A 57671-nucleotide genomic window follows, 5' to 3' on the forward strand; every position below is an offset into this window, starting at 1 on the left:
GCGGCCCTGCGGGCCGGCGGACGGGGTCGTGAACCGCACCTCGAACTGATCGGCGTCGATCACCCGCTGGTCCCTGAAACCATTGGCGAGCTGTGTGTCGGCGAACTGCTGCTCGGCGGGCGTGACATGGGCCTGAACGCAAGGTGAGGCAGGGTCCAGGACATGTCCGTCGTTCAGGACGTAGGTGTCCCATGCCCCGTTGCCAAGATTAGGGATCACCTCTGCACACTGGTCGCCAGGGGCACCGCCCTCCTTCGCCTCACCGAAGGGGAAGTCGCCGCAGGAGTCGGCGTCGACGAGCTCCGTCTGGTCCGTGAAGTCGCTGCACGTGCGGGCGGTGCGATCGGCCACGCCGCTGGTCGACCGGATCAGTGGGCTGCCCGGCTTGCCCCAGGCGCCGTTGAGGTTCTTCTGGGCCCAGGCGTAGGCGGCGACGGCGCCGCCCGGGTCCGCTGCCCTTGCGCTGAGCGGCACGACGGCCCTGACCGAGGGAATGGCACAGCCTGCCGACGACGTGCCCCCTACCGCGTCGTCGCAACGGATCTTGCGGGGGTTGTCCCACGAGGCGTTCGGATCGACAGGCGTGGCACCCGAGCTGGTCACGTACATCTTGTACGAGGTGGTGAACTGCACGTGGGTGTTCGGGGCGGGGTTCGAGGAGTAGGTGACGGTGCCGTTGAGGGACTGGCCCGGGGTCACGTCGCCGCCGTACCAGGGTGCGGTCTTCGTCGCCGTGCAGCCGGTCGTACAGGAGGCGCGGAACTTGGCGTTGAGAGCGGTGACAGCGCCGCTCGCGCTGCTCATCGTCGCGGTGATCTGCTCGCTCCAGGCCGTCCCCGCCGCAGGAAGGGGCGCCGTGGTGGAGACGGTCAGGGTGCCGCGTCCGAGCTCTTTACCGGTGCTGTCACGCAGGGTGTAGAGAACGTTCACCCCGCTGAGGCAGTACGCGAAGCGTTCGTAGCTGTAGGTGCCGGGGTCGGCGACTGCGCAGCTTCCGGCGTTCGCGGCCGAGGCGGGGTTCCGCTCTGGTGTCCCTGTGCGCCTGGCCGGGGCAGGGCTCATCCGCACACATGCCGCGGCGGCGCCCGCCCGGCGTTCCTTGGAGCCTGGCCGCGTGGGCTCGCAGCGCTCCGCGAAGTCCGCCGGGAGGCTACTGGCTTCGGTGCGGGGTGCGGCGGCCGGCGGCTCCGTCGCGCGGAGCCGGCCCTCACGTCCCTGCTCTCCCGTCGGCTTCTGCTGTGCCCAGCTGGTGCCGGACGCGGTGAGTCCTAACGTCACCGCGGTCAGCAGGGTCACGATGGCTGAGCAGGTGCGTATTCGTGCGGATCGCGCGGGTCTTGTGGCACGCATGGTTGTCCTACCTCTCGTTGGCACGGTGCTGAGTTGGCTCGCTGCGGCGGAGAGGACCCATGAGGACCCATGAGGGGGCGCAGGGGTCTGCGCGTGTTTGCCAGGGCGAGCCCCTCGGAACGCGGTCGATCGAGCGCTACGGCGGGGCCGGCGTCACACCACGAGGGGTGAGGCACGGCGCTGCCGCGCGGGCGCCGACCGTCAGGGGGTCAGCGCCCGCGCACGGCCCGGATCGGACCGGACCGGACTGGACCGGACTGGACCGGGCCGGTCAAGTCGGCTCTGGGGCAGTCCGGTTCGCCCTCCGCGGATCGTGCTGCCCCTCAGCGGATCGTGCTGCCGAAGGCTTTGCCGCCTGCCGGGATTCCGTTGCTGCCGGGCTGATGGGTGGCCACCGGCAGATCGGGTCCGTTCGAGGAGTGCGAGGTGGAGTTCTGCCATGGCACTGCGTGGACGGCGCCCGGGCCGGTGGGCATGCCGACGTAGACGTGAGTGGGGCTGACGCCGATGGCCTGGCCCACTCGCTGGCCGGCTCCGGGAGTACCAGGGATGAGGTTCGTACCCGGGAGCAGGACGTCGTTGTGGAGCCCGGGGTCGCCGTACAGCGTGACGACGTGTACGGCACCCGCGCCCGCCGCACTCCCCTGGGACTCGCCGGGCGCTCCGGCCACGAGTTGGAGGGATTCCCAGGTCGGCGCGGTGAGCGGGGAGAGGTTGATGGCCTGGAGGGTCTCGCCGAAGCGATCGCCCGCCTCGATGCGGTCGGCGATGCCCGCCGAGTCCTGGGTGAACACCCGTCGTTCGCTCCAGGCGCCGGTGGCCGGGATGTTGAAAGTCGCCACCCCTCCGGCGTTGTTGGCCACGGCGCCGTTGTCGGCGGTGAGGGATTCGCCGGGAACACCGGCGGCGAGTACGGACTGGCCGCCGGGGCCGTTCTCCACCAGGGCCACGGCGGCTCCGAACGCGTCACCGGCCTCGGATCCGCCGGAGACGGCGTCGAGGTTCTGGTTGATGTTGGCACGCTCAACCGGTCGGGCACCGGCCTGGGCGGGGTGCGCGAAGACCCAGGCCGCGCCGCCGTCCGCGACGGCGTCGATGTCCTCACCGGGGGCGCCGATCGCGATGTGGTCGGCGTCCCCGGCCACCGAAGCGCCCACCTTGTCGCCCGTCTCGGGGCCGCCCGACATGCCGGCCCCCTGCGCGATCGACACGCAGGTGGCGCCCCGAAGGTAGAACACGGTCCCGGCGTTCGCCTGGCCGCCCACCGTGTCTCCGGCCGATCCGATGACGAGGTAGGGGGAGCCGTCGCGGGTGTGCCCCGCGGCCAGGGAGGAGCCCAGCAGGTCACCCTTCTGCTTGACCGCGGCCCTCATCACGCCGTCGCCCTGGACGTAGGTGTCGCTGACGCGGCCCTTGCCCAGACCCGCGGCGGGGCCGTAGACGACGGCGACCGTGCCGACATCGGTGACGGTGGCGGTGGCGTCCTCATACGGGGCCCCCACCGCCAAGTCGGTGAAGCCGTCCTTGTTGTAGTCCACGGTGGCCAGCGCGTGGCCGAACCGGTCGCCGGGCTCGGCGCCCGCGGGGATGTAGGAGGCGCTCTGGTCGACCTGGGCGGTGCCCCGCCCGCCGCCGTAGACGACGTGCACGGCGCCCGCCTCGGCGTACCCGGCGACCGTGGCCTTGGGGTCACCGATGGCGGTGTCCTCGAAGCCGTCGCCGTTGAAGTCCGCCACCGGCACCGGGCGCTGGGCGGCGTCGACGGCGCCGTTGACCCAGTCGGTGAGGCCGTCGGTATGGGCGCCGACGGCCGCGGTGGAGGTCTGGGCGGCGTCGCTGCCGAAGCAGCCGCCCTGGTCGGAGCCGGTGGCCAGGGCCACGATCTGGGCCGCGCCCTGCACCGGGCGGAACAGCGGGGCTCCCGCGTCGCCGGCGCACACCGCGCTGCCGTCGCCGTTCAGCTCCACGTCCGGGCCGTCGGTGCCGGTGACGGTGAAGGTGCCGTGGTGGGCCTTGTCCGGGGCCCATTCGTCCGTGGTGCGGCCGTAGCCGGTCAGGGTCAGCTTCTCGTCGGCGGCCGCGGGTTCGGTGGCCAGGGTGGCGGGCTGTATGTCGCTCACCGGTGCGGAGAGCCGGGCCAGGACCACGTCCCGGTCTTCGCGCGGGAGCAGTTGTACGACGGTGCGCTCGGCTCCGAGGGTGGTGGTCAGGTCGGTGCGGCCGATGACGGCCTTGGTGGGCCGGCGCGGCGCCCCGGCCGGGACGCCGGTCGGCGCGGCGGGGTCGTCGGCGAAGCAGGACGCCGCGGTGAGCAGCCACTGCGGGTGGACGAGGGCGGCGGTGCAGGCCCTGGCGCCGTTGCCGATGTCGAGACGGGCGGTGAAGCCGCGGGTGGCGTCGGTCTCGGCGGGGCCGGTGACGGCCTGCGCCGTCACCATGGGCGACAGCAGGACGGCGGCGGCCAGCAGTGCCGCGCCGGTGCGCGAGGTCGTACGTGCCGTGTTCATCTGTTGGTCCGGATCTCGAGGAGGGCGAACTCGCGCGACTGCGGGTCGGCGGACTCGCCCACCGGGGTCCAGCTGTCCTTCGGGACGTCGATCTCCTGCCGGGTGTCGTCCGCGGCGGTGAGAACCACGTCGGCCTCGTGGGTGAGGGCGCCCTTGACGGCGTACACCTGGGGGACCTCCACGGCGAGGTAGCCGGTGGTGCCGGTGGTGCGGAAGCAGATCTGTCCCTTGCCGCGTGCCCAGACGGACAGTAGGCCGGTGCCGGAGGCGCAGTCGGCCAGGACGACGTGTCCGTCGCCGCGCTTGAGGAGGATGCCCTTCTCCTGCTGGATCTTGTCGGCTCCCGGGTAGGTGAAGGTCTCGACGACATGACCGGGCCGGGTGTCCGCCACCGCGGCGGCGGACGATTCGTCGGTGTGGGATGTGACGGCGAGCAGGGCCGCTGCGCAGGCGGCAGCGGCCGCGCCGGTGGCGACGATCCGCCGGAGCAACTTCATGGGAATCGGTGTCCTTCGCAGGTGTGGGCGCGCGACGACGTGGCGAGGTGGCACGCGGATTGATGGGGTGCACGGCCGGTGGGGCACGGTCGCCGCGGGGCCGACGCCGGGGCGGCCGGTGGGGCGCGGTGGCCGCGAGGCCGACGCCTGGCCGTGCGGGGCGGCCGGTGGAGCGCGGTGGCCGGGGCCGGCGCGCGGGAGGACTCGACAGCCCGGCTCACGCCGGGCGGGTGATCAGGCCGCCAGCACCCAATCCTTCTTGAAGAGCTTGCCGACCTTGCTGATGCCGCGGGTGGCGGTGGAGGCGGCGAACCAGCCCGCGGCCCGGGCGAACCTGCCGCTGGTGAAACCGTTCTCCATGCCGATGAGGCCCACGCGGGCGCCGCCGGAGATCATGCCCACCCCGCTGCCGACACCGGCCACGACCCCGGCGACGGGAGCGGAGGGAGGGAAGGCGACCGCGGTCCCCATGGCCCCCACGGTGACCACGGCGGCGCCGGTCTCGACCCAGCCGAGCCCCTTGATCCAGGCGTCGCGGTCCTCCCACCAGTGCTCCTTGTCCGGCACCCGGTCGTTGTCGGGGGAATCCGCGGGGTTGACCCCTTTCTGCCGGTCCTGCCTGGCCTTCTCCTGCGCTGCCAGCGCCTGCCTGCGCTGCTCGTCCGCACGGGCCTGGAGGCCGATGCGGTGCGCGTCCCGTGCCGCCTGGTCGGCTTCCTTGGCGCTCTTGCCCGCGTCGATCTCCGCCTGCCGGGCCCGCGCGGCGGAGGCGCGGGCCTGGCTGGCGGAGTTCTCGGCGTTCTCGGCGGCCGCCAGGGCGCGGTTGGCGGCGTAGTTGGCATTGCGCGCGGCGGCCCGGGCCGCCGTGGCGGCCGACTTGGCCTTCTCCGCCGACGCCTTGGCGTCGGCCGCGGCCCGGTCCGCGATATCCGCGTTGTTACGGGCCTCCACCGCGGAGTTGGCGGCGCTCTTGGCGGCGGCCTGTGCGGCGGCGGCCCACCGGGCCGCTTCCTCGGCGGCCCTGCGTGCCTCGGCCGCGACCTTGGACGCCAGCGCCGCGTCCTGCTGGGCTTCGTGCGCGATCCGTGCGGCGGCGGCGATCAGGCCCTTTATGGCGGAGACATGGGCGTGGGTGTCCAGGTCGAGCTGGACCGCGAGGTGGCGTACCTTCTCCAGGAACTGCCGCCGCATCCAGGCGGGCCCTTCCAGCGCGATCTCTGCCAGCGCCCGCATGTACCGGTCGGCTTCGTGCAGCAGAGCGGTGATCGCGGCCCGGTCGTCCTCCTCCATCGCCGCGGGCAGCTTCTCGGTGAGGAATTCGTGCAGCGCTTCCGGGGTGCCCTTCTCCAGCGCCTCCTCGGCCGCCTTCTTCACCGCCGGGCCCGGGTGCTCGCCGATGATTTTGAAGATGGCCCGGCGGTTGTCCTCCTCCGACGCCTTGATCCGCCCGGAGGTGTTGAAGTCGCCTACGGCCGTACTGGTGTTGCTGGCCAGCGCCTGTACGGCAGCCTCAGCGACGGCAGGGCCGCTGACCTGCGCGATGTACAGGGCGGTCTCGCGGTCATCCTGTTGCTGCGCGAGCACGCGGTCGAGATCCACCCAGGCGAGCACGTCGTCGTCGTTGCCGGCGAGGGCGTACTGGGCGGCCTCCCGAGTCCACGTCCCGCTCGCCCGCAGCAGTCCGACGGCGGCCTTGCGGCCCAGCCCCGCGGCCAGCGGCAGGTCGTCGGCGCTCAGCGCCTGTTCAGCCTGCGCGAGAAGGTCCAGGATGTCCTGGTTGATCTGCTGGACCTGGTTGAGTCTGCCCGCGTGGGCGGTCAGTGCCTCCTTCTCTGCGCGGGCGAGCTCCTGGGCCCGCTCAATCCCCTGCTGGCGCTCCATGTCCAGCTGTGCGTCCTCGGCTTCGCGGGCCTTCGCCTCGACCGCGACGGCGTCCTGCACCGCCTGGGTGGCGGTGTTCGCCGCCTTGACCGCCTCGGCCGCGCGGGCGGTGGACTTGTTCGCGAAATCCCGCGCCTGACCGGCGTACTTCACCGCCTCCTCGGCGGCCGCCGCGGCCTTCTCCGCGTGTCCCGCCGCCGAGTTGGCCGCGGCCCGCGCGCTCTGCGCCGCGCGGGCCGCGGCATCGGAGTGGGCGTCGGCGGCTGCTGCTGCCGCGGTTGCCTGCCGGGCCGCCTCCGCGGCGACGGCGGCCTGCCGGCGGGCCTCCTCGGCCTGGGCCCGCGCCTCTCCGGCCGCGGCGCCGGCCTCGTTGGCGGCGGCGTCCGAGGCAGCGGCGGCGGTTGAGGCGCCCCTGGCGGCCGCCGCGGCCCGGCCACCGGCGGCCTTGGCCCGAGCGACCTCGGCCAGGATGCGGTCGAGACCCGCCACCATCTCACGGGCCTTGGCCGCGGCGTTCCGTGCGGCCACGGCCGCGTTCTTGGCCACCCCCGCCATGTCGGCGTTCTTCGAGGCGTCGATCGCGGCCTTGTAGGCGCGGGAGGCCGCGGCCGCCGCCTTGGCGGCCGCGTTCTGCGCGGCGGTGGCGGCCTGCGAGGCGAGCCGCGAGGCGCGGGTCGCCACCTGGGAGGCCTGGATCGCGGTACGCGCGCAGTCCGCCGCGCTCCGGGCGGAAGCGATGGCCCGCCGGGCGGCCGCCGCCGACTTGCGCACGTCCTGCTGCGCCGCCCGGGCCTCGGCCAGGGCCTTCTGCGCGGCCTCCTTGGCCTTGTCCGAGGCCGCGACGGCCTGCTCGGAGGCCTCGACGGCCAGATCGGTCTGCGTCTGAGCCCGGTGGCCCGCTCGCACCACGACCGCGACCAGCTCTTCGATTCTGGTCGCTTCCTGGTCACGGGCCTGCGCGATGTGCTGCCCGACTTCGAGGAACCATTCCACGTCCTCGTCGCTGCCGCTGAGGGCGCGCGAGGCGTACTTCTGCGCCTCGGGCCCCGCGGTGGTGAGGCTGCGCGAGACCGTCACCCGCGAGTCCTCGGCCCGGGCCGTGTACTGCCCCTCGACCAGGAACGTGTGCAGGACCTCAGGGGTGCCGTCGTCGAGCGCCGCGGTCGCGGCCCGGGTCAGCGCCTGGCCCCCCTCGCTCATGACCGTGGTGGCGGCCACCCGGTAGTCCTCCAGGACGGCCGGTTTGAAGCCGCTCGTCACGAAGGCCGCGATCGCGCTGTCGCCCTGGTTGAGCGCCGCCACGGCTTCCCGCTGCAGCCCCCTGCCCGCCCCGGCCAGGAAGGTCATGACCGCGACCCGGTTGTCTTCCGCCTCCACCCTGGGAAGGGTCTCCGACAAGAACAGAGCGATGTCGGAGTCGGTGCCGGCTAACGCGTAGCCGGCGGCCGCCTTGGTGGCCTTCCCGCCGGACATCCAAGCCTGTACCACGCGTGCCCGCTGGGTGGCGGGCAGGCCGGAGCGCGTCGCGACCGTGCGGGAGGCGGCGGCCCGGGCAGGAACCGTCGGCAGGGCCGCAGCGGCGACTCCCCCGACCAACGCGGCCACAACCCGGCGCCGGCTCCAGAATGTCGCTTCCATACATCCCCCGTTGCTTCAGGCAGTACGGCATGCCGTACGACGGCTGTGCGGGCATTCCGCACATGAGCCAGAAACTAGGTGCCGGGCTGGGGAACCGACATACCGCCGAAGTTGTAACTTCCTCTCAACCCAACGCGGTACAACCAAGTTCTCAGCAACCACAGACGTATACGACCGAAGCCAGGTAGGCGTGCCGGGCGGCGGTGTCGTCCGGCGGTGTCGTCCGGCGGGAGGTCAGCCCCGGCGGTGCAGGGCAGACGCAGATACGCGCACAGCACGTCGAGCAGCTGGGCCGGCCACGGGTCAGCCGGGCCACCGTGCGCCGCATGCGCGCCCGTTACCACGCGGGCGGCGTCATGGGCTTGGTCCGGCAGCGCAAGCCGTCGAGCGCGACCGGGCGCGCGGATGAACGGGTGGTGGCCGCGGTACTGGAGGCGCTGCACCGCCGGCGCGGCCGCTCGACGGGCACTCTGAAGGGGCTGCGGGAGGTGACAGGGGATCCTGGCCGACGCCCACGGGCCGGGCCCGGTGGCGCTGCCGGCGCCATCGACGGTCAACCGGCTGACCCAGCAGCGCTCGGTGTCGTGACTCCCCCAGCGCCGGCCTGCTCGCGTACACCTCGACCGCAGCGGAGCTGAGCACTCGATGTTCCACGGAAGCGTCGGCAGGAACAGTCACGGTGGCGAGGGCTACCGGCCTCGCCCGCCGGCCTCCCCGGCCACGCAGCCGAGCGTCGCTTCTGCCCCACCACGGGCCAAGCCCGCGTTTCCCACCCGCGCCGGACGACGCGTCACTCGCGGCCCGGGAGTATGGGATGCTCCGCTCGGAGTTCCTCAACACCACTTGTTGCAGGCCATGTTGGACGAATCCGGGGAGAGCGATGAGCTGCGGCACCGCGATTGCGTGGTTCAAGTCGAGCTATGGCGGCAGTGCGGGCGGCCTCTGCGGGGCACACCTCGCCCGCACCACTCGGGGCATCTGCCTTCCCCCTGCCGCTGCCTCCCACCGCCCCGGCGCCTGACCACGCCCATGCGCTACTACTTCTACGTCTCTACCGCCAAGGTCGACATGTTGTACGGCCAGATCCCTCAGAAGCTCCTGCGGCGGCTCGCCGTGGAGGCCAAGCTCGACCTGAAGGTCGTCAGCCTGGCCCTGCAGTCGACACGCTCCGAGACGACCGCGTACGACCAGCTCGACCTCGTGGAGGCATATCTGGACCGGGAGTACGACGTCAGCTGGGTGACGGAGCCGGCGGCCTGGTTCCGAGGGGAAGCGGCGCTGCGCGTTGCGGGGTACGGGGACCCGGACGGACCCACACTGATGACGGGGTACGACGGCGACACAGTCGTCGCCCTCATCGGCTCAGCCCGTCACCTGATCGGCCATCAGGCGTCCCCCGAGATGAAGCAGGTCGGCTTCTCCGGCCTGCCGGGGCTCTTCCGGCTGCTCCAGGACGCCCCTCCCGAGTGGGACAGGCAGTTCGACGTACGGTTCCGGGGCCGCATGCCGAGCCGGACAAGCATCACGGAGAACGTGCTGCACTGCGCCGAGTCATTGACCGTTCCGCCCATGTGCTGCGAGTTCCTGGCGCGGCAGTTGCTGCGGGACACCGTGACGCGTGCGGATGGACGGGAGGTGACGGTCGTCGTCGGGACTCCGCTGTTCGTGGCGATGTCGGACCGGGCGGCCGAGGGTGAGGGGGCCTGAGTGGAGGGGGCCGCATCGATCGCGGAGCTGATGGGCCTTCGGATGGCCGGCGACGTGGCGGGGCTGTGTGCGGCCACCCGGTCCCCGAACCCGGATGTCGCCGTGTATGCCACCGCGATGCTGGGCAGCGGCACATCCACGCCGGAAGTCGTGGCGGCGCTCGGCTTCTGCATCAGCGGTCAGGACCGGCCGCACATCGGATTGCGCTGGCATGCCGTCAGGTCGCTGGGGAGGCTGCGCGCACCCCATGCCGTTCCCGTCCTGCTGCGTGTTCTCACCGAGCCGGATGATCCTCGCGAGCAGTTGGAGAAGCCTGCGGTGGAGGCCCTGGTCGCCATCGGTGGACCGGACGTGGTGCGCGGGCTCGTCGCTCTGTGCGGGCAGGTGGCGACCAGCCGCGGACACTGGACGGTGCGGGTGCTGGACGCGCTGGCTGAACTGCGGGCGCCGCAGGCCGTGACTCCACTCCTCGCCGCGCTGTGGGAGTACCTGCCGGACCGTGCGGAACGCGTGGTCCGCACGCTCGGCGCGATCGGGGATTTGCGGGCGGCCTCCGCACTCCTGGTCCTGGCGCACTCCTCCGGCTCGCACACACACCTGCGCCGGGCGGCGCTCACGGCACTGCACGCGCTGCCTGCCGCCGCATGGCCGCCCACGCACACGGTGCCGCCCGTCGAACAGCTCCTGCAGGCACCGCAGCGCGACCCGGACCCCGAGACGGCACACCTGGCAACCGCCCTGCTCGCCAGGACCGGGAAAGGGCGGGACCACCTGTGGTCCGTGCTCCACCAAGCGGCGCAGTCCGCTGACCCCGAGTGCCCGCCCCACGCCGTGGCCGCCGTCTGCACCCACCTCGCGGCGGAGCCCGAACTCTTCGCGGGAGCCGACCGGGACGGGCACATCGCCACGCTCCGGCACCATCTGCGCGAGTCGGCGGCACCGCCGGTACGCCGGGCCGCGGCCGGCGCACTGGCCGCCTATGCGGGCATGGAGGCGACCGGGCCACTCCTCGCCGCGCTGGGCGACGGGCACATCAGCGACGCGGTCGCCGACCTCCTCGCCTCTGTGCCCGTCGCGCCGCCCGATCTGGTGGGGCTGCTGACGCAGCCGGACGGTTCCGCGGCCCAACGAGGTGGCGCCGCACGTGCATTGGGGATCATCGGGTGCCCTGAGGCCGCCCCGGCCCTCCTGTCTGTCCTGGCGCCGGACTCGACACCGGTCACCGTGCGCGCAGCCGCCGCCGACGCGCTCGGCGCCCTGCGGCACGCACAGGCCGCCGGAGTACTCGCGTCCCTGGCATCCGACGAGGAGGCGCCCGGCACCTTGCGCGCTCATGCGGTGCGGGCCCTCGGCGCGATCGGCGTCCCCGACACCCTCGCGGTGGTACTGGCTTGCGCGCGCTCGCCCCACGAGGCGGTGCGGGCACGCGCGGTGGTGGCCTTGGGCGAGTTCCCGGCAACGGAGTCGGCCCGGGCGCTCGCGGAGTTCGTCACTCCTCGTGCCGAGCCCTTTCTCGCGCGTGCCGCCGTGCAGGCCCTGTGCCGGATCGGCGCCCCGGCACTGCCCGCCCTCGTCGCGCTCGCCGGCGGCCCTGTGGACGACTTGGGCGACGATCTGGGCGCTCAGCTCGTCGCGGCACTCGCCGCTCGCCCCGAGGCCGAGGCGACCGCCGCCCTGAGTCGACTCGCCGCGGCACCACGGGGCAGGTTTGCCGCACCCCTGGAAGGGCCACTGGCCACCGACCGTCCCGCGCAGGAGGCCGCGTCCCTCGCGCTCGTCGAGCGGGGCACGGCCCAGTGCCTCACACCGCTGACGGCGCTCCTCGCCCCCGGTTCATGGTCCGGCGCCCACGAGCCCGCCGCTGACGCACTCCTGAAGATCGGCACCGACGAGGCGTACGAACACGTGCTGGCCTTCTGCCGCAGGGCAACGCACTTCTACGACTGGCACGTCCACGCCCTCGACGTCATCGCCCAAGCACGCGGGGTCCGGCTCGGGCCGTAGGCCATTTCTCCCGGATCACCTGTCCGACCAGATGAGGATGCCTACGACGCGTACCGCTGCGACGTGCGGAGCGCAGCGCCCCAGAGGTCTGCGCGTGTCTGGACGCAGTGCGGCGGAGCCCCGTTATGAGGTCGAGGGCTCCGCCGCGCTGGGTGATGGATGGAGTGGCGCAGCGAGTTCTTGCCGGGCCGGTTCCGCTGATCAACGCCTCGACGGCGGCGACGTACCAGGGCAGGTCGAGGATCAGGCAGGGCAGGGCACGGGAGGTCTGCTGTTGCTGAGGCCTGCCAGCACTTCTTCTTGCTCACCTCGGTCAGTTTCCCGTTGCTGGGAAGGATTTTGGACGGGTAGCAGCCCTTCGCGTCCAAGGCGGGCGGCATCGTGCGCCAGGGCGAGGACCCCGGGCGGTGGGTGCGGTCCGTGCGGCTCGGCTGGGACCAGCTCACGACCGTGCAGCAGTGGATGTGCGAGCAGGCCCTCGGCATCGAGCCCGCGCCCGCGCCCGACAACGAAAAGCCGCCGTCACCCGTACACAGGCCGCCGAGTGGCCGATGAACTACGCGGCTGCCAAGCAGTCCTACGAGCGCGAGCGGCACCTTCAGGTTCCGAAAAAGCCCGTCGAGCGGATCGTCGGCGAGGACCAGGAGGAGCGGGAGCACAAGCTGGGGGCCTGGATCGGGAACCAGCGCAGCCGGGCGGCGACGCTGACGCCGGAGCGGACGGAGCTGCTGTCGGCGATCGGGTTGCGGTGGTCCTGATGGTGAGCATCGTCGTCACCGCGGCCGCCGCGCTCGCGGCCGGCCCACCCTCCTTGCCCGACGGGCCTTGGAGGTCACGCAGGAGGCCGAGAAGGCGCGCGACCGGCACGATCGCGATGCCTGGCGGCCGCAGCACCAGCGCGCCCTGGAGGCCGAGACGCTCGTCGGCGGGTTGAACGGGGAACTCGCCCAGCTCAAATGGCGGCTCAAGGAGGTCGAGAACATCCTGCACCTCACGGCCGAGAAGGAAGTGCTGGGCATACAGCGCGCCGAGGCCCGGGATGCGCTCGCTGCGGCCCAGCAGGAGCGCGAAACCCGCCGCAAGGAACGCATCCAGCTGTGGTCACAGCACTTCCTGGCACGGGTGCAGACCGTCTTGCCCGGTGTGGAGCGAGCCCGCATCGACTCGGACACCTACACCACGGTGATCGGGCACACAGTACTCGAGGACTCCAGCGTGGCCGGTGGCGAACGCATCCTGCGCAACGTCTGCGCGCTCCTGACTCTCCGCGACGTCGCCCGCGAGGTGCCCGCCGCCCCGATCCCGTCGCTGCTCGTCGTCGACTTCCCCGTCTACGGAAGCGACACCAACGAAACCGACCGGCACACCGGCACCGGGATCCTGGAACAGCTCGTCGACGCAGCCCACGACGGACACGGCCAGGTCCTCATCGCCACACGGGCCCTGCCCGCATCCACACATGACGAGGTGCGGCGCCTCGCCCTGTCCCCCACGCATCACTTCTTCGACCACGCCCCCCGCAGCAGCAACCAGGACGGATAGAGCAAGTCATGCAGGTGGGCCATGCGGACCCGCGAGGAGGCCCTGCGAGACGCCGACGAGCGCCCGCATCGTTCCCTCGCTTGTGCAGGTCCGGCAGTGACCGTCTGTGCCCCGGCGTCGGCGGCGGGTGGGCACGCGTGTCGCTCTGCGGTTGCGGGATATACGGGCCGGGCTATCGGAGCTACGCCCTGGTATGGGGAACAAACCGTGACCCGTGACTGTCAGTCCTGTCCGGCACACTGCCCCGCATGCCGAGTCGAGAAGAAGCCGCTGCCGCCCGGCAGCGAGTGATACAGGCGTACGCACAACTGCCGCACGCGGTATGGACGTTACTACCGCCGACTTACGACAGGCCAACCAACTGGCCTGGGCGGAACTGGAGACGGCAGGCGCACCCCTGGATGGGCCCGGCGAGCGGATCTACACTCTCGATCTCGTAGGACCTGGGCCAGATCTAAAGGTCGTGCTTACCAGCTCGCGACCGGGGCAGACCGGTAGATCTGGCAGAACTGCCATTGCGCGCGTCAAGTCCCTGGAGCGGGTCAGCATGGCTCACTACACGGTCATGGTGCAGGCCTGGATTATCGAGGCCCGTGGCCAACGCCCGCAACTGGGAAGCTAAATCCCTCAACGCGCTGGACGAGCTTGAGGGATCCAGGGCGATAGGCGAGTACTTCTGCGGCGTCGACTTCGACATCACCTTGAAGATCATCGAAAGCGTCCGCAAGGACTCCACGGCCTCTCCCACGTGTTGACTTCAGCCGTCCTCGGCCGGTCCGTGCAGGCGGGGGATGGCCGTCAGCTGCCGGCGCCCAGCTTCGCCGAGCTCAAGCGGGAGCGCCGCGTCGTGGTCCGGTAGCGGCGCCACCGCGGTTCATACCCGAACGCACGGGCGGCAGGCGGCGCAGGAGCGACGCGTACCGGATGAGCTCGGGTCGCTATACACCACGGCGTAGTTGCGACAGCCAGCGCAGGCCAAGTCGGCGTCGCGGAGCTTGCTCGAGGCGGACCGCGCCGGCAAGGAGTTATCAAGTTGCCGCCCACTCCTGCACAACCGTGAGTAACGCCACATCCACAGTGGGTAATTTGCCCGTTTCGAGGCGACTGGGACTGCTGGTCAGTTACGTGGTCGTTGCATACAGTCACCGCTTGGTTCTTTGTAAAGAAAATTCTCATTTTTCGTGACGGGCTGGGGTGGGTTATGTGGAGACATGCGCGTTCGCGTGGGGGGACCGGAGCATTGGCAGGCCTGCTAGGCGGGGCGGTGATCGCAGCGTTGATGCCGTTCTCGCCCGTGGCTGAGGCCTCAGCGCCTGCACCGGCAGCAGCGAAGACTGCGGGCGATGCTGTCCCTGCCGAGCAGGGCAGTGCCGACGCGGCGATGGCCAAGGCCAAGCGCACGGGGGAGCCGGTCGAGGTGCTTTCCCAACGCGGTGAATCGAGCGACGTGTACGCCACGCCTGACGGGAACCTCGAGGCACGCGAATACCTCAGGCCGGTCCGTGCCCGCCAGGGCGGACGATGGGAGCCGATCGACACCGATCTGGTGAAGTCCGCTGACGGTGCTCTCACTCCGAAGGTGACGACCATAGGCCTCACATTCTCCGGCGGCGGTGATGCGCCGCTGGTGCGCATGACCAAGGCGGGTCGTGAACTGGCTCTGTCCTGGCCGGGCAAACTGCCCGAACCGCAGGTTGAGGGGGCGACGGCCACTTATGGCGATGTACTGCCAGGTGTGGATCTGCGGATGGGAGCGCAGGAGGACGGCTTCACTCAGCTACTGGTCGTTAAGTCGGCCAAGGCTGCCGAGAGTCCGGAGCTGGCTCAGTTCCGGCTGAAGCTGGCCACCAGCGGTGTTGCGGTCGAAGAGACCGCCCGGGGCGGCCTCCAGGCCCTCGATGAGGGCGCCAAGGGCGTGGTCTTCGAGGCCGCCAAGCCCATGATGTGGGACTCCAGCCCGGGTTCGAGCGCTGCACCGGCCGCTAAGGCCAAGCCCTCGATGCGTGCGGCCCCGGGCAAGGAAGGTCTGACGATGGCCGGTGAAGAGCCAGTGGCGGGCGAATCCGGAAAGCTCGGCCCAGTTGAAGTGGATGTTCCAGCCGACGGCCAGGAACTGGTGCTGACACCGGATTCTGATGTTCTGAAGGGAAAAGACACCACCTATCCGGTCTTCATCGATCCGCAGATGTACTCGCCGCCCGCTGCGGCGTGGACGATGGCATCGAAGTACTGGGCGGGTTCGCCACAGTGGAAGTTCAATGGCGACCATGACGCAGGTATGGGCTATTGCAACTGGTACTACTGCAAGCCGTGGGACACCAAGCGGCTCTTCTACCGCATCCCCGTTTCCAAGTTCGCCGGCAAGTCGGTGCTGTCCGCCGAGTTCGTGGTACGCAACACGTGGTCGGCCTCCTGCTCGGACCGTGGCGTAGAGCTCTGGGAGACCAAGGACATCTCCTCATCCACGACGTGGAACTCGCAGAACACGTCCGGGTTCTGGAAGAAGAAGCTGTCATCGAAGTCGTTCGCCTACGGTTACAGCGGCTGCTCAGCGAAGGACGCCGAGTTTCCGGTGCAGTCGGCCGTGCAGGACGCTGCCGATGATCGAGACAAGACGTTGACGTTCGGCCTACAGGCGGCCAGTGAGTCCGACGCCTACGGCTGGAAGCGATTCTCCGACAAGGCGTTCCTGCGCGTGAAGTACAACCGTGCGCCCGCCCAGCTCAAAGCCTCCCAGCTCACCATGGCCTATGGCGGCACGTGCAAGAGCACCGACAAGGCCGCGCACGTTCGCACGCTCGGGAACATTTACGCCGTCGATGTGAAGGATCCCGATGGCGACAACGTAGCGGTGCAGTTCCAGGCCAAGTGGAGCGGCGGCAGCTGGAAGCCGGAGCTTACAAAGGCAAAGAATTCAGGATCCGACTTTGCCATCAAGCTGCCCTCGACGATCCCGGTGAACAAGGTGATCAACTGGTACGCGCGCGTGCACGACGGCGCGCAGTACTCGCCGTGGTCGTACGCGGGCAGCCCAACAGCTTGCTACTTCATCTACGACACCAAGGTCCCCAAGGCTCCCGCCGTGTCCTCCGGCGACTATCCCGAATCCGACCCGGAAAACCCGAAAGACCCCTGGCTGGACGGGGTGGGCAAGTACGGCTCCTTCAAACTGGACGCGGCTGACAGCGATGTGACGTCGTATTGGTATGGCATCAACGACGATCCCACACCCTTGCATAAGGTCACTACGACGGGCGGCGCCGCCAAGATTGCCGAGGTGCTGCCGGCCAAGCCCGGGCTGAACTTCATCACCGCCCGCGCTTTCGACTCCGCGGGCAACGGCAGTGAAATCCGCACCTATCAGTACCGAGTCAAGGCGGGCCAGCCGGATCGGGCGACCTGGCAGCTGGATGAGGCAGCGGACGCCTCCGAGGCCAAAGGCTCGACACCGCCGCGCACCGCACAACTCCACGGCGGTACCACTGCGGGTGAGGCCGGCGTCAAGGGCAAGGCCAGGTCCTTCAACGGGACCGACGGATACGCGTCCACCGATCTACCGGTGGTCGATACCAGCCGCGGATTCGCCGTGTCGGCCTGGGTGAAGCTCGCCAAGGTGCCCGAAGGTGCTGCGGTCATCGCCACCCAGCCTGGAAACCACAGCCCGGGGTTCGAGCTCTACTACTCCAATACATACGACCGGTGGGCCTTCAACCAGTACAAGTCCGATACGGAAGACGCCGGGATCGCCCGCGCGATGGCGGACAAGCCCGGCGACGCGGCAGCCAACAAGTGGACGCACCTGGTCGGTTCCTACGACTCGGCACGCGACAAGCTGGAGCTGTTCATCGACGGCAAGCTCGTGGGCCAGATGGCCTACGACAAGCCGTGGGAAGCACGCAGAGGCCTGCAACTCGGTGCCGGCTCCTACGGCGGCGCGCCCGCCGCCTTCTTCCCCGGCACGATCGACTCCGTGCACCTCTTTGACAAGCCGCTCGCGCAGGACGAGGTCGACAGGCTGCACGACAAGAAGACGATCGGGGACCCTGGCCGGCCCGCCGTCGCCGTCTTTGGCCTGGACGAGACACCGGAGGCCACCGAGATCACCGGGCACGGAGGAGTACTGCCCGCCCAGTACAAGGGAGGCGTCACCACGGGCGTGCCGGGGGTGGCCGGTCAGGCCGCCGAGTTCAACGGCACCGACGGCTACGCCAAGATCGGCCAGATCAGCGGCCCGCATGTGAACACTTCACGCAGTTTCACGATCTCCGCCTGGGCCAAGCTCGACAAGAAGCCCGACGGCGCGGCGATCATCGCTGCGCAGGCCGGCAAGGAACGCCCCGGCTTCGAGCTGTATTACTCCTCGACTTACAACCGGTGGGCGGTCAACCAGTACTCTGCCGACGCGGCTGATGCGACGCCCATCCGCGCCATGCAGCCGGACGACGAGAAGGCGTATGTGGGTGAGTGGGCCCACCTGGTGGGTGTGCACGACACGGTCGCCAACACCTTGACCCTCTACGTCAACGGCCGCCGCGCCGGATCCGTCCCGCTGGCCGGAGCGTTCTATGCCGATCAGTCCATGTACCTCGGCGCCGGCAACTACAGCGGCCAGGTCGACAACCACTTCCCCGGAACCATCGACGACGTGCGTCTGCTGGACCGGCCGGTCTCGGCCGAAGAAGTCCAGCAGATGTTCCGGCAGCGGCCGCTGATCAAGGGCCGCTGGAACTTCGAGGAAGCGTCCAATTCGTCTCCCGTCACCACGCCGGACCTCTCCGCGGAGAAGCGTCCGATGAAGCTGTACGGCGGCGCCAAGCTCGGCGACCCAATGATCAACGATCACGGGTTGGAGCTGAACGGCGCCAACGCCTACGCAGCCACGTCCACGATGCCCGTGGACACCAAGTCCAGTTTCACTGTCACCGCCTGGGCCCAGGCGGCCGCGGCACCGGAGCACGACATGGCCGTGCTCAGCGCGGAGGGAAGCTCCCGCAGCGCCTTCGAGGTCCGCTTCGTGCCCGACGCCAAGGACCCCGTCGAGGGGCTCGGCCGCTGGGAACTCACCCTCCCGGCCAGCGACAGCGCGGATGCACCGGTCACCAGGGTGGCAAGCACGGAGTTCGAGTCCGCCACCCTCTGGAATCACCTGGCCGTGGTCTACGACGGCTTCGCCAAGGAGCTCCGCCTCTACGTCAACGGCCAACTGCAGGAAGTCGCCTGTGGTGACGCGGACGGAGACGGGGATGCCGACAACCCCGCGTGCGAAGACCTGATCGCGTGGGCCGACAACGCCCTGGCGTTCTCCGCCACCAAGTCCCTGCAGGTGGGCAAGGCCAAGGGCGACGCGGCAGGAACGTACTTCGCCGGCTTGATCGATGACGTGTGGACCGTCCAGGGCGCTCTGTCGGACGCACAGATCTTGAAGATGGCCAGTTCCTTCTACGGCCTTCCCACTGACGTACCGGGCGACAGCTGACCCGCGCGCCGGGGAGCGGGACTTCTCCCGCTCCCCGGCCCCGACCTGTTCTCTTACTGAGCTGGCTGTACATGCCGCGCAGCGGTGCGCACAGCCCTTTAAGGATTGATTGTTGAGGATGAACGGCAAAAGAAGAGTGCCCCGGCATGCCGCCGCCTGGCGGCAACGGGCAGCCCTGGCCGTGGCAGCTGTCCTGGTGGGCACACTGCTGCAAGCCAGTGGCATACCGTCAGCCACAGCCGATGACGGTGACCGTTTGCCCACGGCGGCTGCCGAGAAGCCGGTGAAGGGCCAGGATGCCGGGGCACCCCTTCCACGGCTGAAGTCCAAGGGCCTCAAGACGCCCCAGGGTGCGCCCAAGGCCGCCTGGCCCAAGCCCGGTACCGCGGTGGTCGATCTCGCTGCCGGCCAAGCCGCGAACGGGGTACAACCCGTCAAGGCCAAGGGACTGCCCCTGACCGTGGGCACCGCGAAGGCTTCCGTCGGCAAGGGCAGCAGCCGAGGTGCCAGGCCAGCCGCCAGCGCTGCAGCGCTGGGCGACGTCACGGCTCGGGTCGTTGACCGCAAGACGACACAGCAGGCCGGTGTCCGGGGCGTGCTCTTCTCACTCGAGGCCGGCGGCGCCAAGGGTGCGGCGAAGGGCGGAGTCCAGACCGCCGTCGACTACTCCAGTTTCGCCGAGGCATTCGGCGGCGGGTACGCATCACGGCTCACCCTGGTCGAGCTGCCGGCCTGCGTGCTGAAGACACCGCACAAGCAGCAGTGCCGTGCGTCCGAGCCGGTTCATACCGTCAATGACACCGAGAATAAGACGCTGACCGCGGATTCGGTGGCCCTGCGGGCGGGCGGTGCCACGGTTTTGGCCGCCGTCGCCGAAGAGAAGAGCGCGAGCGGCGACTACAAGGCGACCTCGCTGTCTCCCTCCGCCACCTGGGACACCAATCTCAACACCGGTGACTTCTCGTGGTCGTACGACATGCCCGTGCCCAAGGTGCCCGGCGACTTGATCCCGGATGTGGGCCTGTCCTACTCCTCCGGGGCGATCGACGGGCGCACCGGCAACACCAACAATCAGTCCTCCTGGGCCGGCGACGGCTTCGACCTGTGGCCCGGCTACATCGAACGCCGATACAAGCCCTGCTCGGACGACGGGGAAAAGAACGCGGACGGCAACAAGCCCGGTGACCAATGCTGGGATTACGACAACGCGTTCATCACCTTCAACGGCAAGGGCGGCGAGCTGGTCTCCCTGCCCGGTGACGCAGACGACGACAAGAACACGATCGAGGAGTACCGGTTCAAGCAGGACGATGGCAGTCGCATTGTCCGTATGGCGTCCGCGAGCCGCGGCAACGGGGACAACGATGGCGAGTACTGGCGCCTGACCGACCCCGAAGGTGTCCGCTACTACTTCGGCTACAACCGGCTGCCGGGCTGGAAAGACGGCCGGGCCACCACCAACTCCACCTGGACAGCACCCGTCTTCGGCAACAACGCCGACGAAGAGTGCCACAAAGACACCTTTGCTGACTCCTGGTGTCAGCAGGGCTGGCGCTGGAACCTCGACTACGTCGTCGACCCGCACAGCAACGCCATCGCCTACTACTACGACCAGGAAAAGAACTCCTACGGCCGCAACCTCAAGGCCAAGGACAACACCCGCTACGTGCGCGGCGGCGTCCTGGACCACATCGAGTACGGCCTGAAGTCCACCTCGCTCTACAGCAAGAAGCCCCTGGCCAAGGTCGACTTCGCCACCTCTGAGCGCTGCCTGCCCAACAGCAAGACCGACTGCGACGACATCGGCAAGGACGCCTTCTACTGGTACGACACGCCCTGGGACATGAACTGCGGAGAAAGCGAGGACTGCGACAAAGGCCGCCTGTCCCCATCGTTCTTCACTCGCAAGCGCCTGACCGGCGTCACCACCCAGGTCCTGAACGGTGACGCATACAGCAAGGTCGACTCCTGGAAGCTGGCCCACAAGTGGGGCCAGGCCGACGTCGACTACCAGCTGTTGCTCGACTCCGTCCAGCGCACCGGACACACCGCCGACCCCGCGGTCACCGTGCCGAAGACCACCTTCTCCTACACCCAGCTCGCCAACCGGCTCGATAAGACCGGCGACGGCTACGCGCCGTACATCAAGGCCCGCCTGTCCGGTGTCGCGGACGAGTCCGGCGGCCAGGTCAACGTGATCTACTCGGCACCGGCGTGCGACTTCGACGCGCTGCCGAGCCCGCAGTCGAACACCACCCGCTGCTTCCCGCAGTACATCGGCGGCGATGCCAGCGACGATCCGGAGCGGCATTGGTTCAACAAGTACGTCGTCACTTCCACCATCACTACTGACCGCACCGGCGGCGCGCCTGATGCAGTGACGCAGTACGAGTACCTGGGCGACGCAGCCTGGCACTACGACGATGACGACGGCCTGACCAAGAAGAAGTTCAAGACCTGGTCGCAGTGGCGCGGCTACGGCCACGTCCGCACCAAGGCCGGCGGTGGTGGCAGTGTCGACGCCCTCAAGTCGCAGGAGGACAGTTACTTCCTGCGCGGCATGGACGGCGACCGCAAGGAACCCTCCGGCGGCACCAAGAATGTAGCGGTCAGTCTCGGTGACGGCGAAGGCGATCCGATCGTCGATCACGAGTCGGCGCAGGGCTTCACCTATAAGACCGCCACCTACTCGGGCCCCGGCGGCAAGGTCCTGGCTAAGACGGTGGAGCGGCCCTGGCACCACGAGACCGGGAAGAAGAGCCGCGACTGGGGCACGGTGACCTCCAACCTCACCGGCACCGCCCACTCCAAGACGTGGACCTCCCTGGACGACGGGGCGGGCACGGACTGGCGCATCACCTCCACCGCGACCGAGCACGACACCGTGGCCGGACGCGTCACCCAGGTCGACGACTTCGGGGACAACAGCACAGCTGGCGACAACCAGTGCACCCGCACCACCTACGCCACCAACGCCGAGGACAACATCCTCACCCTGCCTTCCCGGGAAGAGACCGTCGCCGTCAAATGCGCCGACACTCCCGACCGCGCCAAGGACGTCATCTCCGATGTCCGCACCGCCTACGACGGCGGCGCGTACGGAGCCGCGCCCACCAGGGGCGATGCCACCGCGACCGCAACGCTGAAGAAGCACGACGGCACCAAGGCAACCTACCTGGAGGCCGGCGCCGACTTCGACGCCTACGGCCGCACGCTGACCACCACCGACCTCACCGCGAGTGTCACCGTCACCGGCAGCGGCGATCCGGTCGTGGCCGTGCGCAAGGATGGCCGCACGAAGACCACGGCCTACAGCCCGGCCACCGGAATGGCCACGAAGATCACCGAGACCAGCCCGCCGGCCAAGGCAGCAGACCCGGCCTCGGCTCTGACCACCGTCACCGAACTCGAGCCCCTGCGCGGGCAGCCCACCACCAGAACCGATACGAACGACAAGCGCATCGCGATGACGTACGACGCGCTGGGCCGTTCCGCGAAAGTCTGGCTGGCCGACCGCGCGACGAGTCTGACCCCCAGCTACGAGTTCAGCTACTTCGTGGAAGAGGGCAAGGAAGTCGCGGTCCGCACCCAGACGCTGAACAACGACGGCGGCCAGGTCGCCTCATACATGGTCTACGACGGCTTCCTGCGCGAACGCCAGACTCAGGCTCCCGGCCCGGACGGCGGCCGCATCCTTACCGACACTCTCTACGACGAACGCGGCCTGCCTGCCCAGACATTCGCCCCCTACTTCGAAGCTAAGCAAGCACCCGGACGAGAGCTGTTCAAGCCGGACAACGCCTGGAGCGTGGAGTCCCAGACCCGCACCATCTACGACGGGCTCGAGCGCCCCGTCCAGGAGCGGCAGATCGCCGGCGACGGTGACGGCGGGAAAGTGCTCGCCACCACCAAGACCATCTACGGCGGCGACCGCACGACCGTGATTCCGCCGGAAGGGGCCACCGCTACCACCACTCTCACAGATGCCCGCGGCAAGACGACTGAGTTGCGCCAGCATCACACCCGCAGCCAGAGCGCGGCCTTCGACGCCACTTCCTACGGCTACACCCCCCGTGGCGAGCTGGAGAGGGTCACCGATCTAGCGGGCAACGACTGGGCGTACAAGTACGACCAGCTGGGCCGCCAGACGAAGGCCAGCGACCCGGACAAAGGCACCACAGACTCCGTCTACGACGACCGGGGACAGCTCACTACCACCACTGACCAGCGCGGCACCGTGCTGGCCAGCGTCTACGACAACCTCGGCCGCAGGACCGAACTGCGCAAGGACAGCGCCACCGGCGATCTGCGCGCCAAGTGGGTCTACGACACCATCGGCGGGGCCAAAGGCCAACTGGCCGAGTCCACCCGCTACGTGGACGGGCAGCCCTACACCTCGAAGGTCACCAGGTACGACTCGCAATACCGGCCGATCATGACCGCCGTGGTCATCCCCGACAGCGAGAAGGAGCTGGCCGGCACCTACCAGAGCGGCACCAAGTACCTGCCCTCCGGCCTCGTGGGCGGCATCAGCTACTCCGCAGCGGGCTCCCTGCCCGCCGGCGGCTACTCCACCACCTACGAGAAGCAGACCCTGCGTCCCATCTCCGTCCTGGGCGACGGCTTCCAGGCCGACACCAGCTACACGCAGACCGGCAAGCCCTATTGGAACGAATTCGGCCTCACCAACGGCGGCAAGAAGACCAAGGTCACCTACACCTACGAGTACGGGACCCAGCGCCTGGCCACCTCCCGGGTCGAACGCGAAGACCAGAGCGGGGTGGACCAGCACAACACCTACCGCTACGACGAAGCGGGCAACATCCTCGCCGTCTCGGACGTCTCCCGCACCGGCACCGATACCCAGTGCTTCACCTACGACTACCTGCGGCGGCTCACTGAAGCCTGGACCCAGAACGACAAGACCTGCGCCACCGCTCCGGCCGCGGGCAAGACCGGCGGAGTGGCCCCGTACTGGCACTCCTACACCTACGACAAGGCCGGCAACCGGCTCACCGAAACCCTTCGTGACGTCGGGGGAGACAGCACCAAGAACACCGAGCGGAACTATGAGTACCCCAAGCCCGGTGCCCCCCAGCCGCACACCCTGACCTCCGTCACCACCAAACAGCCCAGCGGGACCACCACCAAGGACTCCTACGACTACGACCCCACCGGCAACACCACCACCCGCACCCTGCGCGGTGACACCCAGATACTCGCCTGGGACGCCGAAGGCCACCTGGCCAAGGTCAGCGAGCCGGCCGAGGACGGCAAGGACAAGGTAACCGAATACCTCTACGACACCGAAGGCAACCGCCTGATCGGCCGCACACCCACCGAGACCACCCTCTACCTCGGCCACACCGAAGTCACCCTGCCCAAGGGCGCTACCAAGGCCAAGGCCACCCGCTACACCCCCCTCGGCGGCGGTCACCAAGCCGTCAAGGAGGACAACGGCACCATCATCTTCACTACCGCCGACTACCAGGGGACCGGCCAACTCTCCATCGCGGCAACTGACCTGAAGCTCGCCCAGCGCCGCACCCTCCCCTTCGGCGGACCGCGTGGCGAGGCCCCCAAGTCCTGGCCCGGCACCAGGGGCTTCGTCGGCGGCACCGACGACGCCAAATCCACCGGCCTGACCCACCTCGGGGCCCGAGAATACGACCCCTCCGCCGGTCGCTTTCTCTCCGTCGACCCGATCATGGACCTTGCGGACCCTCAGCAGATCAACGGCTACACCTACAGCAATAACAACCCCGTCACCTTCAGCGACCCCAGCGGCCTGCTGCTGGACCAGATCACCAAGGCCATAAAAAGGGCAGTCAGAAGAGCCTACGACAGGGCATACAACAGGTCACAATCCGTCTCCTCCCACACGTACGGCGGTGGCGGCGGAAACATGAGCAACGCTTTCTATGGTGGCCGCAGAAGCAGCAGCGTCCAGACAGTGGGGTTCATCAATCCATTTCGTCCCTTGGACGGAATGTTCCCTCACTTGAGGAAGCTCTTTACGCTTGATGGAGCGAAAGAGGCGGCCAAGGATTACATCCTCCCGGACTTCGACTCATGGCAGGCCTGCGGAAAACATCCCGGGGTCACCAAGGACTGTGCCAGCTCGGCCATGGATCTGCCCTGGTTGAAGGTTGTCAAGCCGTTCAGGAAATCCATCAAAAAGGCCGTTGAAGGTCTGAACGAAGGAGCGGAAGCCGCACCCAAGACCAAAAGAGGTAGGGACGCACCCTCCGGTTGCAAGTGCTTCCCTGCCGGAACAAACGTCCGTATGGCCAATGGCAAAAACAAGAACATTGAAGAAATCAAAGTCGGCGACAAGGTTCTGGCGACAGACCCGAAAAGCGGCAAGACCCGCAGGCGTGAAGTCACTGCAACTATCGTCACCGATGACGATAAGCAGTTCACCAAGATAACCCTCGTCACACCCAACGGTATCGCGAAGCTGACAGCCACACACGAGCACCCCTTCTGGTCAGTCGACCAGAAAAAGTGGGTAGCAGCCGGCCGACTCAAGCCAGGAATGTTCCTGCGCACGCACGACGGCCACACCGTCGCAGTGAAGACAACCCGGACATACTCACACCGTGAGCGCACCTACAACCTCACCGTCGCGGGCCTCCACACGTACTATGTGCTGGCGGGCGAGACTCCGGTCCTCGTTCACAATTCGACACCATGTCCTCCCGGTATCGGACCTCAGCGTCCCACTGGGGTGGGTGACGACTGGGTGGGTCGGGCAGCTGATAACGGAAAGGGAAGTGTGTGGCAGAAACCTGGGTCTACCGGAAATGCCGACATGCTTCGCGTGATGAATCCAACCGGAAGGTACCCGGATGGTTATGTGCGCTTCACCAACAAGCATGGCCAGCCGATCGGGCTCGACGGAAAGCCCGGCTCGAAAGCGGATACGCATATCCCGATGAATTCTGACGGCACTTATCCGCTTCCAGCGGGGTGGTAGGAATGAACCTGAACCTTCGAGGTCAAGCAGTTACCCGTGTCTGCTTTGACTCGACTCTCACAGTCCTGACCAGTGGGGATTTCGAACTGCACGTCGAGACCGAGGCGGTTCTTCAAGTCTCGGCTGGGGACCATGTTTCTTTCGACCCAGAATTCCCGGACGTTGCTGCCCCCCATCTCGTCCGACTAACCCGTGACGTGATCGCTGAGGCCGAGGTGCGAAGAGTCGGGGATCTCGTGATCAAATTCGAGAGCGGCACGATACTGACTGTTCGACCGAATGACGATTACGAAGCCTGGGGGCTTGTCGGGCCGAAGGGAAGGCGAGTGACCTGCATGCCTGGAGGGGAGATTGCAGTGTGGAGTGGCGAATGACATTCGGCAGTAGCCGGAAAGTCTGACCTTTCCGCACCTCCTCTCCTGGTGCATGCCAGAGGAAATTTGCGGCCCCGCCGGGAAGCTCGCGGCGGGGCCACAGAGGTGTCTGACGGCAGTAGTTGACGGCAACGTCAGTGGACAGTGGCTCCGCACAGCGGCGGGTCGCGCCCTCGCCAGGGGGCGACTCATCGTTGGCGGGGCCGTCAAGAGCGGTGCTGACGGTGTCGATGGCGTCACGTTGGACGCGGAGTCGGACGTGGGCGTAGACGGTGGCGGTGGCGCCGATGCGGACGTGGCCGAGGAGTTCCTTGATGTGGAGCAGCGCAGCCATGTTTGGTGTAACCGGCCTCGTGGAACGGGCACTGCGTGCTGGTCCTGCCTGACTCTCAGCAGTTCGTGGACACCGCCGTGGAGCAGTTCACCGAGATCCGGGAGATCGAGATCGGCCCATGGTCGGCAAGGTGGCCGTGTCGATCGACCAGGACAGCCAGGCGGACAAATTCAGCTCCACCGCGGGGAGCTGGAGCTGACCTACACGGTCGCCGGACCGCAGACCCTGGCCTCGATCGTGGAGCACCCGGACGCGATCGCCCACGCCGATCGCTATCGCCGCACCGGGGTGAACGTCGCCTCCTTTACTCTCGTCGCGCTACGTGTCGAAGGCGTCCGCGGCCGGGCCGTGCAGACGCCCTACCCGAGCTGCGTGCTCTTCTGCGAGCTATCGGAGAGCCCCCCCCCGGGTAGGAAGCAGACGACTCCGGGGACGTGAGGTTCTGTCTGCCCGACCAGAATGGCTCGGAGCAGTGGCTGCGACTGGAAGAGATTCCGCTGCCGCCGACCACTCCAGCCGCTTGGTCTCGCTCCTGGCCTCGCGATCCGTTTCCCCCGCGCGAACCAGCCGGCGTGCGGCATCGCGATCCGCAAGCGGCTGCGGCTGCTTGCGGGTCACGCTGGAGGCGATCGGCGCCGCAACAGCCCCGCTCAACCCCTGGGCTGAGCCATGGCCGGGCAGCGGGCCGTTCGCCTCGTGTCATGAACTACCCGGTGGACCCGGTTTCGCCGTCACCCGCACGAGCACCGTCTGCCGGCACGTTGGCGTAATCGACCCCAGGAAAGAGCCGGATGCGGCTCTCATCGACGCGGACCCCGGCCAGCCGCGGAGCGTCATCCGAGAGGCGGCACAGCACATCCGCTTCACGGCGGCGGCCGTCCCTGGTGGTATGCCAGGACCGCAACTGGCCGAAGCGGCGTTTCCCGTTGACGGTCTCCACGAGCACGAGCGGGTCCGGTGGCCAACTATGCCCGCGCAGAACAAACCCGCAGCACTAAAGGCCCCTCAAATAAAACTCGGCACCGAACTGGTCCACCGACCATGCCTCTATGCCTTCTGCAGGTAGTAGTAGTCGCGCAGATCAGGGTCCGAAGTCAGGAAGAACAAAGTGAGTTTGCCCTTCTTGCGGATCACACCGAGATCCCAGGTGGCCTGTGCCGGGGCGTCGCCCGTGCGCTCTTCGGCCGCAGGATCGGAGGGCGGCGCCGAAGAGGCGTCGGGTGACTCATCCGACGGCTTCACTTCCAGGTGCACCACGGAGCCGTCGCCCACGGTGTTGCCGGCCTTGTACTGACCGGGCGCGTAGAGCGACCATTTGCCGTCGCCCGTCATGCGCCAGAGGTCGTCGAAACGGAACTCCTGGCCGTCGAGGGTGGAGACCTGTGCCGTGTGGTCGGCGCGGAGAGTGACGGAACTCCCGGCCCATCCTTTCCATGTCCCCAAGAGGTCGGATTTTGTCAGCTCGACGGGTGCCGGGGGCTTTTCCGTTCGCTTGTCGACACCGCATGCCGATGTGCCAAGGGTGAGAAAAACAGCCAGGACTACCGGCAGCAAACCGCTTCGTGTGCGAAGTCGCACAGAAATCTCCTACATCGGGGGGGGGAGGTGGGAGGCGCGGGGCCTCCCACCTCCTGTGAACGAGTTCTCTACTTGGATGGGGCAGGCATGCCTATTTGTTCCGTCCATCGGACGTTGAACACGAGGTCACGCTGTCCGTTCGGGAACACCGACTTCGCGGTCTCCGAAATCGCGCTGGCGGCCGGATCCTTCGCGCCGGAATTGTATCCGGACTCCGATACCCCACGCGTTAGCGATTCGACGGTCATCTTCTGAGTCAGCTGGAACTCGACCGTCCCCTTCTTGTTGAGCTTGTTATACTTCGTCACCGTGGCGTTCAGGTTGAACGACCCGAGGACGGCGCGTGTGGCCCCTGCGTCGGCTTCCTCCGACCCGAGCATCTGCATCAGGGCGTCGGACACCTCTCCGGCCATCATTCCCTTCAGCGGCAGACCGCTCATCGCGGCACCGTACTTGGTCTTGTAGTCGAGCCCGACGATGCCCTCGCCAATCTTGGAGCCCTTACGGTGCGACAAGTACTTGCGCACCTCGGCCAGCCAGATGTGCTCGCGGACACCGGCCGTGAAGCGGTCCGCATCACTGAAGTTGTAGACGCTGGGGGTAGCTCCCATGAACCACATGGACACGATCTGCGTCGCGTTCGGGTCTAGGTGCACACCGCTCAGGGTGACGCCGCTGCGGTACGCGGCACCGGCCCGCTGCCCCAGCTCCTGCTTTCGCGTCAGATTGCTCCGTGGGTAGTTCGGGTACTTCGCTCGCCATGTCTGCCCCGTCCCGAACTTCGGCGCGCTGTGGCTCTCCTGGAACCTCACCTGGGCGCCGCAACTGCTGCCCGAGCATTTGAACGAGGCCATGCCGGTGGGATCGGCTGACGTGACGGGGTTGCCCTCGGAGTAGGTGTAGCCGTTGAGAGCCTGCGGCTTGTCCGGCTCGATCAGCGGGTCGACGGAGAGAAAACGGCCCGTGGCCGGGTCGTACTCACGGGCTCCCAGGTGGATCAGTCCCGTGGTGGAGGTGTCGTCGGTGCCGCCGACGAAGCCCTTGGTTCCGGGCCAGGACGGGGAGGCGTCACCGCGCGGCCCGCCGAAGGGCAGGGTGCGGCGCTGGCTGAGCTTCATACCCTTCGAGTCGATGGCCAGCTGGCCGGTGCCCTGATGGTCTGCGGTGATGAAGTAGACCGTGCCGTCGTCCTCCTGGACCGCCTGGTGTCCCCCGCCCAGCGGGATGTATCGGGTGGCCTTCGGCTTCTTTGCCCCCTTGGGGAGAGTGACTTCCGTGTGGCCGAGGTAGAGGGTGGTCCCGGACGGGGTACGCGCGATGAGGCGGCTGCCCTCCGTGTCGTAGAGGTACTCGGAGACGTCGTCCCGCTTCTTCCCCTTGCCGTCGTCGACCGGCTGGGTCAGCTGCGCCAGGTGCCCCTCGGCATCCCACTCCAGCCGCTGGACCGCCCCGTGCTGCGTGCGCGTGGTGGTGTTGCCGGTCGCGTCGTAGGCGAAGGAGTCCAGGATGTCGGTCTTGCCGGACTGCTGGGTGGTCAGCGAGGTCAGGGTGTGCGGCTGCGACTCACCGGGCTTGGGGTATCCGTAGGTGCGCCGGACGTCCTTGCCCTTCTCGCCGGACGCGTCGTGCAGTGTCTCGGTGTGGCGGTTGCCTCTCTCGTCGAACGTGTAGGAATGCCAGTACGCCGCCGGGCCACCGAGCTTGGCACTGGCCGGGGCGTCGGCGCAGGTCTTGTCGCCCTGCGACCAGGCATCGGTCATGCGCTGCAGATGGTCGTAGGCGAAGCACTGTGTGTCGACACCGGTGCGCGAGACGTCCGAGACGGATCGGACGTTGCCCGTCTGGTCGTAACGGTAGGTGTCGTGCTGGTCGACGCCCGGCTGGCCCTCACGCTCGACGCGGGCGGTGGCCAGGCGCTGGGTGCCCCACTCGTAGGAGTTGGTGACCCACGCCTTCTTGCCGGCCGCGTGGTCGCCGGTGCCGGTGCCGGTGCCGGTGCCGGTGCCGGTGCCGGTGCCGGTGCCGGTGCCGGTCAGGGTGTACTGCAGCGGTTTGCCCGTCAGGGAGTAGCTGGTCTCGGCCTGCAGGCCGAGGGCCAGGACCTTGGTGGGGCGCAGGGTCTCCTTCTCGTACGTGGTGGAGTAGCCGCCGCCGGGCAGGGAACCCGCCTGCGAGTAGCTGACTCCGCCGACCAGGCCGGCGGGGGTGTACTTGGTGCCGGTCTCGTACGTGCCCGCCAGGGCCCCTTCCTTTTCGGGGATGACCAGGGCGGTCTTCATCGGCCGGTAGAGCCGGTCGAACATGGTGACCTTGGAGGTGTACGCGGCGCCGTCCACGTAACGGGTCGACTCGGTGAGTTGCCCCTTGGCCCCGGCGACGGTGTCGTAACCCCACTTGGCGCGCAGTTCGCCCGAGGTGGTGCCTTCGCGCAGCTCGGTGCGACGGCCCAGGTTGTCGTAGACATTGGCCAGGACGGTGCCACGGGCGTCCTTGGTCGTGATGACCTGGCCGCGATCGTCGTACGTGCTCGTAGTGGTGCCCTTGTCGGGGTCGCTGGTCCCGGTCTGGCGGCCCATCTGGTCGTAGCTGTAGGTCCAGGTACTGCCGCCCGGGTCGGTGACCGCGGACAATTCACCGCGCGGCGTGTAGCTGTACTTCGTCGTGTCGAAGGCCGCGCTCACGCTGCGCGTGTGGTGCTGGCGCAGCTCGGTCTTGTGGTCGCGGGCATCAACGAGCGTGGTAGTGGCCGTGCCGCCCTCCGGTGGGATGACCGTCGTGCGGTCGCCGCCGTAGACGGTTTTGGTGGTCGCCAGGACCTTGCCGCCGTCGCCGTTGCCCGCGATCTGTTGATCCTGCACCGCACGGCCCAGGCCGTCGTAGGTGGTGCGGGTTTGGGACTCCACGCTCAGCGCCTTGCTCGGCGTGAACAGTGACCGGTTCGGCTTGCCTTCCGCGTAGTACGGCGCGAACGCCTTGGTGGCCAAGCCGCGCTCGTCGTAGAAGGTGTCGGTCAGGATGCGGCCACCGTCCGGGCCCACCGCTTGCGTCTGGCGCTCGCGCAGGAAGCCGTCGTACAGCGTGTACGCGGCCACCTGGCCGCCGTTGTTGTTCAACGTCTGGGTGCGGACTGCGACCGGCTTGCCCTCGTCCGTGAAGTAGCTGAACTCGTAGCTCGGCGTCTGGCTGGTGCGGCGGTCGGCCTGCCACACCTTGTGGGAGCGGCCGAGTGCGTCGCACGAGAACTCGGTGCGCTTGCCGTTGGTGTCGACCGTCGCCTTCGGCTGACCGCGCAGCGGTTCCACCTCGGTGACCGTGCTCTGCGTCGAGGCGACGTCGCCGGCCCTGACCGGTGGCGTGGTTTCGGTGATTCTTGCGGCGAAGCCGGTGGCCGGGGCGTAGGCGGTGGTGGTGGTGCGCCCGTCCTTGCGGATCGTGCGTACCGGCTCGCCCTTGCCGGTGACGGTGACGATCGAGGTGAGATCGGTGGCCGTCAGCTTGCGCCCATAACCGTCGTAGGTCGTGCCGGACTCCAAGTAGGTGGCTTTGGTGCCGTCGTGCTGCTTCAGCGTCGCGGTCGCCGTGGCGTCGCCCTTGGTCGGGGTGTCCCCGTAGCCACCGCCGTCGTAGGCGGTGCGCACATCGGAGACGATCTGCTCGGTGGGGTCGGGAGTGTCGGCACACTTGACGGCCACGGTCTGGACCCGCGAGGGCAGGGTCAGGATGTTCTTGTCGGGGTTGGTCCCGTAACTGGTGCGGGTGCACTGGTTGTCGGCGTCCGTAGCGTTGTCGCCACGGTCATCGACCTGGGTGACACGGCCTGCGACCGTATCGTGCGTCGTCTCCACTGAGGTGGTGCGCCAGTCCTTGCCCGCGCCGTCGTCGAGTGAGGTCCAGGTCTTGCTGTCGGAGGTGCCGGTGAAGTTCGCGGTGACCGTGCCCCAGTCGCGGACCTTCTTGGCGGTGAGGTGGTGCCAGGGGCGGTTCACCGTCTTGGTCAGGACCTTGCCGCCGGGACCGGAATACGTGACGGTCTTGTACTCGAATCCGGCCGCTGACTCGTGGTCGGTGAGGGGGTCGCCCTCTCCGGCGCCGAGGGCCACGCTGACGGACTTCGTGCCGCCGGAGCTTTGCTGGCGGTCGCCGTCCAGACCTCGCAGGAAGTAGGCATCCGACTGCGTCTTCAGGGCCGAACCGCCGCCCTGGCCACCGGACTTGACCCGGACGTGACCGTAGCCTCGCCACTGCGACCAGGTCTTGAACTTGTCCTTGGTCAGACCGTCATCGTCGTCGTAGTGCCAGGCCGCGTCCCCCAGGTACTCGTAGGCGGTGACGGCGTCCGGAGCTCCGCCGGTGCGATCGGTCTTGACCGTCGAGGTGACGACGTACTTGTTGAACCACTGCCGCTCGGGGTCGTCGTTGGCGTCCCCGCCGATGTACTGCGGGAAGCAACGCGTGGTGTTCGACTGCGGCGTCGGCAGCTTGCTCCAGCTACAGGTCGGCTCGGAGTAGTTGATGTCGACCTGGCCGCCGGACTCGTCGGCGACCGTGGACAGGCGAGCCTTGATGAACGGAGCGTAGCCGTCGCCGGTCTTGTCCAGGCGGTTGGGCAGCTGGGTGTAGGCGAAGCTGGTCTTCGGCAGCGTCACCGCCGGCTTGGCGGTGTGTCCGGTGTGCTGCACGGAGTCGAGCAGGAGCTGGTAGTCGACGTCTGCCTTGCCCCAGCGGTGGCCGAGCTTCCAGGAGTCGACCTCGCTGTACTTGTCATCGTTGAGGATCTGCGTGGTGACACCGGTCAGGCGCTTGCGGGTCCAGAACGACGGGGAAAGGCGGCCCTTGTCGCACTTGGTTCCCGCCTTGCAGTTCAGGTCCCAGGGCGTGTCGTACCAGTAGAAGGCGTCCTTCTCGATGTCCTCGCAGTCGGTCCTGCCGTCGGCGATGCAGCGCTCGGAGGTGGTGAAATCAACCTTGGCCAGCGGCTTGGACGCGTACATCGAGGACGACTTCAGGCCGTACTCGATCCGCTTCGGCGAACCGCCGCGGGTGTAGGAGGTATCGTCCTGCGCCTTGAGGTTGCGGCCGTAGGAGTTCTCCTCCTGGTCGTAGTAGTACGCCATCGCGTTGCCGTGCGGATCGACGACGTAGTCGAGGTTCCACCGCCATGCCTGCTGGCACCAGGAGTCGGCGAACTTGTCCTTGTGGCACGGCTCGCCCGCGTTGTTGCCGAAGACCGGCACTGTCCACGTGGAGTTCGTGGTGGCCTTGCCGTCCTTCCAGCCGGGCAGGCGGTGGTAGCCGAAGTAGTAGCGCACCCCCTGCGGGTCGGTCAGGCGCCAGTACTCGCCGTCGTTGTCGCCGTTGGCGCGGCTGGTGGACTTCAGCCTCTTGATGCGGCTGCCGTCGTCCTTCTTGAACTTGAACTCGTCGTCGCCGACGGGCACCAGTTCGCCGCCCTTGCCGTCGAAGGTGATGAAGGCGTTGTCGTGGCCCCAGCACTGGTCGCCCGGCTTGTTGCCGTCCGCGCGCTTCTCACCGTCGTTGGCGCAAGGCTTGTAGCGCCGTTCGATGTAGCCCGGCCACAGGTCGAAGCCATCACCCACCCAGGACGACTGGTTGTTCGTCGACCCGGTGCGCCCGTCGATCGAGCCGGACGAGTAGGACAGTCCTACCTCGGGCTTCAGGCCGCCCGGTACCTCCGGCACGGGCATGTCGTACGACCATGAGAAGTCCCCCGTGCGCAGGCCCGTGTCCCAAGTGGCTGAGGGTGACAGCGAGGTGGCCTTGAAGTCGCTGTTCTCGCCCTTATCGTCCGCGACCGCGGCAAGCACCGTCGGCACCGAAGCGCGCAGCTGCACTGCGGACGCCGTCAGGGTCTTCTTCTCCGTGTCGTTGAACGCCTCGACCGGGTGGGGATGACGGCACTGTTCCTTGCCGGGGGTCTTCAGGACGCAGGCCGGGAGCTCGACAAGGGTGAGGCGGGAGGCGTATCCTCCGCCGAACGCGTCGGCAAAGGCAGAGTAGTCGAGCTTCGCCCTGGTCGTGCCGGGCCGGCCGCGCGTTGCCTTCCCCGCCTTCTCCCCCGCTGCGCTCTTCGCCTCAAGGGTGAACAGCACTCCCTTCACACCGGCTCGTTCGGCCGCTTCATGTGCCAACACGCGTGCGGCAACACCCTTTGGGGGTTCCGATGGAGCAGCATCCGTCTTGGTCCGCGCGCTCAGTCGGCGCGGAGCCGCCGCGGGCTCCTCGACGCTCACCACGGCCGCACCGGCCTCGGGCCAGGCGGCCCTGGGCTTGCGCGCGGGAGTCTTCGGCCCTTGCTCCACCGTGCGGGGCTCGGTCTCGACGCCGTTGTGGCCGTGCACTGGCCTCTCGGCCGACGGGAGGCCGGGGCGGTCATTTCCACCGGCGAATGCCGGTGAGGTGGCAGCCGCCTGGAGCAATGAGCCCACCACTACGGCGGATACAGCAAGAGCGACGCTCCGACGCAGCCCAAAGGCGCGGCGTGGTCTGGATCTGGCGTTCATTTCTGGAATCAATCTTTGGTTGGAGCGCATGCGGGCGCACCGGCGCACGCCGATCTGCGGCGCCGGACAACTTCGTTTGAAGGAGAGAAGGAAGGTGGAGTGTGGGGGCGCGTCCGAGGGTCCGGACGCGCCCCGTTGCTCACTCGTCCGAGGGGATCTCGGTCGGTACGTCGAACCACTGGCGGGCAAGCCAGTCGACCTGGCCGTCCGTCAGGGCGCCCTGGAAGGCCCACACGTCATCCACAGCCCCGGGCCAGTAGCCGCCCCAGGCGCCGTTGGTCTTCGCGCGGCCCACCTGCAGGGACTTCGACGCCTTGAAGGACAGGACGTTGTCGCCCCGGGAGAACAGATCCGCACAGCCTGCGTCGTCAGCGCCGCCGTCGCCGTCGTTGTCCGAGCAGGCCACCTCCTGTAGCGCACCGTTGACGTAGAGCCGGGCCTCCCTGGCGAAACCGTCGTAGACGAACGCCAGGTGGTTCCACTCCCGCACATCGAAGAAGTCGCTGTGCGCGATGCGCCGCACGGTGGGCGCGCCGCCGTCCGTGTCGGGCACGACCGCCTCCCAGCGTCCGGGCCCCTCCGGCTTTTTGGCGTCGGGCACGAAGCGGATCGAAAACGCGCTCTGCTTGGTGCCCCCCGCGCTCAGCAGCGACACCCCGCCCTTGGGCAGCGCTGCGGCCTGCGCCCACGCGGTGACGGTGAAGCTCGCACCCGTGTCGACGGGCACGGCGGAGGTGGCGGCATAGCCGCTGGAGCCGTTCAGGACCAGCCCACTGTCTCCGATGTACGGGCCGGCGGCGTCTACCCGGGCGCTGCCGTGCAAGGCCATGCCGTTGCCCCGGTCGGATTCGTCCGGCACCGAGCCGTCGGCGGCGGCATCGAACATCCAGCGGCCGTTGACCAGGGCGCGCTGCCGGAACAGCTGACGGACCTCGTCGGCCGACACGGGCCGGTCGTAGAGTCGCACGTCGTCGATCTCACCGGGAAAGTGGTTCGTGACGTGGCCGCCGTAGGAGCCGGCGCCGATGTACATCGGCTGGTCGGCGTAGAAGGCCCCGGCCAGCTTGGTCGAGCCTGCCCTGGTGCCGTTCACGTACAGGGTCAAGGTGTTGGCGACAGTGTCGTGAACACCCGTCAGGTGCGCCCACTCCCCGGTGGGGACGCCGGCGCCGTCCGGCTGCATGGCGCGTACGGGCTTGGCGTCGGCGGCGTCGGATGAGTACTGGTTGAATACCCACCGACCGTAGGCGGACGAGTAGTACAGCTCGAAGCCGGGGCGTTCCTTGCCCGCCTGGGCGGCGATGACCGCCGCGCCGTCCGGCTTCCTGTCCAGCTTGGCCCAGGCCGAGACGGTGAAACTGCGGGAGGTGTTCACATGCGGGCCACTGGTCCTGCCGATGCGCGCGTAGCCGTCGGTGCCATTGAATCTCGTGGCCTTACCCGTCACACCGGGCCGGCCTGTGGTCACGCCGCCGTGGTAGACGGCAGGCAGTACGTCGCCGTGTCCCTGCACCTCGGTCGCGTCGGCGTTCTCATCCAGTGCGAAGAGCGCGACCGCGGGGCGCCCGGGGTCGCCGATGTACTCGTGCCGGTTCAGCTTGGCGACCTCGTCGGCGGCGATCCGCTTGTCGAAGATCTGGACGTCGTCGATCGTGCCGGGGAAGTACGAGCCGGGCGTGCCGTCGTATGAACTCGCCCCGATCATCAGGCCCCGCCGGGCGTTCCAGGCGTGCGGCAGTGGGGCCTCACCCGCCAGCTTGTTGTCGACGTAGAGGCGAATCTTCTTGTCGATGCTGTCGTAGGAGCCCACCAGGTGGGTCCATTTGCCGACGCCGGCCCCACCCGGCTTGTCGGCCATGGCTCGGACAGTGGAGGCTTCGGGGGTGTCGGCCACGTACTGGTTGAACACCCACCGATCGAGGTGCGCGGAGTAGTAGAGCTCGAAACCCGGGCGGCTGTTGCCCGGCTGGGATGCGATGACGGCTGCGCCGTCCGGCTTCTTGTCGAGCTTCGCCCAGGCGGAGACCGTGAAGCCGCGGTCGGTGTCAACCACCGGGGCGTCGGTGGCCGCGTAGCCACTGGTGCCGTCGAGCCGCAGTGCACGATCACGGACGCCCGGTGCGCCAGGAGTCGCCCCGCCGTGCAGGGCCGCGGCGCGGGCCGGGGTGGATCCCGCAGCCTCCTTGGCGTCTTTCGCTTCATCCAACTGCCAGGTGGCCCTCTCCGGCTGACCGGCCTTCACGCGGAACTCGTAGAGCCGAATCTCGGAGCCGTTGCCCGCCTTGTCGAAGGCCTGGGCCGTGACGAAGTTCAGGCCCGGCTTGCCGGGCAGCACCTTTACGTCCTTGGCGGCGCCGCCGGATGCGGAGATCTCGTGCTTGGCAGTGGGATCGGTGTTGATGCCGTAGCGGTAGCGATCGACGTCCTTGGAGGACGACTTGAGCGTGAACGTGCCGTACTGTCCAACGCCGTCGAACCACGGATCGTCGGGATTCTCCGGGTCCGAGGCCGGGTATGCGCCCGAGGCGAGCGAGGGAGCCTTCGGAACGCTGGTGTCGTACACGAAGTAGCAGCCGGTCGGGTCCCCTGCGTGCGACCACGGCGAGTACTGGGCCCCGTCGTAGGAGCGCACGTACCAGTGCACGGTCTTATTGGCCGGGATGGACTTCGGCAGGCTGACGGAGAAGCTCGCACCGGACTTCTTCGCCGACGTACGTGCCGGCTTCCAGCGCGCGATCAGGCCCTTGCCGTCTCCGGTGTCCCACTTGGCCTGGAACTGCACCGACACGCTGTCCTTGTCGGGGTCGGTGACGTCCTTGGCCTTGATCTTTCCGAGGGTACGCACCCTCGCTGCCTTGTCGGGCCGCTTGCAGACACCGCCGTACTCCATGCTGAGCTGCGACATCTTCATCTGCGGCGGCGGGCGGTTGTACTTCACGCGCAGGAACGCCTTGTCGGAGAAGCGCTTCCAGCCGTACCTGTCCGATTCGCTGCCGGCCTGCATACCGAAGGTCATCGTCGAGTCGCGGTTGTTCGCGGCGGACTGGACGGCCGACTTCACGTCGAATTCCGCATCCTTGGAGGCGCAGCCGTTGTAGCCGTGCGCGAAGGACTGCGACTTCAGCTGCTTCTTCCAAAAGCCCGACGCGTTCTGTGAGTTCCACGTCGTCGACGACGAGATGTCCTTGGTCTGCCACAGCTCCACGCTGCGCGCATCGCACGATGCGGACCAGGTGTTGCGCACCACGAACTCGGCGGACAGGATCGATTTGCCCGCGAACTTTGATACCGGGATGCGGTAGAAGAGCCGCTTGGTGTCGTGCGGCTTGCAGTAGGACCAGTTGCAGTAGCCCAGGCCGGCCGTGTGATCGCCGTTGAACTTCCACTGCGGCGAGCCCGCCCAGTACTTCGAGGCCATCGTCCACGCCGCCGCCCGCGGCGAGTACCACTGCGGGTCGATGAACACCGGGTACGTGGTGTCCTTGCCCTTCAATACATCCGCGTCCGGCTTCAGCACCAACTCTTTTCCACTGTCGGGAACTTCGACCCCGACCTGGGCGAGCTTGCCGGATTCGGCGACTGCACGCTCCCCTTTCGGGTGCTGCCCCTCCTCGCTGCGCTCGGCCGCGGCGTATCGCTTCCTCACCTTCACGCCGGGCTGCCGGGCGTCGGCGTTACTGGTGCTCGAGTCCCACATCACCGGGGTCGGAGCCTCGAACACCGGGCTCTTTGCCCCCTTGTCGAGCGCCTCCAGACCACCCCCCGCGGCCTCGCGTACATCCATGCCGTCCGCGTTGAGCTTCAGTCGCAGCTCGGCAAGTTCCGAACTGTGTGCTGCCTTGGCGGACTTGACCACGAGAAGCTGCGTGAAGCCGTCTTCCTGCGCCCCCATGCGCAGGTCGACGTCCGGCAGGACATCGGCGTACGTGGCGGTATCCCCCTCGAGCCGCGGCTCGGGCAACCTGGTTGGCCAGGACAGCTCCAGAGCACGGCCCGCCTTGGTCATCCGCACCAGCGGGGCGGCCCCGCCACCGGAGAAGGCAAGACCCACCGCCGTCGCCTTCGGGGCGACCATGTCATCCGACGCCTCGCCCAGCTCGGTGTCGACCTCTTTCCAGCCGTCGCCGGACCGGACCCGGACCGGGCGCAGATATTCCCGCGCCTCCAGGTTCCCGTCAGCGGTGGCGAAAATATCCCTGGACTCACCACGCAGCGATGCCACCTCTACCGGCTTGCCGGTCCGCTTCGCCTCGGCAATGGCGGCATTCGTGCTCAACTGGCCTTTCCCGTCGGCCTTCTGAGCTGACGTCACCGCCCGGCCCAGGTGTGACAGATCGGACCCCGAAGCCGCAAAGGCCGGCGTCAGACCAGCCGCAACACCCAGACTCACCAAGCCTGCCAGGACCCCTCTCGCATCGCGCAATGGCGCGCACCCCCACATATTCCACCCCAGCTACAGACAAACATGAACTTTCCCTCAGAGAGGGAACTAAGCCAGGACTGTATGCAGTCATCACATAGGGCCAGAGACAGGATTTGAGGGCAAAAAGGAACAAACTTGCCCGTATTCGCCGTAGAGTTGATCATGCCGTTCACCCAAAGTGATCAAATTGTGAGCACAACGGACGTTTGCATCGCGCCGGAGTTGTCGCACAGCGAATGGCTAGCTAGACGTCAGAACGCCCCTCAATGACCCAAACCACCCCAACCGGGCGCCTTCTGTCGCCGTCGATGATGTAGTCCCAGGTGTCCGGGTTCAGGTCATCCGCCCGCGGAGCACCTCGAAGACGACGCGCTATGCCGCAAGTGACCCAGATCGCCGTCCCGAATGCGGTGACCGCCCCCGGCCGCGCGCCTGAGGCGTCGGCCACGCGGTCGAAACATCCCCGTGCGCGCGGGGTCAACTGCGTGTCCGCAGCATTGCCGCCCGACGGGCGCGGCAGCACCGAGGGCGCCGATGCCAATCCACAGCGTCTTCACCGATGATTTCCGGTCGATGCAGATCGTCGAAGTAAGAACCAATTTTTCATTTATGCAGGTCAGAAGTTGGTTCGCCCTTATACCAATGCCGAAAGTCCACATGCTGGACAGGTGGGGCGAGGTCTCTCCCACCACTCCTGAGCTGCCCGAACGCCCGTACGGAGTCCGCTCACCGGACCGGCGCATCCGGAAATCGACCATCCGCATGGCATTCACTCTCCGCACAGGCAAGACTCCTCACCGCAGTCACCAACCGCATCGATCGAAGGAGAGTCCACCATGCGTCGCACCCTCAAGGCCGTGGGAGCAGCCGCTGCCGCGGCGACCTGCGTCCTCGCCGCGACAGCAGGCACCGCGCAGGCCGAGGCCCCGAAGACGAGGAGCCTCCACGCGCCGTCCGCCCTGGTGTTCACGGTCGGCCAGGGCGAGGACGCCGACTCCGCCACGGTGGAGCGCGCTGTGACGCTCACCTGCGCGCCGCGCCCAGGCGGCAGCCACCCCGCCGCGGCGGCGGCCTGTGCCGAACTGGGCCAGGTCAACGGCCAGTTCGCCGAGCTGGTCGGTACCACGTCCGACGCCATCTGTACCAAGGAGTGGCGGCCCGTGACGGTCACCGTCGCCGGCGTCTGGAACGGCAAGCACGTCAGCTGGTCCGAGTCCTTCGCGAACCAGTGTGAGATGAAGGCTGGTCTCGGTAAGGGCGTTGCACTGTCCTTCTGACGGACCAGACCCTGAAACCACACTCAGGGGAGTCCCGGTGACCTTTCGTGGGGGAAGGCGGCCGGGACGCGGGGCGGCCCCCGGTGTCGGGCGACACCGGGGGCCGTAGTGTTCTCACCCAGCCACAGCCGACGTCGCGAGGGGCCCATGGTGCAGCACGAAGAGCTCCCTTTCCCCTTCTCCGGACAACTCCCCCTCTACGAAGGCCTTCCTGGCGGCATCGGAGTGTCGCGTCTGAGGGTGTACGACTGGCTCGCCACCGACGGGCGTCGCGGGGGAACACCCCATCTGCACCTGACGTGTTCGGAGGGGTACGCGGTGACCGGCGGGAGCGGCGCCGTGCAGACCCTCACCGCCGACGGCTTCCGCGAGACCCCGCTCTCCCCGGGCTCTCTCATGTGGTTCACGCCCGGCACCATCCACCGTCTGGTGAACGACGGCGGCCTGACCGTCAACGTCCTCATGCAGAACTGCGGGCTCCCCGAGGCCGGGGACGCCGTACTGACCCTGCCGCCCCAGCTCCTCGCCGACCCCGGGACCTATCGGGCCACGGCCACCCTGCCCGCCGATGGCGGCGAGGCGGAGCTGGCGGCTGCGGCCCGGCGCCGCCGCGATCTGGCCGTCGAGGGCTTCACCGAGCTCCGTGCGGCGAGCGAGGCCGGGGATCCGGAGCCGCTGGCGGCCTTCCACCGTGCGGCGGTCGCACTGGTCCGCCCGCTGGCGGCGCGGTGGCGGGAGCGCTGGCAGACGGGGGCGGCCGCCGCGGCGGCGGCGACCGGCGCGCAGCTCGACCGGCTCGCGCGCGGCGACGCCGACTACCTCGCGCACACAGCGGTACGGGCCGAACAGCCCGCCGCCCGCGGCAGGTTCGGGATGTGCGGGCGGCTCGACGTCTACGACGTGGCCTGAGCGCTCGGCGCCCGGCTGTCCCTGCCCTGCTGCTCGGCGAGTCTGCTCAGCACCCGGGTGCGCAGCAGTTCGTACTGCTCGCGGCAGTGGCGGATCTCCGGGGGCCGGGTGACCGGGGCGCCGTCCGTCACGGTCTCGCCCGGCAGGAACTGCCCGCGGGTGAGGTCGATCTCGAACCCCGATGCCAGACGGTTCCACCAGTGGTATCCCGTGCGCTCACCACCGGCGTACACCTCACCGACCATCAGCTCGCCGCCCAGCAGGTCGTTCAGGACGAGCGCGGTGACGCCGCACTGGTCCCGCTCCGGGTTGCCCGGCGGCCAGGTCTCGGCGGAGCGCGGGTCGGCGGTGTCCGCGCCCCAACTCGTCCGCAGCGCCGCCTCGATGTCGGTGAGTCGCAGTGGTGTCATGCCGATCACCCTCGCACCCGCCACTGACAATCACGCGTCGTCCCAGGTCACGGCGGGCCGCACCACTCCTCGCCGCACCAGTCCTTCGACCGCCTCGTCATCGAGGCCGCTTGCCGCGAGCACCTCCCGCGTGTCCGCGCCCGCGTCCCGCACCTCGGGCAGGACCCGGGCCGGAGTGCGCGACAGGGAGACGGGCGAGGCGAGGCCCCGGTAGTCGCCGTCCTCCACGACCAGGCCGCGGTGGCGCACCTGGGGTGCGCTCAGTGCCTCGGCGACGTCGTGCACGGGTGAGGCAGGGATGCCACGGGCCGTGAGGAGTGCGGCGAGTTCGGCGCGGGGCCGCGCGGCGATGGCCTTCTCCAGGGCGGCGCGCAGCTCGTGCCGGTGACGGACGCGGTCAGGGTTGGTGGCGAAGCGCGGGTCATCGGCGAGCGCCGGGACGTCCAGTACGTCCGTGAGCGCGCCGAACTGCCGGTCGTTGCCGACCGCGACGAAGAGCGGTCCGTCGGCGGCCGTGAACGAGTCGTAGGGGGCGATGCTGGGGTGCGCCGAACCGGTGCGGCGCGGCACGGTGCCGTCGGCGAGCCAGGAGGCCGAGTGCGGGTGGAGCAGGCTGACGGCGGTGTCCAGGAGGGTGCAGTCGACGAGTTGGCCATGGCCGGAGCGGTGGCGTTCGTGCAGGGCGAGCAGGATGCCGGAGAAGGCGAGGATCCCGGTGACCTGGTCGACCACCGGGACACCGACGCGCAGGGGCGCCCCGTCCGGCTCGCCGTTCACGCTCATCAGGCCGCCGTAGGCCTGGAGCACCGCGTCGTAACCCGGCTGTCCGCCGAGCGGTCCGTCGGTGCCGAAGCCGGTGACGCGGCAGTGGATGAGGGCGGGGAAGCGGCGCCGCAGCTCGTCCTCGGGGTAGCCCCACTTGGCGAGGGTGCCGGCCTTGAAGTTCTCGACGAGGACGTCGGTGTCGCACAGGAGCGTGTCGAGGATGTCCCGCCCCTCCGGTACGGAGAGGTCGACGACGATGTTCTTCTTGCCGCGGTTGAGGTTCCGGTAGTACGCGGAGGTGCCGGGCGAGACGAACGGCGGCCCCCAGCCGCGGGTCTCGTCACCGGCCGGGGGCTCCACCTTGATGACGTCGGCCCCGTGGTCGGCGAGCATCTGGGCGCAGTAGGGACCGGCGAGGACCCGCGACAGGTCGAGCACCCTGAGTCCGGTCAGGGCGCCCGCGGGCGGATGTGTCATCGGTGGGGCTCCGACCTCAGTACGGGCGGTCGCCCGCGATGGCGACGCGCTCCGCGACCCGGCGGTGCGGGGCGTAGTCGTCGACGGCGTAGTGCTGCGTGGCGCGGTTGTCCCAGAAGGCGATGTCGCCCGCCTGCCAGTGGAACCGCACCTGGTACTCCGGCACGTGGGCCTGCCGTACGAGGTAACCGAGGAGGCGGTCGCTCTCCTCGCGGTCCATGCCGACGATGTGCGTGGTGAAGGAGGTGTTGACGAAGAGCATCCGCCGCCCGGTCTCCGGGTGCGTGCGCACCACGGGGTGGGTGACCGGCGGGAAGCGGTCCTGGTGCGGGGCGAGCTTGTCGGGTCCGTAGAACCGGGTGAAGCCGGGGATGAAGTCGTGCACCGCGTGCGCGCCGTCGATGCGGGCCTTCACGGTGTCGGGGAGGTTGTCGTAGGCGGCCGCCATGTCCGCCCACATGGTGTCCCCGCCGAACGGCGGCACCTCGTGCAGCTGCAACACCGCGCCCAGCGCGGGGCGTTCGCGGAAGGTGACGTCCGCGTGCCAGACGTTCTCGTACGTGGGGGTGGCGCTGCCGCCCTTGTCGAAGCGGACGACGTCGTCGGCCGAGCCGCGCGCGAGCAGCGGGTTGGTCTCCAGGTCGCCCCAGTTGAGGGCGAAGGCGCGCTGCTCCTCGGAGGTGATGCGGGCGCCGCGGAAGAAGAGGACCTTCCACTCCAGGAGGGCGCGGTTCAGCTCGTCGCGCAGGGCGGGCGTCAGCGGGCGCGCGAGGTCGACGCCGCGGATCTCGGCGCCGATGACACGGCCCCGCGGTACGACGTCGAAGAGCTCGTAGGGGTGCTCCTGCCAGCCCTCGGGCAGGCGGCGCAGGGTGCGGCGGCCCTCGTACATGCCGTCGGCGGGTATGCGCGCTTCGCGCAGGGCGGGGGTGACAGGGAGCTGCGGTGCGGCAGTCATGGGGTCTGATCCTTCGGGGTGCGGGAACGGCGGGCGGGCGGAGCGGACTCCGTAGTTAGCGGCCCGATCGTTCGCACCCGCGCCGCCATGGGACGCCGAACGTCCGTACCGCGGCGGTCAGGTGCTGGATCATGGTCGTCATTGTGGGGTGCCGACCGCCTCCGGTCAACCGGCCGCAGGGGGCCGCGGGGGCGACCGGCTCCCCGTCGGCTCAGCCCAGCGGCTTGCGCAGCACTCCCCCGTACTCGTAGATCCCCTTGTTGGAATCGCTCACGCCGAGATACGGCTCAAGGTCGGGGTGGACCGGGGCGAGCTCGGGCTGGTCGGGGTCGGGGCGCCAGTCGACGAGGTTCCCCACGCCGGGCTCCACGGGCTCCAACCCCTCCAACAGGACGTCGACTTCGGCGGGCGTGCGGGTCTGCCAGGGCACGCCGCCGCCGGCGATGTGCGCGGTCATCGCCGCGCCGCGCTCGGGGTCCTCGGCGACGACCTGCGAGAAGCTCACGTGACTGCCGGGCGCCGCGCGGTCGATGATCGTCCGCAGGATGCGGACCGGGTCGTCGGCGTCGACGAGGTGGTGTCCCACGGAGAGGAAGAGCACGGCGACCGGCTCGTCGAAGTCGATGAGGCGCGCCACGTCGGGGTGGTCCAGGATCGCCTCCTGGTCGCGCATGTCGCCCATGATGACCGTCGTGGAGGAGTCCTCGGCGAGCAGGGCGCGGCCGTGCGCGAGGACGATCGGGTCGCTGTCCACGTAGACGACGCGGGCGTCGGGGGCGAAGCGCTGGGCGACCTGGTGGACATTGTTGTCGGTGGGCAGTCCGCAGCCCATGTCGATGAACTGGCGGATACCCGCTTCACGCGTCAGATAGCGCACCGCGCGGAAGAGGAATTGGCGATTCTGTCGGCAGATGTCGACGACCTCGGGGAACGACGGCACGGTGGAGAGCATGAACTTCCGGTCCACCTCGTAGTTGTCCTTGCCGCCCAGCATCCAGCCGTAGCCTCGCGCCGAGGTCGGGACGTCGTAAGGAATGGACATCGTCTCGGCCTGGTTCTCACTCTCCACAGCGCGTTCTCCACCTCTCCCGTGGCATTTACGGAACGTGTTCTCTGTCGCGACACTAGCCCGTGATCCACGTTCGGGTGAACGAACTGTCGAATCTCCAACACACTTAGGGGTAGGGGCGGTTGGCGGCCCCTACGGGTGACATTCCGGCCCGGGTCGCCGGTGCGGCCTGTGGCGTGCCCCACCCGCCGCCCGTCAGGCCGCCCACATGCCGGATGATCGTGGCAGAGCGCCATCCGCACCACTGGATCCGTACCACCCAGAGAGGACCTCCCCCATGGAAGACCGCTTCGACGTCGTTGTGCTCGGAGCAGGACCCGGCGGCTACGTAGCCGCCATCCGCGCCGCCCAGCTGGGCAAGCGGGTGGCAGTCGTCGAGGAGAAGTACTGGGGCGGTGTCTGCCTCAACGTCGGCTGCATCCCGACCAAGGCGCTGCTGCGCAACGCCGAGCTGGCCCACCTCTTCACGCACGAGCAGAAGACGTACGGCATCAAGGTCGACGGTCAGGTGTCCTTCGACTACGGCGAGGCGTTCAGCCGCAGCCGTACGGTGGCGGACGGCCGGGTCAAGGGCGTCCACTTCCTGATGAAGAAGAACGGCATCACGGAGTTCGACGGGCGGGGCACGTTCCTCGACGCCAACACGCTGGAAGTGGCGAAGTCCGACGGCACGACCACCACGATCGGCTTCGACAACTGCGTCATCGCCACCGGCGCCACGCCCCGCCTGCTGCCCGGCACGAGCCGCAGCGAGCGCGTGGTGACGTACGAGGAGCAGATCCTCGCCGACACCCTGCCCGGCTCCATCGTGATCGCGGGCGCGGGCGCGATCGGCATCGAGTTCGCGTACGTCCTGCACAACTACGGCGTGAAGGTCACGATCGTCGAGTTCCTTGACCGGGTCGCGCCGCTGGAGGACGCGGACGTCTCCAAGGAGCTCGCGAAGCAGTACCGCAAGCTCGGCATCGACGTCATGACCTCCACCCGCGTCGAGTCCCTCGACGAGTCGGGCGAGCAGGTCAAGGTCACCGTCACCGGCAAGGACGGCAAGCAGCAGGTCCTTGAGGCCGACAAGGTGCTGCAGGCCATCGGTTTCGCGCCGAACGTCGGCGGCTTCGGCCTGGAGGCGACGGGGGTGGCGCTCACCGAGCGCGGCGCGATCGACATCGACGGCCGCTGCCGTACGAACGTCCCGCACATCTACGCCATCGGCGACGTCACCGCGAAGTTGATGCTGGCGCACACCGCCGAGGCCATGGGTGTCGTGGCCGCGGAGACCCTCGCGGACGCCGAGACGATGGAACTCGACTACCCGATGATCCCGCGCGCGACCTACTCGCAGCCGCAGATCGCCAGCTTCGGCTGGACCGAGGCGCAGGCCAAGGAGAAGGGCTTCGACGTCAAGGTCGCGAAGTTCCCGTTCCAGGCGAACGGCAAGGCGCACGGCCTCGGCGACACGGTCGGCTTTGTGAAGATCATCAGCGACAACCAGTACGGCGAGATCATCGGCGCCCACCTGATCGGCCCGGACGTGACCGAGCTGCTGCCCGAGCTCACCCTGGCCCAGCAGTGGGACCTGACCGTCCACGAGGTGGCGCGCAACGTCCACGCGCACCCGACGCTGGGCGAGGCCGTCAAGGAAGCGGTGCACGGCCTGGCCGGGCACATGATCAACTTCTGACGTCCACCGGGCGCCCCGCAGCGCGTGAGCCACCGCGAATCCGGTGGCTCGAGTGGCGGGGCGCCCGGTCCGGCCGGTCCTGGGCGGCCTGGCGGCCGGAATCACCGGCTCCGCGGCTCAGGCGCTCGACGAGAGCGACGCGTCCCGGCGGGCGGGGCCGCTCGTCGGCGTCGGCACGATCGCCATCATCGTGGTGCTGCTCCTCGTTCGGCGTCGGCACGGACTACATCCTGTTCCTGCTCTTCCGCTACCGGAAGGCACTGCGCGCGGGCGAGGACCCCAAGAGCGGCATGGTGCACGCCGCGGTCGTGACGCCGCTCGCCGGTCTCCCCCTCGCCCCCGCCGTGGCGTCACTAGTTCATTTCGCCTTCCACCCCACCTTCCGATTTGCATTCGGGGGCGGAGTGTGGACACGAATCGGAGCCTTCGCATTCATTCATTGCTCACAAATCGAGCAAGAATGCAAGTGAAATCGATAAGGCCCAAGAAAGTCGTAGCCTAGGAAGCGACGGGAAATGTCAAGTCCGTCGTAGATCTCCGTCGGGGATCGCAAATCGAGGCGTCTACCAGCGGCTATCTGGTGTTAGGGTTTCCTTTCGTCCCGGGCCGGGCCGCCCTTTCACCCTTCTTCGCAGCGGTTCGCCATAGCCCCTCACGCCGAAATGGAAGCGGCTCTTCCATGCCTTTTCCGTTCCGGCGATATGTGTCCACGCCTCGTTCTGGAGCTCTTTCATGTCTGCTGACAGCACAGCTGTCACCGCCCCCGCACCGGCGGACTCCCCCGGTGCCCCGCCCGGCGGCCGCCACCTCGGCCTGGCCCTCTTCGTGATCGCCGCCGCCCAGCTGATGGTGGTGCTCGACGGCACGATCACCAACATCGCCCTGCCCAGCATCCAGACCGCCCTCGACGTCTCCGACGCCAACCTCGCCTGGATCGTCAACTCCTACGCGCTGGCCTTCGGCGGACTGCTGCTGCTCGGCGGCAGGGCCGGGGATCTCTTCGGGCGACGGCGGATGTTCCAGGTGGGCATCGCCCTGTTCACCCTGGCCTCCCTGCTCGGCGGCCTCGCCCCGAACGAGGGCCTGCTCATCGGCGCACGCATCCTGCAGGGTGTCGGCGCGGCGATCGCGGCGCCCAGCGCCCTGTCCCTGATCGCCACGACCTTCCCCGAGGGCAAGCCGCGCAACAAGGCGATGGGGGTCTACGCAGCCATGGCCGGCATCGGCGCCACCGTCGGCCTGCTCCTCGGCGGCGTCCTCACCGACGCCCTCGACTGGCGGTGGGTGTTCTTCGTGAACATCCCCATCGGCCTGGCCGTGCTCGCCGGGACCAGGACGCTCGTCGAGGCCGAACGCCACCGCGGCCGCCTCGACCTCCCCGGCACCATCACCGGCACCGGTGGCCTCATATCCCTGGTCTACGGCATCACCCGCGGCGGCGAGCACGGCTGGACCGACAGCCTGACCCTGTCCTGCTTCGCCGTCGCCGCCGTCCTGCTCAGCGCCTTCCTGCTGGTCCAGAGCCGCACCGCGGACCCGATGATGCCCCTGCGGCTCTTCAAGGACCGCAACCGCTCGGGGTCCTACGCCACGATGCTGTTCATCGGCGCGGGCATGATGGCCACCTTCTACTTCCTCACCCTCTACATGCAGCTGATCCTGGGCTACAGCGCCGTCAAGACCGGCTTCGCCAACCTGCCGTTCAGCCTCGGCATGGGTGTCGCGGCCGCTCTCAGCGCCAAGCTCGTCACCCGCCTCGCGCCCAGGGCGATCGCAGGACCCGGTCTGCTGGTGGCAGCCGTGGGCATGTTCTGGTTCGCCACGCTCACCCCCGGCTCGTCGTACGCCGGGCACCTGATGCCGGCGATGTTCGTGACCGCGCTCGGCCTCGGGATGGGCTTCGTGCCGATGACGCTGGGCGCGGTCAGCGGAGTCGACGACCAGGAGACGGGCATCGCGTCCGCGCTCCTGAACACCGCCCAGCAGATCGGCGGCGCCCTGGGCCTCGCCGTGCTGGCCACCGTCTCCACCTCGGCGGCCAACGACCGGCTGCCCGACGCGGCCGCCTCGTTCTACCGGGGCCTGGCCACCGAGGACCACGGCCTGGCGGCCAAGGCGGCCGACGCACTGACCCACGGCTACACCCTGGCCTTTGTCGGCGCGGGCATCATGTTCCTGGCCGGCCTCGCCGTCACCGCTTTCGCCATCACCGCGGGCAAGCAGGAGACCACCGAGGGCGCGGCTCCGGTCCACCTCGGGTGAACTCGGCGCCGACAGGAGTTCGCCGCCGTTCGTCGATAGGATTTTCGCGTCAGTCCCTTCCGCCGCCCTGTCCCGGAACTTTTTTCCCGGGGGTCGTCGAGAACGCGCCGTCCGCTCCGACGTCCCCTGTGAAAGTCGCCCACGAGGGGTGACGGCGCAGCTGAGGAGCGAAGCCATGAAGTATCTGGTGATGGTCCAGGGATCGCAGGCCGACTACGAGGCGATGGCGGGCCAGCCTTCCGAGGGCCGCCCGGTCTGGAGCGAGAAGGAACTGCAGGCGATGTTCGCCTTCATGGGCGAGATCACCAACGACCTCGCCGAGTCCGGTGAGCTCGTCGACGCGCAAGGCCTCACCGCACCCGCGCAGACCCGGTTCGTCAGCGCGGACAAGGAGGGCCGCCCCGTGATCACGGACGGCCCCTACGGCGAGACGAAGGAGGTGCTCGCCGGGTACTGGCTGGTCGACTGCGAGAGCCTGGAGCGGGTCACGGAGATCGCCCGACGCATCGTTCAGTGCCCCGGCCCCGAGGGGCTCGTCGAACCGCCCGTCGTGATCCGTCCCGTCCAGGATGCCTCGGGCGGCGAATGTTGAGACGTACGACCGAGGTCGAGGACCTGCTGCGGCTGCACGCCCCGCAGGTCCTCGGCGCGCTCGTACGCCGGTACGGACATTTCGGCGCCGCGGAGGACGCCGTCCAGGAAGCGCTGCTCGCCGCGGCGCGGCAGTGGCCCGAGCAGGGGCTGCCCGACAATCCGCGGGGCTGGCTGATCAAGGTCGCCGCGCGCCGCCTCACGGACCAGCTACGCGCCGACGAGGCACGGCGCAGGCGCGAGGAGGACGCGGCGCTGCTCACGCCCAGGGACGCCTTCACCGCTCCCCCGCCGGGCGAGAGCCGCGCCCCGGCCGACGACGACACCCTCACACTGCTGTTCCTGTGCTGTCACCCGGAGCTGCCCCCCGCCGGGCAGGTCGCCCTGACGCTGCGCGCCGTCGGCGGCCTCACCACGGCCGAGATCGCCCGCGCGCATCTGGTGCCCGAGGCGACCATGGCCCAGCGCATCAGCAGGGCCAAGGGGAAGGTCAGGGGCGTGCCGTTCCGGCAGCCGGGCCCCGAGGACCGCGACGCACGGCTCGCGGCCGTCCTCCAGGTGCTCTACCTGATCTTCAACGAGGGGTACACGGCCACGGCCGGTGACGCGCTGCACCGCGCGGACCTCGCCCGGGAGGCGATCCGCCTGACGCGTTCGGTGCGCCGTCTGCTCCCCCACGAGGCGGCGGTGACCGGCCTGTTGGCGCTGATGCTGCTCACCGAGGCGCGCACGGCCGCGCGGACCGGGCCGCACGGCGAACTCATCCCGCTCGACGAGCAGGACCGCGGTCGCTGGGACCGGCGGGCGATCACCGAGGGCACGGCCCTCGTCGAGGAGGCACTCTCCCAAGGCCCGCCGGGCGTCTACCAGTTGCAGGCGGCGATCGCGGCCCTGCACGACGAGGCCCCGAGCGCGGCGGCCACCGACTGGCCCCAGATCCTCGCCCTGTACGACCATCTCGTACGCCGCACCCCCGAGCCCATGGCCGCACTCGGCCGGGTCGTCGCCTGTGCGATGGTGTACGGACCGCGGGCCGGGCTCGATCAGCTGGCCGCACTGGAGGAACAGCTGACGGGCCACTACCGCCTTGCGGCCGTACGGGCCCATCTGCTGGAGAAGGCGGGCGACCCCGAAGGCGCCCGCGCCGCCTACCAGTTGGCGGCCCAGGGCACCCTCAGCCGCCCCGAGGCCCGCTATCTGCGGACGCGCGCCGCCAGGCTGACCCCCTGAGAGGCTCCAAGCCATGCCTTGGAGGGATACAAGGAATCCCTAGGATTGACTTGGGTTTTCACCGTGCACCAAGATCGCTTCCAGTCCGGGCGGCAGCCCGGCGACGGGCGTCGGCCCGGGGCCACGGCTCCCGGGGAGCGGCCCCTTGACGCGGCAGGAAAGGTGACGTGTGGAAGCGCTCGAGATGGTGGCTGTCGGAGCCGCCGGTGTCGCGGCCGGCGGACTCAACGCGGTGGTCGGGTCGGGCACCCTCATCACCTTCCCCACCCTGCTGGCCTTCGGCTTCCCGCCGGTGCTCGCCAACGTGTCCAACAACATCGGCCTGGTGCCGGGCACCCTGAGCGCCGCGTACGGGTACCGCCGGGAGATGAAGGGACAGTTCCGGCGCCTGGTGCGGTTCGGCTCGGCCTCCCTCATCGGCGGCCTGACCGGCGCGCTGCTCCTGCTGCGGCTGCCCGCCGACGCCTTCCAGGCGGTGGTCCCCGTCCTCATCCTGACCGCCTGCCTGCTGGTCCTGCTGCAGCCCCGCCTCGCCCGCAGGCTCAAGGGCCGCGAGAACGCAGGGAAGAACGACGGCGGCATACCGATGTGGTGCGGGGTCCTCGCCGCGGGCATCTACGGCGGCTACTTCGGCGCCGCCCAAGGGGTCCTGCTCATGGGCCTGTTCGGCGCCTTCCTCCTGGACGACCTGCAGCGCCTGAACGCCGCGAAGAACGTGCTCGCCTCCCTCGTCAACGGCGTCGCCGCGATCCTCTTCATCGTCGTCGCGGACATCGACTGGACGGCCGCCGGGCTGATCGCCCTCGGCTCGACGGTGGGTGGCCTGGCAGGCGCGCGCTTCGGCCGGAAGCTGCCGCCGGTGGCGATGCGCGCCTTCATCGTCGTTGTGGGGGTCACGGCCTCGGCGATCATGATCGTGAGCTGAGTCTCAGGACCGGTGACGAGCGCCCCAGTCGAGGCGGAGCACGGCGAGGTCGTCGGAGTGCCTTCCGGCGTTCAGGGCGTGAGTCTCCTTGATGAGGAGGTCGAGGTGGGCGGCCGGGTCCGTCGGCGGCAGGCGGTCCATCAGGGTACGCAGATTGTCCACGCCGAGCCGTTCGCCCTGTGAGCCGTTGTGCCCTTCGGTGAGGCCGTCGGTGTAGACGGTCAGCGACCCTTCCGGCGGCAGGGAGATGACGGTGGAGGGCCAGCCGCGCAGACCGGGAGCGATGCCCAGAGCGATGCCGTGCGCGACGGCCGGCTGCTCGGTTCTTCCGGCCGTGGTGAGGAGGGGCTCGTGGTGGCCCGCGAGGTACAGGGTGACGGTGGCGGCGTCCTGGTCGAGGGTGAGCAGGGTGCAGGTGGCGAAGAGGGGCTGCCTGCCGCGTTCGGCGATCAGGATGCGCTCCATCAGGTGCAGGAGGTCGTCGCCGCGGTGGCCGCCCAGTATCAGCGAACGCCAGGCGATGCGCAGGCAGACACCGAGTGCGGCGGCGTCGGGGCCGTGTCCGCTGACGTCGCCGACGACGGCGTGGAGCAGCCCGTCGTCTCCCTCCACCACGTCGAGGAAGTCCCCGCCGAGCAGGGCCATGGCGGCCCCGGGCAGGTAGCGCGTGGTCACTCTCACCGTGGATGTGTCGAGCATCGGCTGGGGCAGCAGGCCCCGTTCCAGGCGGGCGTTCTCCTCGGCCCGGAGCTCGGCTGCCTGCGCTTCGGCGTTGGCGCGTTCGGTATGGCTCCGGTAGACGGCGTAGCGCACCGTCCGGCGCAGCAGGTCCGCCTCGACCTTGCCCTTGACGAGGTAGTCCTGGGCCCCTGCGGCCATGGCGTCGGCGCCCGCCTGGGCCTCCGACATCCCGGTCAGGACGATCACCGCGGTGCGGGGGGCCGAGCCGCGGACGGAGACGAGCGCGTCTATGCCGGAGACGTCGGGCAGGTGCAGGTCGAGGAGGATGCAGTCGACCGGCCTCGCGGCCAGTTCGATGCGGGCCTGGGTCAGCGTGGTGCGCGTGGTCAACTCGAAGCGCAGGCCCGTGTCGTGGAGGAGTTCCTCGACGAGCAGGGCGTCGCCCTCGTCGTCCTCGATGAGGAGGATGCGGAACAGCGGATCCTCGCCTGCCATGGGCGGTCCTGCCGTGGTGGTCGCGGTCATCGTGCCTGCTCCAGGTCGGAGCGGCTGGCCTCCGGCAGGTCGAAGAGGCTCGGCGCCTCCGCCGGTTCGGGTGCCAGGGTGAAGGCGATGCGCGCCCCGGTGCGGTGGTCCGCGTCGATGGAGATGGTGCCGCCGTGGAACTCGACGATCTTCTTGCACATCGCGAGGCCGATGCCGCTGCCGCTGTAGGCGTCCTTGGTGTGCAGCCGCTGGAAGATCACGAAGACCTTCTCGACGTACTCCGGTTCGATGCCGATGCCGTTGTCCGTGACGGTGAAGGCCCACAGGTCGCCTTCCCGGGCCGCCGTGACGTGGATGCGCGGCGCGGTGTCGGGGCGGCGGAACTTGACCGCGTTGCCGATGAGGTTCTGCCAGAGCATGCCCATCTGGGTGGGGTCGGCGACCAGCGTCGGCAACGGGTCGTGGGTGATCTCCGCCCCGGACTCCTCGATGCCGACGCTCAGTGCGGACAGGGTCCGTTCGAGCACCCTCTCCAGGTCGACGCTCTGGTGGGCGTTGTGCATCCGCCCGACCCGGGAGAAGTCGAGCAGGTCGTTGATGAGGATCTGCATGCGGTTGGCGCCGTCGACCGCGAAGCCGATGTACTGGTCGGCCCGCGCGTCGAGCTGTTCGCCGTAGCGGCGCTGGAGGAGCTGGGTGAAGCTGGAGACCTTGCGCAGCGGCTCCTGCAGGTCGTGCGAGGCGACGTAGGCGAACTGCTCGAGCTCGGTGTTGGAACGCTGGAGTTCCGCGGCCTGCGCGTCGAGGCGCAGGCGGGCCTCCTCCGCGAAGGCCAGCTCCCGCACCAGGCGCCGGCGCATGAAGTCGATCTCGCCGCTCAGGCGCCGCAGGTCGGCGGGGCCGGTCGGGGTGATGGGATGCTCGAAGTCGCCGCCGGCGATGAGGCGGGCGTCGGTGCCGAGCTGCTCAAGGGGCCGGTTGATACCGCGCCGGAGCCCCTCGAAGACCAGTGCGGCGAGGACGAGGATGAGGACCGCGATGCTGGTGAACACCCAGTTGCGCAGGGACAGCGTGGCCATCAGGTCGTCTCTGGCCCGCAGGCGGTCCGCGCGCAGATGCTTCTGCTGGTCGCTCACCGCCGCCCGTACGGCGTCGAAGGTCTTCTTGCCCTCCGCCGCCAGTTCGGTGGCCAGGGCCGACGGGGCGCCGGACGGCTCGGCGGCGACCGGGCGGGCGATCCGCTGCTGCCACTTCGTCACGGCGGACCGCACGGCCTTCAGGTCGTCCAGCCTGGCCGGGTCGCCCTCTATCAGTTCGGAGAGGCGCCTGCTCTCTGTCCGTTGCCTGGCGAGCCCCTGCCGGTAGGGGGTGATGAACTCCGGGGAGCCGGTCAGTCCGTAGCCGCGAATCCCTGTCTCCTGGTTGAGCAGGGCCGACTCCAGGCGGATCGAGCTGGTCACCGCGGGAGAGCGCACGTCCACCAGGTCGTCGCTGATCGACTGGCTCCTGCCGAGGACCCACGTGCCGGCCGCCCCGAGCAGGGCAAGCACCGCCAAGGACGCGGCCACGCCCACGCGGAGCCAGCGCCGGGTCGTCCACGCAGACAGTCCGCGCGCACTCGTCGGTCTCTCCTCGCCGGTCATTGTGTGGGCTCCTCCGCTGTTCGGCCGCTCGCGATCGCGGCCAGGACACTCTAGAGGCCGACAACCGTTGTTGTCGCGACCGCACTTGGGACCTAGGCTGCGAGGCATGCCAGGCAACAACTTCGTGCTGCGTACCGACGCGCGGGAAACGGCCGCCGTCGTGGAGGCGGCCATCGACGATGTTGCGCGGCAACTTGTACACCATCTGCTGGACGGACCGCCGGACCCGGCATCGGACGACCCGGCCCAGGCCCTGGCGCTGCTCCACCTGTTGGACCAGGCGCGGCAGGCCACGGAGCGGCTCCAGCGCGAAGCGGCCGCGACCGCCGCCCGCGCGGGCGCGGCCTATCCGCAGATCGGCGCCGCCTGCGGCATGACGCGTCAGGGCGCCCGGCGCCGCTGGCCCGGACTCTTCCAGTACTCCAACGAACGACCAACGGAGCATCCGATGATGACCACCCCCAACCGTCCCTTCGACGTTCTGCTCGTCGAGGACGACATCGCCGATGCCATGCTGATCCAGGAGGCACTCTGCGAACGGGGGGCACGCAACCTGGTCCAGGTCCCCGACGGAGTCGCCGCGCTCGAACACCTGCGTGATCCGGGCAGCCCTCGGCCCGACCTCATCGTCCTGGATCTGAACATGCCCCGCATGAACGGTCGCGACCTGCTGAAGGTGCTCAAGAACGACGAGGACCTGCACGCCATCCCCGTCGTGGTCCTCACCACGTCCGCCGCCCCGGACGACGTGACGGGCGCGTACAGCAGTCACGCCAACGCGTATGTGACCAAGCCCGTCAACCTGGAGGCATTCGAGCAGGCCGTCCAGAGCATCGATGCCTTCTACCTCGACACCGCCGCCAGGCTGCGCCCCTGATCCTGCCCGCCCGGCGTTACGCAGCTCACACCCGCGGGCCCCTCACCTGGGCACCCCGCGCCATGGTTTATCCTTGAACATGTTGTGGCCCCGACCGAGATTCCCCCGTCCGGTCGGGGCCGCACTCCATTCATGTGGGCGCCTTCCCCTGTTTTCACGCCTTCGAGGGCGAATATGCCAACCGCAGCGCGTCACACACGCCCGGGCGGCATCATGCGTCCATGGACGGTGCCAAGCCTGTGCAGGTCTTGTTCACGCCCGACGAGTACGCCACGGTCCTGCGCCACGCGGACCAGCTCGGGATGCCGGTAGCCGAGTTCATCCGGCGCGCCGCGACCGTCAGGACCGAGGAGCGGCCCGTCCCGTGCCAGGCGTCCGACACCCGGCGCGGAGTGGCTGTGCCACCGGTCAAGCGCGGTCTCGGCCCGGACGGGACCCCCGCGCTCCAGCGGTTCCTCGACACCCTCGCCGCGTCGGCGGAGTCGGACGACGGACGCGGGAGATGAGGGGCCGGGAGGCCTAGGCCCTGCCCTGGGTGAGGACGATCTCCGGCTCGTAGAGGTCCAGCCACAGCGCCAGGTCGAGCGTGCGCTCCAGGTCGCGCCGGGAGGCCTGGGTGATCTGCGGCGCCTCGCGCCCGGCGGCGCGCTCCGCCCGCTCCCGGTCGACCAGCGCGAAGACCGGGTGGTCGGGCCGGGCGAGCAGGTCCTTGACGTGCTTCTGCAGAGCGATCGCGTACTGGGGGTCCTGCGTCGAGGGGTACGGGCTCTTCACCCGGTCGTAGACCGACTGCGGCAGCACATCGGCGGTCGCCTCGCGCAGCAGGCTCTTCTCCCTGCCGTCGAAGGACTTCAGCGACCAGGGCGTGTTGTACACGTACTCCACGAGCCGGTGGTCGCAGAAGGGCACGCGCACCTCCAGGCCGACGGCCATGCTGGCGCGGTCCTTGCGGTCGAGCAGGATCCGGACGAACCGGGTCAGGTGCAGATAGCAGATCGTCCGCATCCGGAACTCGAAATCGCTCTCACCCTCGAGGCGCTGGATGTCGGCGACGGCCCGCGCGTAGCTGTCCTCGATGTAGCCCGGCAGGTCGAGCGCCTCCTTCAGCTCGGGGCGCAGGACCCCGGAGTCGTCCCCGAAGTGGTCGGCGAACTTCACCAGCCAGGGAAAGGTGTCGGTGGTGCGCGCCGCCTCGTCGAAGAACTGCAAGTAGCCGCCGAAGACCTCGTCCGCGGACTCACCGGAGAGCGCAACCGTGGAGTGCTCGCGGATGGCACGGAAGAGCAGATAGAGGGAGGCGTCCATGTCGCCGAACCCCATGGGGATGTCCCGGGCGCCGATCATCTTGGCGCGCACCTCGGGGTCGGCGAGGGCGTACGAGTCCAGGACGATGTCGCGGTGCTCGGTGCCCGCCGACTTCGCCACGTCGTGCACGTACGGGGTGTCGGGCGTGCCGCGCAGCTCGTCGGCGACGAAGTTGTCGGCCTGACCGACGAAGTCCACGGCGAAGCTGCGTACGGTCTCGCCCGCCTCGGCCAGCTGCCGCGCCGCCAGAGCCGTCATCGCGGAGGAGTCGAGGCCGCCGGAGAGCAGCGTGCAGCGCGGCACGTCCGAGACGAGCTGGCGGCGCACGATGTCCTCGAGGAGCTCCCGCACCTTCGCCACGGAGGCGTCGCGGTCGTCGGTGTGCGGCCGCGTCCGCAGGGTCCAGTAGACCTGCCGGCGCAGCCCCGAGCGGTCGACCGTCACGACGGTGCCGGGCTCGACCTCGCGCATGCCGTCCCACACGGCGTGACCGGGCGTCTTGACGGTGGCGAACAGCTCTCGCAGGCCGTCCAGGGTGACGCGGCGGCGGGCCAGCGGGTTGGCGAGGATGGCCTTGGGCTCGGAGCCGAACAGGACGCCGTCGGGGGTCTCGTAGCAGTAGAAGGGCTTGATGCCCATCCGGTCGCGGATCATGACGAGCTTGTCGTCGCGGGCGTCCCAGATCGCGAAGGCGTACATGCCGTTGAGCCGCTCGGCGACGGCCTCGCCCCATTCGAGGTAGCCGCGCAGCACGACCTCGGTGTCCGACTCGGTGGTGAACCGGTGGCCGCGGGCGGTCAGTTCGTGGCGGAGCTCGGTGTAGTTGTAGGTCTCCCCCGAGTAGACCAGGGCGACGGTGCCGGTCGGCGTCTCGACGGTCATGGGCTGGCGGCCGCCGGGCAGATCGATGATCGCCAGCCGGCGGTGCCCGAGGGCGGCGGGTCCGCCGGTCCAGGTGCCGCGGTCGTCGGGACCGCGACAGGACATCGTCTCCGTCATGGCGTCCAGAGTGGTGGACTCGGCCGTCAGATCACGGTCGAAGGAGACCCAGCCGGTGATGCCGCACATGCGTTTTCCTTCCGCTCGCCGCACTAGATGTATCTAGCACCTACCTGTGCAGCGTGCTCCTGCGACCGCATACGGTCAACGCCGCCCACAGTGCGATCACGCCGTCGACCCGGGCAGTTTCAGCCGCTCTTTACCGGACCGGCAGAGGGGCCACCGAGGCGCCCCGACCCGCCTATTGGGCGAACTTCGAGTCGGCGCACCGCATGGAACGGAGCATTCCGGCCACGGGCAAAAACTTGTCAACGA

Annotated in this window: 32 protein-coding genes and 2 pseudogenes (2 of these 34 running past the window's edge); 18 read left to right on the forward strand and 16 right to left on the reverse strand. The window is 68.9% G+C overall.

Going from position 1 to position 57671, the window contains the following annotated elements; all coding sequences use genetic code 11:
- The 4 genes from ABZ953_RS28810 to ABZ953_RS28825 all read right to left on the reverse strand — a co-directional run.
- Positions 1–1296, reverse strand: the 5' portion of a protein-coding gene (locus ABZ953_RS28810) for a DNA/RNA non-specific endonuclease (RefSeq protein WP_361729518.1). It extends 594 nt beyond the left edge of the window; the window shows 1296 of its 1890 coding nt (coding positions 1–1296); the start codon lies at positions 1294–1296; its stop codon lies beyond the left edge, outside the window.
- 377 nt (positions 1297–1673) lie between these two features.
- Positions 1674–3857 carry a trypsin-like serine protease gene (locus ABZ953_RS28815; protein ID WP_361729520.1) on the reverse strand — a complete coding sequence of 728 codons (2184 nt, stop codon included), beginning with the start codon at positions 3855–3857 and terminating at the stop codon, positions 1674–1676.
- Entirely contained in the window at positions 3854–4354 is a 501-nt protein-coding gene (locus tag ABZ953_RS28820; protein ID WP_361729523.1) for a hypothetical protein, read from the reverse strand. Before ABZ953_RS28820 ends, ABZ953_RS28815 begins: the two co-directional genes overlap by 4 nt.
- Positions 4355–4588: 234 nt before the next feature.
- Complete coding sequence (locus ABZ953_RS28825) at positions 4589–7873, reverse strand: ALF repeat-containing protein (RefSeq protein WP_361729526.1); 3285 nt, start codon at positions 7871–7873, stop codon at positions 4589–4591.
- A gap of 1029 nt (positions 7874–8902) precedes the next feature.
- Between ABZ953_RS28825 and ABZ953_RS28830 the strand changes: the two genes are divergently transcribed.
- From ABZ953_RS28830 to ABZ953_RS28865, 8 genes and pseudogenes are all read left to right on the forward strand, one after another.
- Entirely contained in the window at positions 8903–9580 is a 678-nt protein-coding gene (locus tag ABZ953_RS28830; protein ID WP_361729529.1) for an SAVMC3_10250 family protein, read from the forward strand.
- Positions 9581–11584: a HEAT repeat domain-containing protein gene (locus tag ABZ953_RS28835; protein ID WP_361729532.1), complete on the forward strand. Its 2004-nt coding sequence runs from the start codon at positions 9581–9583 to the stop codon at positions 11582–11584.
- A 363-nt stretch (positions 11585–11947) separates the two neighbouring features.
- Positions 11948–12342 (forward strand): annotated as a pseudogene (locus ABZ953_RS28840) (helicase associated domain-containing protein); the annotation flags it as partial.
- Positions 12343–12409: 67 nt separating this feature from the next.
- The gene (locus ABZ953_RS28845; RefSeq protein ID WP_361729535.1) at positions 12410–13126 is read left to right on the forward strand and encodes a hypothetical protein; all 717 of its coding nucleotides are present in this window, start codon (positions 12410–12412) and stop codon (positions 13124–13126) included.
- 593 nt (positions 13127–13719) lie between these two features.
- A complete protein-coding gene (locus ABZ953_RS28850) occupies positions 13720–13881 on the forward strand; it encodes a hypothetical protein (protein ID WP_361729538.1) in 162 nt (53 codons plus the stop codon).
- Between the two features lie 626 nt (positions 13882–14507).
- Positions 14508–18602 carry a LamG-like jellyroll fold domain-containing protein gene (locus ABZ953_RS28855; RefSeq protein ID WP_361729754.1) on the forward strand — a complete coding sequence of 1365 codons (4095 nt, stop codon included), beginning with the start codon at positions 14508–14510 and terminating at the stop codon, positions 18600–18602.
- Positions 18603–18720: 118 nt separating this feature from the next.
- Positions 18721–25581 (forward strand): polymorphic toxin-type HINT domain-containing protein, encoded by a 6861-nt coding sequence (locus ABZ953_RS28860; protein WP_361729541.1) that lies wholly within the window; start codon positions 18721–18723, stop codon positions 25579–25581.
- A 2-nt stretch (positions 25582–25583) separates the two neighbouring features.
- Complete coding sequence (locus ABZ953_RS28865; RefSeq protein WP_361729544.1) at positions 25584–25955, forward strand: DUF6188 family protein; 372 nt, start codon at positions 25584–25586, stop codon at positions 25953–25955.
- A gap of 1040 nt (positions 25956–26995) precedes the next feature.
- On the opposite strand, the gene ABZ953_RS28870 is transcribed toward ABZ953_RS28865, so the two are convergent.
- From ABZ953_RS28870 to ABZ953_RS28885, 4 genes are all read right to left on the reverse strand, one after another.
- Positions 26996–27235 (reverse strand): hypothetical protein, encoded by a 240-nt coding sequence (locus tag ABZ953_RS28870; RefSeq protein ID WP_361729547.1) that lies wholly within the window; start codon positions 27233–27235, stop codon positions 26996–26998.
- Between the two features lie 101 nt (positions 27236–27336).
- Complete coding sequence (locus ABZ953_RS28875) at positions 27337–27867, reverse strand: hypothetical protein (RefSeq protein WP_361729550.1); 531 nt, start codon at positions 27865–27867, stop codon at positions 27337–27339.
- 68 nt (positions 27868–27935) lie between these two features.
- On the reverse strand, positions 27936–34388 hold the full coding sequence (locus ABZ953_RS28880; protein ID WP_361729553.1) for an RHS repeat-associated core domain-containing protein: 6453 nt from the start codon (positions 34386–34388) through the stop codon (positions 27936–27938).
- Positions 34389–34527: 139 nt separating this feature from the next.
- On the reverse strand, positions 34528–38463 hold the full coding sequence (locus ABZ953_RS28885; RefSeq protein ID WP_361729756.1) for a LamG-like jellyroll fold domain-containing protein: 3936 nt from the start codon (positions 38461–38463) through the stop codon (positions 34528–34530).
- A 1184-nt stretch (positions 38464–39647) separates the two neighbouring features.
- Between ABZ953_RS28885 and ABZ953_RS28890 the strand changes: the two genes are divergently transcribed.
- Together ABZ953_RS28890 and ABZ953_RS28895 are read left to right on the forward strand one after the other, a co-directional pair.
- Positions 39648–40088: a subtilase-type protease inhibitor gene (locus ABZ953_RS28890; RefSeq protein ID WP_361729556.1), complete on the forward strand. Its 441-nt coding sequence runs from the start codon at positions 39648–39650 to the stop codon at positions 40086–40088.
- A gap of 147 nt (positions 40089–40235) precedes the next feature.
- Entirely contained in the window at positions 40236–40997 is a 762-nt protein-coding gene (locus ABZ953_RS28895; RefSeq protein ID WP_361729559.1) for a cupin, read from the forward strand.
- Here the strand turns inward: ABZ953_RS28895 and ABZ953_RS28900 are convergent.
- From ABZ953_RS28900 to ABZ953_RS28915, 4 genes are all read right to left on the reverse strand, one after another.
- The gene (locus ABZ953_RS28900; RefSeq protein WP_361729562.1) at positions 40982–41407 is read right to left on the reverse strand and encodes a hypothetical protein; all 426 of its coding nucleotides are present in this window, start codon (positions 41405–41407) and stop codon (positions 40982–40984) included. The two genes, ABZ953_RS28895 and ABZ953_RS28900, sit on opposite strands and share 16 nt — an antisense overlap.
- Before the next feature lie 30 nt (positions 41408–41437).
- Positions 41438–42649, reverse strand: coding sequence for a CoA transferase (locus ABZ953_RS28905; protein ID WP_361729565.1), 1212 nt, complete (start codon positions 42647–42649; stop codon positions 41438–41440).
- Between the two features lie 16 nt (positions 42650–42665).
- Entirely contained in the window at positions 42666–43541 is an 876-nt protein-coding gene (locus ABZ953_RS28910; RefSeq protein ID WP_361729759.1) for a TauD/TfdA family dioxygenase, read from the reverse strand.
- A gap of 277 nt (positions 43542–43818) precedes the next feature.
- Positions 43819–44676 carry an SAM-dependent methyltransferase gene (locus tag ABZ953_RS28915; protein WP_361729568.1) on the reverse strand — a complete coding sequence of 286 codons (858 nt, stop codon included), beginning with the start codon at positions 44674–44676 and terminating at the stop codon, positions 43819–43821.
- 277 nt (positions 44677–44953) lie between these two features.
- Between ABZ953_RS28915 and lpdA the strand changes: the two genes are divergently transcribed.
- The 6 genes and pseudogenes from lpdA (at position 44954) to ABZ953_RS28945 (ending at position 51365) form a co-directional block, all read left to right on the forward strand.
- The gene (lpdA, locus tag ABZ953_RS28920) at positions 44954–46357 is read left to right on the forward strand and encodes a dihydrolipoyl dehydrogenase (RefSeq protein WP_361729571.1); all 1404 of its coding nucleotides are present in this window, start codon (positions 44954–44956) and stop codon (positions 46355–46357) included.
- 100 nt (positions 46358–46457) lie between these two features.
- Positions 46458–46659: pseudogene (locus ABZ953_RS28925) on the forward strand (MMPL family transporter); the annotation flags it as partial.
- Between the two features lie 430 nt (positions 46660–47089).
- The gene (locus ABZ953_RS28930; RefSeq protein ID WP_361729574.1) at positions 47090–48619 is read left to right on the forward strand and encodes a DHA2 family efflux MFS transporter permease subunit; all 1530 of its coding nucleotides are present in this window, start codon (positions 47090–47092) and stop codon (positions 48617–48619) included.
- Positions 48620–48794: 175 nt separating this feature from the next.
- Positions 48795–49211: a YciI family protein gene (locus tag ABZ953_RS28935; RefSeq protein ID WP_361729577.1), complete on the forward strand. Its 417-nt coding sequence runs from the start codon at positions 48795–48797 to the stop codon at positions 49209–49211.
- Positions 49205–50440, forward strand: a complete 1236-nt coding sequence (locus ABZ953_RS28940; RefSeq protein WP_361729579.1) for a sigma-70 family RNA polymerase sigma factor — start codon at positions 49205–49207, stop codon at positions 50438–50440. The genes ABZ953_RS28935 and ABZ953_RS28940 overlap by 7 nt, the downstream gene beginning before the upstream one ends.
- 169 nt (positions 50441–50609) lie before the next feature.
- Complete coding sequence (locus tag ABZ953_RS28945) at positions 50610–51365, forward strand: sulfite exporter TauE/SafE family protein (RefSeq protein WP_361729582.1); 756 nt, start codon at positions 50610–50612, stop codon at positions 51363–51365.
- 3 nt (positions 51366–51368) lie between these two features.
- Here ABZ953_RS28945 and ABZ953_RS28950 read toward each other — a convergent pair whose 3' ends face one another.
- Together ABZ953_RS28950 and ABZ953_RS28955 are read right to left on the reverse strand one after the other, a co-directional pair.
- Positions 51369–52571 carry a SpoIIE family protein phosphatase gene (locus ABZ953_RS28950; protein WP_361729585.1) on the reverse strand — a complete coding sequence of 401 codons (1203 nt, stop codon included), beginning with the start codon at positions 52569–52571 and terminating at the stop codon, positions 51369–51371.
- Positions 52568–54175 (reverse strand): CHASE3 domain-containing protein, encoded by a 1608-nt coding sequence (locus tag ABZ953_RS28955; RefSeq protein WP_361729588.1) that lies wholly within the window; start codon positions 54173–54175, stop codon positions 52568–52570. The genes ABZ953_RS28950 and ABZ953_RS28955 overlap by 4 nt, the downstream gene beginning before the upstream one ends.
- 106 nt (positions 54176–54281) lie before the next feature.
- Here ABZ953_RS28955 and ABZ953_RS28960 point away from each other — a divergent pair, with 106 nt between their 5' ends.
- Together ABZ953_RS28960 and ABZ953_RS28965 are read left to right on the forward strand one after the other, a co-directional pair.
- Positions 54282–55052, forward strand: a complete 771-nt coding sequence (locus ABZ953_RS28960) for a response regulator (protein ID WP_361729590.1) — start codon at positions 54282–54284, stop codon at positions 55050–55052.
- A 221-nt stretch (positions 55053–55273) separates the two neighbouring features.
- A complete protein-coding gene (locus tag ABZ953_RS28965; RefSeq protein ID WP_361729593.1) occupies positions 55274–55558 on the forward strand; it encodes a hypothetical protein in 285 nt (94 codons plus the stop codon).
- Between the two features lie 13 nt (positions 55559–55571).
- On the opposite strand, the gene asnB is transcribed toward ABZ953_RS28965, so the two are convergent.
- Positions 55572–57425, reverse strand: coding sequence for an asparagine synthase (glutamine-hydrolyzing) (gene asnB / locus ABZ953_RS28970; RefSeq protein ID WP_361729596.1), 1854 nt, complete (start codon positions 57423–57425; stop codon positions 55572–55574).
- Positions 57426–57664: 239 nt separating this feature from the next.
- On the reverse strand, positions 57665–57671 hold the 3' portion of the coding sequence (locus ABZ953_RS28975; protein WP_361729762.1) for a TetR/AcrR family transcriptional regulator. Its footprint extends 545 nt past the window's final position; the window shows 7 of its 552 coding nt (coding positions 546–552); the start codon falls outside the window, past its right edge — the gene reads right to left on this strand; the stop codon is at positions 57665–57667.

The sequence above is a fragment of the Streptomyces sp. NPDC046465 genome, assembly GCF_040646035.1.
Classification (GTDB): domain Bacteria; phylum Actinomycetota; class Actinomycetes; order Streptomycetales; family Streptomycetaceae; genus Streptomyces.

Bases quoted from the DNA above. Each gene is read 5' to 3' on its own strand.
- ABZ953_RS28860 (WP_361729541.1), top strand. From the start codon at position 18,721: ATGAACGGCAAAAGAAGAGTGCCCCGGCATGCCGCCGCCTGGCGGCAA.
- ABZ953_RS28955 (WP_361729588.1), bottom strand. From the start codon at position 54,175: ATGACCGGCGAGGAGAGACCGACGAGTGCGCGCGGACTGTCTGCGTGG.
- ABZ953_RS28895 (WP_361729559.1), top strand. From the start codon at position 40,236: ATGGTGCAGCACGAAGAGCTCCCTTTCCCCTTCTCCGGACAACTCCCC.
- ABZ953_RS28960 (WP_361729590.1), top strand. From the start codon at position 54,282: ATGCCAGGCAACAACTTCGTGCTGCGTACCGACGCGCGGGAAACGGCC.
- ABZ953_RS28930 (WP_361729574.1), top strand. From the start codon at position 47,090: ATGTCTGCTGACAGCACAGCTGTCACCGCCCCCGCACCGGCGGACTCC.
- lpdA (WP_361729571.1), top strand. From the start codon at position 44,954: ATGGAAGACCGCTTCGACGTCGTTGTGCTCGGAGCAGGACCCGGCGGC.
- ABZ953_RS28865 (WP_361729544.1), top strand. From the start codon at position 25,584: ATGAACCTGAACCTTCGAGGTCAAGCAGTTACCCGTGTCTGCTTTGAC.
- ABZ953_RS28815 (WP_361729520.1), bottom strand. From the start codon at position 3,857: ATGAACACGGCACGTACGACCTCGCGCACCGGCGCGGCACTGCTGGCC.
- ABZ953_RS28855 (WP_361729754.1), top strand. From the start codon at position 14,508: ATGGCCAAGGCCAAGCGCACGGGGGAGCCGGTCGAGGTGCTTTCCCAA.
- ABZ953_RS28905 (WP_361729565.1), bottom strand. From the start codon at position 42,649: ATGACACATCCGCCCGCGGGCGCCCTGACCGGACTCAGGGTGCTCGAC.
- ABZ953_RS28880 (WP_361729553.1), bottom strand. From the start codon at position 34,388: ATGAACGCCAGATCCAGACCACGCCGCGCCTTTGGGCTGCGTCGGAGC.
- asnB (WP_361729596.1), bottom strand. From the start codon at position 57,425: ATGTGCGGCATCACCGGCTGGGTCTCCTTCGACCGTGATCTGACGGCC.
- ABZ953_RS28965 (WP_361729593.1), top strand. From the start codon at position 55,274: ATGGACGGTGCCAAGCCTGTGCAGGTCTTGTTCACGCCCGACGAGTAC.
- ABZ953_RS28935 (WP_361729577.1), top strand. From the start codon at position 48,795: ATGAAGTATCTGGTGATGGTCCAGGGATCGCAGGCCGACTACGAGGCG.
- ABZ953_RS28910 (WP_361729759.1), bottom strand. From the start codon at position 43,541: ATGTACGAGGGCCGCCGCACCCTGCGCCGCCTGCCCGAGGGCTGGCAG.
- ABZ953_RS28885 (WP_361729756.1), bottom strand. From the start codon at position 38,463: ATGGTCGCCCCGAAGGCGACGGCGGTGGGTCTTGCCTTCTCCGGTGGC.
- ABZ953_RS28825 (WP_361729526.1), bottom strand. From the start codon at position 7,873: ATGGAAGCGACATTCTGGAGCCGGCGCCGGGTTGTGGCCGCGTTGGTC.
- ABZ953_RS28830 (WP_361729529.1), top strand. From the start codon at position 8,903: ATGCGCTACTACTTCTACGTCTCTACCGCCAAGGTCGACATGTTGTAC.
- ABZ953_RS28950 (WP_361729585.1), bottom strand. From the start codon at position 52,571: ATGACCGCGACCACCACGGCAGGACCGCCCATGGCAGGCGAGGATCCG.
- ABZ953_RS28900 (WP_361729562.1), bottom strand. From the start codon at position 41,407: ATGACACCACTGCGACTCACCGACATCGAGGCGGCGCTGCGGACGAGT.
- ABZ953_RS28940 (WP_361729579.1), top strand. From the start codon at position 49,205: ATGTTGAGACGTACGACCGAGGTCGAGGACCTGCTGCGGCTGCACGCC.
- ABZ953_RS28820 (WP_361729523.1), bottom strand. From the start codon at position 4,354: ATGAAGTTGCTCCGGCGGATCGTCGCCACCGGCGCGGCCGCTGCCGCC.
- ABZ953_RS28890 (WP_361729556.1), top strand. From the start codon at position 39,648: ATGCGTCGCACCCTCAAGGCCGTGGGAGCAGCCGCTGCCGCGGCGACC.